The 57,671-nt window shown below is 69.1% G+C and carries 49 protein-coding genes (1 of these 49 running past the window's edge); 22 read left to right on the forward strand and 27 right to left on the reverse strand.

Going from position 1 to position 57,671, the window contains the following annotated elements:
- From ACH4TV_RS07905 to glgB, 3 genes are all read left to right on the forward strand, one after another.
- Positions 1-261: alpha-glucosidase C-terminal domain-containing protein (locus ACH4TV_RS07905; RefSeq protein WP_398395431.1), on the forward strand; the 261-nt coding region annotated here is incomplete at its 5' end.
- 270 nt (positions 262-531) lie between these two features.
- Entirely contained in the window at positions 532-1,953 is a 1,422-nt protein-coding gene (locus tag ACH4TV_RS07910) for a maltokinase (protein ID WP_398395433.1), read from the forward strand.
- Between the two features lie 63 nt (positions 1,954-2,016).
- A complete protein-coding gene (glgB, locus tag ACH4TV_RS07915; RefSeq protein WP_398395435.1) occupies positions 2,017-4,428 on the forward strand; it encodes a 1,4-alpha-glucan branching enzyme in 2,412 nt (803 codons plus the stop codon).
- Positions 4,429-4,978: 550 nt separating this feature from the next.
- Here the strand turns inward: glgB and ACH4TV_RS07920 are convergent.
- The 6 genes from ACH4TV_RS07920 to ACH4TV_RS07945 form a co-directional block, all read right to left on the reverse strand.
- Positions 4,979-6,424: a cytochrome gene (locus ACH4TV_RS07920; protein WP_398395437.1), complete on the reverse strand. Its 1,446-nt coding sequence runs from the start codon at positions 6,422-6,424 to the stop codon at positions 4,979-4,981.
- Positions 6,425-6,565: 141 nt separating this feature from the next.
- The gene (locus ACH4TV_RS07925) at positions 6,566-8,872 is read right to left on the reverse strand and encodes a HelD family protein (RefSeq protein WP_398395439.1); all 2,307 of its coding nucleotides are present in this window, start codon (positions 8,870-8,872) and stop codon (positions 6,566-6,568) included.
- Between the two features lie 134 nt (positions 8,873-9,006).
- Complete coding sequence (locus ACH4TV_RS07930; protein ID WP_398395441.1) at positions 9,007-9,360, reverse strand: hypothetical protein; 354 nt, start codon at positions 9,358-9,360, stop codon at positions 9,007-9,009.
- Between the two features lie 77 nt (positions 9,361-9,437).
- Positions 9,438-9,752 (reverse strand): thioredoxin family protein, encoded by a 315-nt coding sequence (locus tag ACH4TV_RS07935; RefSeq protein ID WP_398396523.1) that lies wholly within the window; start codon positions 9,750-9,752, stop codon positions 9,438-9,440.
- Positions 9,753-9,766: 14 nt separating this feature from the next.
- Positions 9,767-10,195: a MerR family transcriptional regulator gene (locus ACH4TV_RS07940; protein WP_398396525.1), complete on the reverse strand. Its 429-nt coding sequence runs from the start codon at positions 10,193-10,195 to the stop codon at positions 9,767-9,769.
- A gap of 87 nt (positions 10,196-10,282) precedes the next feature.
- On the reverse strand, positions 10,283-10,798 hold the full coding sequence (locus ACH4TV_RS07945) for an Lrp/AsnC family transcriptional regulator (protein ID WP_398395443.1): 516 nt from the start codon (positions 10,796-10,798) through the stop codon (positions 10,283-10,285).
- Positions 10,799-10,883: 85 nt separating this feature from the next.
- On the opposite strand from ACH4TV_RS07945, the gene ACH4TV_RS07950 reads away from it, so the two are divergent.
- Both ACH4TV_RS07950 and ACH4TV_RS07955 read left to right on the forward strand, forming a co-directional pair.
- Entirely contained in the window at positions 10,884-11,849 is a 966-nt protein-coding gene (locus tag ACH4TV_RS07950; RefSeq protein ID WP_398395445.1) for an NAD-dependent epimerase/dehydratase family protein, read from the forward strand.
- 13 nt (positions 11,850-11,862) lie between these two features.
- Complete coding sequence (locus tag ACH4TV_RS07955; RefSeq protein WP_398395447.1) at positions 11,863-12,327, forward strand: ASCH domain-containing protein; 465 nt, start codon at positions 11,863-11,865, stop codon at positions 12,325-12,327.
- A 153-nt stretch (positions 12,328-12,480) separates the two neighbouring features.
- Here the strand turns inward: ACH4TV_RS07955 and ACH4TV_RS07960 are convergent, their stop codons facing one another.
- The 3 genes from ACH4TV_RS07960 to ACH4TV_RS07970 all read right to left on the reverse strand — a co-directional run bounded on the left by ACH4TV_RS07960 (position 12,481) and on the right by ACH4TV_RS07970 (position 15,242).
- Positions 12,481-12,819, reverse strand: a complete 339-nt coding sequence (locus tag ACH4TV_RS07960) for an ArsR/SmtB family transcription factor (RefSeq protein WP_398395448.1) — start codon at positions 12,817-12,819, stop codon at positions 12,481-12,483.
- Positions 12,816-13,280: an SRPBCC family protein gene (locus ACH4TV_RS07965; protein WP_398395450.1), complete on the reverse strand. Its 465-nt coding sequence runs from the start codon at positions 13,278-13,280 to the stop codon at positions 12,816-12,818. The genes ACH4TV_RS07960 and ACH4TV_RS07965 overlap by 4 nt, the downstream gene beginning before the upstream one ends.
- 174 nt (positions 13,281-13,454) lie before the next feature.
- On the reverse strand, positions 13,455-15,242 hold the full coding sequence (locus tag ACH4TV_RS07970; RefSeq protein WP_398395451.1) for a hypothetical protein: 1,788 nt from the start codon (positions 15,240-15,242) through the stop codon (positions 13,455-13,457).
- A gap of 69 nt (positions 15,243-15,311) precedes the next feature.
- Between ACH4TV_RS07970 and ACH4TV_RS07975 the strand changes: the two genes are divergently transcribed.
- Complete coding sequence (locus tag ACH4TV_RS07975; protein WP_398395453.1) at positions 15,312-15,644, forward strand: MarR family winged helix-turn-helix transcriptional regulator; 333 nt, start codon at positions 15,312-15,314, stop codon at positions 15,642-15,644.
- Here the strand turns inward: ACH4TV_RS07975 and ACH4TV_RS07980 are convergent.
- A complete protein-coding gene (locus ACH4TV_RS07980) occupies positions 15,625-17,343 on the reverse strand; it encodes an MFS transporter (protein ID WP_398396527.1) in 1,719 nt (572 codons plus the stop codon). The genes ACH4TV_RS07975 and ACH4TV_RS07980 overlap by 20 nt on opposite strands.
- A gap of 128 nt (positions 17,344-17,471) precedes the next feature.
- Between ACH4TV_RS07980 and ACH4TV_RS07985 the strand changes: the two genes are divergently transcribed.
- Complete coding sequence (locus ACH4TV_RS07985) at positions 17,472-18,089, forward strand: TetR/AcrR family transcriptional regulator (protein WP_398395455.1); 618 nt, start codon at positions 17,472-17,474, stop codon at positions 18,087-18,089.
- A gap of 238 nt (positions 18,090-18,327) precedes the next feature.
- Here the strand turns inward: ACH4TV_RS07985 and ACH4TV_RS07990 are convergent, their stop codons facing one another.
- On the reverse strand, positions 18,328-19,755 hold the full coding sequence (locus tag ACH4TV_RS07990; RefSeq protein WP_398396529.1) for a cation:dicarboxylate symporter family transporter: 1,428 nt from the start codon (positions 19,753-19,755) through the stop codon (positions 18,328-18,330).
- A gap of 205 nt (positions 19,756-19,960) precedes the next feature.
- On the opposite strand from ACH4TV_RS07990, the gene ACH4TV_RS07995 reads away from it, so the two are divergent.
- Together ACH4TV_RS07995 and ACH4TV_RS08000 are read left to right on the forward strand one after the other, a co-directional pair.
- Complete coding sequence (locus ACH4TV_RS07995; RefSeq protein WP_398395457.1) at positions 19,961-21,697, forward strand: ATP-binding protein; 1,737 nt, start codon at positions 19,961-19,963, stop codon at positions 21,695-21,697.
- Positions 21,694-22,407 carry a response regulator gene (locus ACH4TV_RS08000; protein ID WP_398395459.1) on the forward strand — a complete coding sequence of 238 codons (714 nt, stop codon included), beginning with the start codon at positions 21,694-21,696 and terminating at the stop codon, positions 22,405-22,407. The genes ACH4TV_RS07995 and ACH4TV_RS08000 overlap by 4 nt, the downstream gene beginning before the upstream one ends.
- 47 nt (positions 22,408-22,454) lie before the next feature.
- Here ACH4TV_RS08000 and ACH4TV_RS08005 read toward each other — a convergent pair whose 3' ends face one another.
- Positions 22,455-23,024, reverse strand: a complete 570-nt coding sequence (locus ACH4TV_RS08005) for a hypothetical protein (protein WP_398395461.1) — start codon at positions 23,022-23,024, stop codon at positions 22,455-22,457.
- 134 nt (positions 23,025-23,158) lie between these two features.
- On the opposite strand from ACH4TV_RS08005, the gene ACH4TV_RS08010 reads away from it, so the two are divergent.
- Genes ACH4TV_RS08010 through ACH4TV_RS08020 form a run of 3 tightly spaced genes read left to right on the forward strand, consistent with a single transcriptional unit; the run spans position 23,159 to position 26,275 of the window.
- Positions 23,159-24,556 (forward strand): extracellular solute-binding protein, encoded by a 1,398-nt coding sequence (locus ACH4TV_RS08010; RefSeq protein ID WP_398395463.1) that lies wholly within the window; start codon positions 23,159-23,161, stop codon positions 24,554-24,556.
- A gap of 26 nt (positions 24,557-24,582) precedes the next feature.
- A complete protein-coding gene (locus ACH4TV_RS08015; protein WP_398395465.1) occupies positions 24,583-25,437 on the forward strand; it encodes a carbohydrate ABC transporter permease in 855 nt (284 codons plus the stop codon).
- 10 nt (positions 25,438-25,447) lie between these two features.
- Positions 25,448-26,275, forward strand: a complete 828-nt coding sequence (locus ACH4TV_RS08020; RefSeq protein ID WP_398396531.1) for a carbohydrate ABC transporter permease — start codon at positions 25,448-25,450, stop codon at positions 26,273-26,275.
- Between the two features lie 41 nt (positions 26,276-26,316).
- On the opposite strand, the gene ACH4TV_RS08025 is transcribed toward ACH4TV_RS08020, so the two are convergent.
- The 3 genes from ACH4TV_RS08025 to ACH4TV_RS08035 all read right to left on the reverse strand — a co-directional run bounded on the left by ACH4TV_RS08025 (position 26,317) and on the right by ACH4TV_RS08035 (position 29,900).
- Entirely contained in the window at positions 26,317-27,024 is a 708-nt protein-coding gene (locus ACH4TV_RS08025; RefSeq protein WP_398395467.1) for a hypothetical protein, read from the reverse strand.
- Positions 27,025-27,091: 67 nt separating this feature from the next.
- Positions 27,092-27,463, reverse strand: coding sequence for a hypothetical protein (locus tag ACH4TV_RS08030; protein ID WP_398395469.1), 372 nt, complete (start codon positions 27,461-27,463; stop codon positions 27,092-27,094).
- Positions 27,464-27,587: 124 nt separating this feature from the next.
- Complete coding sequence (locus ACH4TV_RS08035) at positions 27,588-29,900, reverse strand: glycoside hydrolase domain-containing protein (protein ID WP_398395471.1); 2,313 nt, start codon at positions 29,898-29,900, stop codon at positions 27,588-27,590.
- A 418-nt stretch (positions 29,901-30,318) separates the two neighbouring features.
- On the opposite strand from ACH4TV_RS08035, the gene ACH4TV_RS08040 reads away from it, so the two are divergent.
- The 4 genes from ACH4TV_RS08040 to ACH4TV_RS08055 all read left to right on the forward strand — a co-directional run bounded on the left by ACH4TV_RS08040 (position 30,319) and on the right by ACH4TV_RS08055 (position 35,163).
- Positions 30,319-31,191: a nucleosidase gene (locus ACH4TV_RS08040; RefSeq protein ID WP_398395473.1), complete on the forward strand. Its 873-nt coding sequence runs from the start codon at positions 30,319-30,321 to the stop codon at positions 31,189-31,191.
- 112 nt (positions 31,192-31,303) lie between these two features.
- Complete coding sequence (locus ACH4TV_RS08045) at positions 31,304-33,295, forward strand: tetratricopeptide repeat protein (protein ID WP_398395475.1); 1,992 nt, start codon at positions 31,304-31,306, stop codon at positions 33,293-33,295.
- A gap of 813 nt (positions 33,296-34,108) precedes the next feature.
- Positions 34,109-34,960 carry a helix-turn-helix domain-containing protein gene (locus ACH4TV_RS08050; RefSeq protein WP_398395477.1) on the forward strand — a complete coding sequence of 284 codons (852 nt, stop codon included), beginning with the start codon at positions 34,109-34,111 and terminating at the stop codon, positions 34,958-34,960.
- Positions 34,961-34,971: 11 nt separating this feature from the next.
- Positions 34,972-35,163, forward strand: coding sequence for a hypothetical protein (locus ACH4TV_RS08055; RefSeq protein ID WP_398395479.1), 192 nt, complete (start codon positions 34,972-34,974; stop codon positions 35,161-35,163).
- Positions 35,164-35,176: 13 nt separating this feature from the next.
- Here ACH4TV_RS08055 and ACH4TV_RS08060 read toward each other — a convergent pair whose 3' ends face one another.
- Positions 35,177-35,686, reverse strand: coding sequence for a PPOX class F420-dependent oxidoreductase (locus ACH4TV_RS08060; RefSeq protein ID WP_398395481.1), 510 nt, complete (start codon positions 35,684-35,686; stop codon positions 35,177-35,179).
- Between the two features lie 483 nt (positions 35,687-36,169).
- Between ACH4TV_RS08060 and ACH4TV_RS08065 the strand changes: the two genes are divergently transcribed.
- A complete protein-coding gene (locus ACH4TV_RS08065; protein WP_398395483.1) occupies positions 36,170-36,799 on the forward strand; it encodes a helix-turn-helix domain-containing protein in 630 nt (209 codons plus the stop codon).
- Between the two features lie 95 nt (positions 36,800-36,894).
- Here ACH4TV_RS08065 and ACH4TV_RS08070 read toward each other — a convergent pair whose 3' ends face one another.
- Positions 36,895-37,920: an ATP-dependent 6-phosphofructokinase gene (locus ACH4TV_RS08070; RefSeq protein WP_398395485.1), complete on the reverse strand. Its 1,026-nt coding sequence runs from the start codon at positions 37,918-37,920 to the stop codon at positions 36,895-36,897.
- Positions 37,921-38,143: 223 nt separating this feature from the next.
- On the opposite strand from ACH4TV_RS08070, the gene pta reads away from it, so the two are divergent.
- Together pta and ACH4TV_RS08080 are read left to right on the forward strand one after the other, a co-directional pair.
- Complete coding sequence (pta, locus tag ACH4TV_RS08075) at positions 38,144-40,327, forward strand: phosphate acetyltransferase (protein WP_398395487.1); 2,184 nt, start codon at positions 38,144-38,146, stop codon at positions 40,325-40,327.
- On the forward strand, positions 40,324-41,571 hold the full coding sequence (locus ACH4TV_RS08080; RefSeq protein ID WP_398395489.1) for an acetate kinase: 1,248 nt from the start codon (positions 40,324-40,326) through the stop codon (positions 41,569-41,571). The genes pta and ACH4TV_RS08080 overlap by 4 nt, the downstream gene beginning before the upstream one ends.
- An 83-nt stretch (positions 41,572-41,654) precedes the next feature.
- On the opposite strand, the gene ACH4TV_RS08085 is transcribed toward ACH4TV_RS08080, so the two are convergent.
- The gene (locus tag ACH4TV_RS08085) at positions 41,655-42,827 is read right to left on the reverse strand and encodes an RNA-guided endonuclease InsQ/TnpB family protein (protein WP_398396533.1); all 1,173 of its coding nucleotides are present in this window, start codon (positions 42,825-42,827) and stop codon (positions 41,655-41,657) included.
- 393 nt (positions 42,828-43,220) lie between these two features.
- Here ACH4TV_RS08085 and pyk point away from each other — a divergent pair, with 393 nt between their 5' ends.
- Positions 43,221-44,654 carry a pyruvate kinase gene (pyk, locus tag ACH4TV_RS08090; RefSeq protein ID WP_398395491.1) on the forward strand — a complete coding sequence of 478 codons (1,434 nt, stop codon included), beginning with the start codon at positions 43,221-43,223 and terminating at the stop codon, positions 44,652-44,654.
- Between the two features lie 82 nt (positions 44,655-44,736).
- On the opposite strand, the gene ACH4TV_RS08095 is transcribed toward pyk, so the two are convergent.
- The 9 genes from ACH4TV_RS08095 to ACH4TV_RS08135 all read right to left on the reverse strand — a co-directional run bounded on the left by ACH4TV_RS08095 (position 44,737) and on the right by ACH4TV_RS08135 (position 56,428).
- The gene (locus ACH4TV_RS08095) at positions 44,737-45,219 is read right to left on the reverse strand and encodes a hypothetical protein (RefSeq protein ID WP_398395493.1); all 483 of its coding nucleotides are present in this window, start codon (positions 45,217-45,219) and stop codon (positions 44,737-44,739) included.
- 235 nt (positions 45,220-45,454) lie between these two features.
- The gene (locus ACH4TV_RS08100; protein ID WP_398395495.1) at positions 45,455-45,646 is read right to left on the reverse strand and encodes a hypothetical protein; all 192 of its coding nucleotides are present in this window, start codon (positions 45,644-45,646) and stop codon (positions 45,455-45,457) included.
- 9 nt (positions 45,647-45,655) lie between these two features.
- Complete coding sequence (locus tag ACH4TV_RS08105; RefSeq protein ID WP_398395497.1) at positions 45,656-46,018, reverse strand: Scr1 family TA system antitoxin-like transcriptional regulator; 363 nt, start codon at positions 46,016-46,018, stop codon at positions 45,656-45,658.
- 87 nt (positions 46,019-46,105) lie between these two features.
- A complete protein-coding gene (locus ACH4TV_RS08110) occupies positions 46,106-46,513 on the reverse strand; it encodes a hypothetical protein (RefSeq protein WP_398395498.1) in 408 nt (135 codons plus the stop codon).
- 19 nt (positions 46,514-46,532) lie between these two features.
- On the reverse strand, positions 46,533-51,071 hold the full coding sequence (locus ACH4TV_RS08115; RefSeq protein WP_398396535.1) for a polymorphic toxin type 27 domain-containing protein: 4,539 nt from the start codon (positions 51,069-51,071) through the stop codon (positions 46,533-46,535).
- A 966-nt stretch (positions 51,072-52,037) separates the two neighbouring features.
- A complete protein-coding gene (locus tag ACH4TV_RS08120; protein WP_398395500.1) occupies positions 52,038-53,399 on the reverse strand; it encodes a hypothetical protein in 1,362 nt (453 codons plus the stop codon).
- Complete coding sequence (locus ACH4TV_RS08125) at positions 53,389-54,003, reverse strand: DUF6114 domain-containing protein (protein WP_398395502.1); 615 nt, start codon at positions 54,001-54,003, stop codon at positions 53,389-53,391. Before ACH4TV_RS08125 ends, ACH4TV_RS08120 begins: the two co-directional genes overlap by 11 nt.
- Positions 54,004-54,133: 130 nt before the next feature.
- A complete protein-coding gene (locus ACH4TV_RS08130; RefSeq protein WP_398395504.1) occupies positions 54,134-54,778 on the reverse strand; it encodes a DUF6230 family protein in 645 nt (214 codons plus the stop codon).
- Positions 54,779-55,450: 672 nt separating this feature from the next.
- On the reverse strand, positions 55,451-56,428 hold the full coding sequence (locus ACH4TV_RS08135; RefSeq protein ID WP_398395506.1) for a tetratricopeptide repeat protein: 978 nt from the start codon (positions 56,426-56,428) through the stop codon (positions 55,451-55,453).
- A gap of 277 nt (positions 56,429-56,705) precedes the next feature.
- On the opposite strand from ACH4TV_RS08135, the gene ACH4TV_RS08140 reads away from it, so the two are divergent.
- Together ACH4TV_RS08140 and ACH4TV_RS08145 are read left to right on the forward strand one after the other, a co-directional pair.
- Entirely contained in the window at positions 56,706-57,356 is a 651-nt protein-coding gene (locus ACH4TV_RS08140) for a TetR/AcrR family transcriptional regulator (RefSeq protein WP_398395508.1), read from the forward strand.
- Between the two features lie 74 nt (positions 57,357-57,430).
- A protein-coding gene (locus ACH4TV_RS08145; protein ID WP_398395510.1) for a DUF3817 domain-containing protein crosses the window boundary here: on the forward strand, positions 57,431-57,671 show its 5' portion. 101 nt of this gene lie beyond the right edge of the window; the window shows 241 of its 342 coding nt (coding positions 1-241); the start codon lies at positions 57,431-57,433; its stop codon lies beyond the right edge, outside the window.

Raw genomic sequence — 57,671 nt, forward strand, 5'->3', positions numbered from 1 at the left:
TCCTACACCGAACTCCCCTCCACCAACCCCGCCGTCATCGCCTTCCTGCGCGAATACAAGGACGACCTCGTCCTGTGCGTCCACAACTTCTCCCGTTTCGCCCAGCCGACGGAACTGGACCTACGGACGTTCAGCGGCGCACACCCGGTCGAGCTGATCGGCGGAGTACGCTTCCCGGCCATCGGTGAACTCCCTTACCTGCTCACCCTCGCGGGCCACGGCTTCTACTGGTTCAGGCTGCGGCGAGAACACGGTGAGTAGTGTTACGGTTACGCTTTTCTGGTGATCAGAACCCGAGCCCGCCGGACGGGCGGCTCGGTCATCAACTGCACGCGTTCGTCGCGTGAACCCTTTCCGAGCGATCGGACAGGACACGCCACCGTCCCGGATGGCGTGAACGTCAATGGTTCCGTCTGCGCAAGGACGCGAAGGACGCAACGTAGTACGTGCCGAACCCGGCGGGCCGGTTTCCCCCGTCCCGCCCGGGGCACGCATCAGTAGCACCCCGCCCCGGGGAAAGGACGCGACGCCATGTCGGAAGCCGTCACCCGCTCCGCCACGACAAGTCCCGACCTCCTCACGTCCCTTGATCCACTGCTGCGCGAATGGCTGCCCCGGCAGCGCTGGTTCGCCGGCAAGGGACGTCCGGTCACCGGCTTCTCCCTGGTGGCGGCCACCGAACTGCTCCCGGTCACCTCGACGTTGGGCCTGTACCACCTCCTCGTACGCGCCCATCAGCCCCCGGCCCAAGGCCCCGGAGACTGCTACCAGCTCCTCATCGGCGTGCGCGAGGCGCTGCCGCCCCGGCTGGCGCCCTCGCTGATCGGACATGTGGACCGGGGCCCGCTGACCGGGCGGACGGTGTACGACGCCCTGTACGACGCCCGGCCCGCCGAAGTCCTCCTGGAGGCGATGCGCACCCGGGCCCGTATCGGCGCGCTCACCTTCGACCGCGCCCCGGACACCGCGGACGGGGGCATGGGTGAGCGAATACGGGCGGGGCTGGTGGCCCGGGTGGTGACCTCGGAGCAGTCCAACTCGTCGATCGTCTACGGAGATACGTTCATCCTGAAGCTGCTCCGCCGGGTCGTACCGGGCGTCAACCCCGACTTGGAACTGCCGCTGGCGCTCGCCCGCGAGGGCTGCCCCCGGGTGCCGGCCCCGGTGGCGTGGATACGCGCCGACCACCCCGGGACGGCCGACCCCCAGGTGAGCAGCGCCGAGGACAGTTACGTACTCGGCGTTCTCCAGCCCTTCGTGCAGGGTGCCGCCGACGGCTGGGAGCTGGCGTTGCGGGAGCTGGCCAAGGGGGAGGACTTCTGCGCGGAGGCGCGGGCACTCGGGCGGGCCACCGCCGAGGTGCATCTGGCACTCGCCCGCGCGCTGCCCACCGTGACTCTGGGCCACGCGCAGCTGGACCTGCTGGTCGACGGCATGATCGAACGCCTGGACACGGCGACCCAGGCGGTTCCGGCTCTCCACCCGTACGCGCCCGGCCTGCGTTCGGCGTACGAGGCGCTGGCCGGCCTCGCCGCGGAGGGCCGAACCTGGACGGCCCAGCGTATCCACGGTGATCTGCACCTCGGGCAGTGTCTGCGTTCGCCGTCCGGGGCGTGGTCGCTGATCGACTTCGAGGGCGAGCCGTCGAAGCCGCTCGCGGAGCGGCGGCTGCCGCAGCCTCCGGAACGGGACATCGCGGGCATGCTGCGCTCCTTCGACTACGCGGCCCACTCGCTCGACCCCCGGCCCCCCGGCTGGGCGGCGGCGTGCCGGGCCGCGTACTGCTCCGGGTACGCGGAGACGAGCGGCCGGGACCCGCGTACCGAGCCCGTCCTGCTGCGGGCGTACGAGACGGACAAGGCGGTGTACGAGGTCGTGTACGAGGCCCGGCACCGTCCCGACTGGCTGCCGGTGCCCATGTCGGCGGTACACCGGCTGGCCGCATCGGACTGACCCGCGCCCCCTCACCCGACTTCGACTCACCCGGCTTCACCTCACTTTCGGAGGCCCCCGCCCGTGACCCCGCGCCCCCCGTCCAGCGGCTCGAAGAAGAAGACGTCCGCGAAGAAGGAACCCGAGAAGCCCGAGAAGAACGGGAAAAAGAAGACGGCGAAGAAGGACACCCCTCAGCCGGTCGAAGCCGCTCCCGAGACCACTGGTGACGAGACCACTGGTTCCGAAAGCGCTGGTGCAGAGAGCGCCGCTCCCGAGAGGGTTGTTCCCGAGGAGACCGTCGCTCTTTCCTCCCCCGCGATGGACGCCGCCGACCGCGAACGGCTGCTGTCCGGCACGCATCACGACCCGCACTCGGTGCTGGGCGCGCATCCGCTGCCGGGTGGGGTCGCTTTCCGGGCGCTGCGGCCGTTCGCGCTGTCGGTGACCGTCGTGTCCGGGGATCTGCGGGTCGAGCTGCACGACGACGGGGACGGCTTCTTCTCGGGCGCGCTGCCGCTGACGGGCGTACCGGACTATCGGTTCCTTGTCGCGTACGAGGAGAAGGTGCTGGAGACCGAGGACGCGTACCGGCTGCTGCCCGCGCTGGGTGATCTGGACCTGCATCTGCTCGGGGAGGGCCGGCACGAGGAGTTGTGGCGGGCGCTGGGCGCCGAGCCGATGACCCACCAGGGCGTCACCGGCACCCGCTTCACCGTCTGGGCGCCGAACGCGCGCGGGGTACGGGTGACCGGGGGCTTCAACTTCTGGGACGGCACGGCCTATCCGATGCGGTCGCTGGGCTCCACCGGGGTGTGGGAGCTGTTCGTGCCGGACGTCGGCGAGGGGGAACTGTACAAGTTCGAGATCACGCGTCCGGACGGTTCGAAGACGCAACGCGCGGACCCGATGGCCCGCCGCACCGAGGTTCCGCCCAACACGTCGTCCATCGTGCACAGTTCACGGCACGAGTGGCAGGACAGCGAGTGGCTGGCGCGGCGGGCGGAGGCCCCGCCCCACGAGGCCCCGATGTCGATCTATGAAATCCATCTGGCGTCCTGGCGCCCGGGTCTGACGTACCGTCAACTGGCAGACCAACTTCCCGCCTACGTACGGGACCTGGGCTTCACGCACGTGGAACTGATGCCGGTGGCGGAGCACCCCTTCGGTGGCTCGTGGGGCTACCAGGTCACCGGTTTCTACGCACCCACGGCCCGCCTCGGCACCCCGGACGACTTCAAGTACCTGGTCGACGCCCTGCACGCCGCGGGTATCGGCGTGCTGATGGACTGGGTTCCGGCCCATTTCCCGCGCGACGACTGGGCGTTGGCGGAGTTCGACGGCCGCCCGCTGTACGAGCACGAGGACCCGCTGCGCGCCGCCCACCCCGACTGGGGAACCCTGGAGTTCGACTACGGTCGGCGGGAGGTCCGCAACTTCCTTGTGGCGAACGCCCTTTACTGGTGCGAGGAGTTCCACATAGACGGGCTGCGCGTGGACGCGGTCGCGTCGATGCTGTACCTCGACTACTCGCGCGAGCCGGGCCAGTGGGTGCCGAACGAGCACGGTGGCCGGGAGAACCTGGACGCGGTGGCCTTCCTCCAGGAGATGAACGCGACGGTGTACCGCCGGGTGCCCGGGGTCGTGACGATCGCCGAGGAGTCGACGGCCTGGGACGGGGTGACCCGGGCCACGCACCACACGGGACCCGGCGGCTTCGGCGGCCTGGGCTTCGGCCTGAAGTGGAACATGGGCTGGATGCACGACTCGCTCGGCTACGTCCAGCACGACCCGATCCATCGCAAGTTCCACCACCACGAGATGACGTTCTCCATGGTGTACGCGTACAGCGAGAACTACGTCCTGCCGATCTCCCACGACGAAGTCGTCCACGGCAAGGGCTCGTTGGTGTCGAAGATGCCGGGCGACTGGTGGCAGCAACGGGCCAACGAGCGCGCGTACCTCGGCTTCATGTGGGCCCACCCCGGCAAGCAGCTCCTCTTCATGGGCCAGGAGTTCGCCCAGGGCGCCGAGTGGTCCGAGGCCCACGGCCCCGACTGGTGGCTGCTGGACCCCGCCTACGGAGCCGAGGCGGACCACAGGGGCGTACGGGACCTGGTCCGCGACCTGAACACGGTGTACCGCGACACCCCGGCCCTCTGGCAACGGGACACGCATCCCTCGGGCTTCGAGTGGCTGGTGGGGGACGCGTCGGAGGACAACGTCTTCGCCTTCGTCCGCTACGACGCGGAGGGCGCCCCCCTCCTGTCGATCAGCAACTTCTCCCCGGTCGTCCGCCACGACTACCGCATAGGCGTCCCGGACACGATCCCGGCCTGGCACGAAGCCCTCAACACGGACGCGTCCCGCTACGGCGGCGCCGACACCCACAACCCGGCCCCCCTCAAACCGGACCCCCAACCCTGGCACGGCCGCACCGCCAGCATCCGAGTCACGCTGCCACCCCTGGCAACGGTATGGCTACGCCCGGCGTAGCAACGAGGCCGCCCAGGTCACCTTCCCCACTCACCCACCCGCCCCCGCCGCTTCTGCAGCCCAGGCCCAGGCACACCCATCTCGCCCGGCGCGTCAGAGGCAAGGTCGGTGCAGCCCAGGCCGTGTTTCCCACCCACCCACCCGTTTGCCGCATCTATCCAGCCCAGGCCCGGGGGCCTATCAGCCCGTCCGGCATCCGAGGACAAGGCCCGTCCGACCCCACCTTCTTTCCCACCCACCAGCCCCCGCCGCTCCTCCAGCCCAGGCGATACCTCTCTAGCGCGGCCGGTATCTCTCAAGCGCCGGCCCGCACCTCCAGCCCGTCCGGCGTTTGAGGACAAGGCCCGTCCGCCCCCCCTTCTTTCCCACCCAACCGCCCGCGCCGCTCCTCCAGCCCAGGCGATACCTCTCTAGCGCGGCCCGCACCTCCAGCCCGTCCGGCGTTTGAGGACAAGGCCCCTTCAGGGCCGACAGCGGGGTCTGGGGCGGCAGCCCCAGGGATGGGACGGGTAGGGGCGGCGGGGGCGAAAACCCACCCGGCACCCCCGCCTCACTTCCCCCCGAACATCAACCTCCGCAACGCCCCCAACAACCCCTTCACCTCCCGATCCGCACCGGGCACCACGTCCCCCACATCCCGCACATCCCGCACATCCCGCACATCCCCCGCTCCTCCCCGCCGCCCCCTACCGGCACCAACCCCCCACCCCACCCCGTCCCCGCGCAACTCGTACCGAACCGGCAGCACCCTCAACCCCCGCACCACCGGCCCCGACCGCCACGGCAACTGATCCGCCGGCAACGTCAGTTCCGCCTTGGTCAGATGGTCGAAGATGCGCCCCACCGCCGTACTCACGATCATCCCGCCCAACTCCCGCGCCGCACTGGGACACTGGTGCGGCCCCGCACCCCACCCCAGATGCGCCCGCGTACTCACCGCCGACCCGACCAGATGAGACGCACCGATCGCCATCAGATCCCCGTGCGCCGCCGCCGCGGACGGCGAGACGATGTCACCGCCCCGAATCCAGAAGTTCCCCAGCGCCACATCCCGCGCCGCGAACCGGAAGCACATGTTGGCCACCGGCGGATTCACCAGCGCCGCCCGGTTCACGGTCTCCCCCAGCTGCCCGGCCGACAGACTGCGCCGCACCGTCGCGTTCCCGCGCAACACCTCCAACAGCGTGTTGAGCACCATGTTCCCGGTGATGTCGTTGAGATACACCGCGTTCATGAACAGCTCACGCCCCAACTGCTCGTCCGACAGTTCCGGATCGGCGAGCAGCATGTACGACGTCAGGTCGTCCCCGGGCCGGGCCCGCCGATGCGCGGCGAGCCGCGTCATGGCGGCGAGCGCCCGCCCGGTCGCCGGCCCTGCGTCCGGCCCACCGTCGAGCATCCGCCACAGGTCCATGACCAGCTCGTCCCCGAGCTCGACAGGGCACCCGAACAGCTTCGTCGTGACCATCAGCAGCAACGGCCGCGTGTACTGCGCCCCCAGATCGGCGAACCCCGCCGTACCCGTCTCGGCCGCGAGCATCCCCACCAGCTCGTCGGCGTACCCGGCAACGGTCGCCCGCAACTCCCAGCCCTGCGGAGTGCGCCCGTCCTGGAACGGCCGCATCGCCGCATGATGGGTGTGCCGGGCGGCCAGGTGCTCGTCGCCGTCCATGAACATGGTCTGCCGCACCTCGTAGCCGGCGAGCAGCGGCCAGTCCCGCGGCAGTTGCCCCTGCGCCCGGGCCCGCCAGCACCGCACGTCGCGCCGCCAGACACTCTCGTTCCGCAGTACCTCCAGCACCTCGCGGTAGTCGAGAACCAGCCACACCGGTACGCCCATCAGACCCACTGGTGCCACGGGTCCGTAGGTGCGCCGCAGCCTCGCGTACACCGCGCCGGGGTCGGCGTCGAACTCCGACGTCAGCAGCGGTTCCACGGGCAACGACTCGAGCGCCGGACTGTCGGCCGGCGCGGTCGCGAACGGATGGGCTTCCATACCGCCACGCATACCGCACCGGCCGTGCACGTGCAGTGACCATGGCGCGAACTGTTACGGCTTGGTGACCCTTGGTGCGGATGTGACAGCGTCAGCCGCGAACTGGACCACCAACGACAACCACGTCAACGCACCGGGGGATCAACGGCAGTCGACCCCGGTGCGCAACGCCTCCGGCACCCCCGCCTCCTCGCCGCACAGCACGCCGACCCGCTGAGTGGCCCTGGTCAGGGCGACGTACAGGTCACTCGTACCGAACCGCCCGGGCTCGACCACCAGCACGGAGTCGAACTCCAGCCCCTTCGCCTGCCGAGGATCGAGCAGCACCACGCCCCGCGTCAGATCGGGCTCCGCCCCCGCCTCCACCCCGTCCAGCCGCGTGGCCAGTTCCGCATGCAGCTCGCGCGGCGCGATCACCGCCAGCCGCCCCGACGACCCGAGCTGCCCATCGCCCGGGGCCAGTTCGACGACCGCCTTCTCCACCGCTCCCGCCAGCTCCTCGTCGCCCACGAGACGCACCCACGGCCGCACTCCCGTCGACCGCACGGACCTCGGTGGCTCGAATCCCGGCCGCCCAGCCCGCACCACTGCCGCCGCGATGTCCATGATCTCGGCCGGTGTGCGGTAGTTGACGCCCAGCCGGGCGTGCTCCCAGCGGTCCTGGACGTAGGGCGCGAGGATGTCCGCCCAGGCCCCGACGCCGCCGGGCTCGGCGGTCTGCGCGGGGTCGCCGACCAGGGTCATCGACCGGGTCGGGCTGCGCCGCATGAGCAGCCGCCACGCCATCGGCGACAACTCCTGCGCCTCGTCGACGATGATGTGCCCGAACGCCCAGGTCCGGTCGGCCGCGGCCCGTTCGGCGGCGCTCCGCCCGTCCTCCTCCTCGTGCCGCTCGGCGAACCGTTCCGCGTCGATGATGTCGTGCGCGGACAGCACCTCGGAGTCCTCCGCGTCGAGGTCCTCGAACTCGTACGTCCTGGAGGCGTACGACACGTCCAACACGCCTTGGGCGTAGGCGACCTGGCTGTCGCGCTCCCGTTCCGCGAGGGCCCGGGACACCCGGTCGTCCTGGCCGAGCAGCTCCGCCGCCTCGTCGAGCAGCGGTACGTCGGCCGTCGTCCAGGCCCGGGTGACGGGCCGCCGGACGGCTGCCGCGTCTGCCTCGGACACGTATCCCTCGGGTGCGGCGAGGAAGTCCGCGACCAGTCGCCGCGGGCCGATGCGGGGCCACAACTGGTCGATGGCGGCCCAGACCTCACGGTTCTCGGCGAGGTCGTCGCGGATCTGGGTGATGTCGCTGGGGTCGAGCAGGTTGCTGCCGTCGTAGGGATCGGTGCCGATGCGCTCCGCCACCATCTCGGTCAGCGTGTTGAGGATGTGCCCCTCGAAGTGCTCACGTGCGACGTTGTGGGGCAGCCCCGCCTCCCGCGTCCGCTCCCGTGCGACGCTCACGAGTCCGGCGTCGAGCATCAGGACGTCCCGGTCGTGCACGATGGCGATGACGGGGTCGGGCAGGGCCTGCCGGTCCCGTACGACGGCTGCCAGCACGTCGGCCATGTCGGCCCGCCCCTTGACGACAGCGGCTTCGGCCGTGTCGGCGGCGGTGGCCTTCACGCCCGGGAACAGCTCACCGACAGTCGCCAGCAGCACACCTGTCTCACCGAGCGAGGGCAGCACCTCGCCGATGTAGCCGAGGAAGGCGGGGTTGGGCCCGACGATCAACACGGCCCGCTTGGCGAGGAGTTCACGGTGCTCGTAGAGCAGATAGGCGGCCCGGTGAAGCGCGACGGCGGTCTTACCCGTCCCCGGACCGCCCTCCACCACCAGCACACCTCGGTGCGGGGCGCGGATGATCTCGTCCTGCTCGGCCTGGATGGTCTGCACGATGTCGTTCATACGGCCGGTGCGGGCGGAGTTGAGCGCGGCGAGCAGGACGGCGTCGCCGGTCGGATCCTCGTACCCGCTCCGCACCTCGTCCCCGAGGTCGAGGATCTCGTCGTGCAGTCCAGTGACGCGCCGCCCGTCGGTGCTGATGTGCCGACGCCGGCGCAGCCCCATCGTGGTGTGCCCGGTGGCGAGATAGAAGGGCCGGGCGACCTCGGCCCGCCAGTCGATGAGCATCGGGGTGCGCTCGGCGTCGTCGGCGCGCAGTCCGATACGGCCGATGTGGTGGGTGACGCCGGAGGTGAGGTCGATCCGCCCGAAGCAGAGGGACCCGTCCACGGCGTTCAGCGCGGCGAGCAGCCCCGACCGCTCCGCGACGAGTACGTCCCGTTCGAGCCGGGCCTGCATCGGCGTACTGCCCTGCGCGAGCGCGTCCGTGACGGAGTGCTCGGTGTCGCCGCGCAGCGCGTCGACGCGGACGTAGAGCCCGTCGATGAATTCCTGTTCGCTCCGCAATTCATCATGTGTAAACGCGGATTCCGTGTTTGCGCCCCTGTTTGACAATTCCGCTCCCGCTCGGATATACTCTGCTCAACGAACTTCTCCGCGACCTGATACCTATAAAGTCGCGAACCATTGAATATACGCAGAGAAAGCCCCCGAGCACAATCGCTCGGGGGCTTTCTTCGTTCTCACGTTCACCGGAACTCGTGGACCACCTGGATCTCACCGACGATGTGGGCGTTGAACTCGTCCAGCTCCTCGGCCGGCACCCACAGTTCGAGGATCGTCCGCCCGCCCGCCTGCTGGACGGGGAACCGGCTCACGTAGGCCGAGTCGATCTCGAAGCGGGTCACGAAGCCGGCGCCGTCGTGCTTGACGTTCCAGTCCCGCGCGATCCTGACCGCGTACTCCTCGTTGAGGACCGGGTAGAAGATCGGCTGCTCGGGAAGCCGGGGCGGCCAGGCGCCCCAGTTGAGCTCCCGGACCAGGTCCAGCTCCTTGGGGCCGGTGGGGCGCCACAGGGTCGTCGTCGCTCGTCGGGCGGTCATGGGGGTCGCTCTCTGCCTGGTTCCGGGTTCGGAGAACCGGACGATACCGGCGGCCGGACCACCACGACCAGGGAGTTTCAGAGCACGTCGGCCAGCTCCTCCAGCAACCTTCGCTTCGGTCGTGCGCCCACCATCGAACGTACCGGCTCGCCGCCCCGGAAGACCATGAACGTCGGCATGGACAGGACCCGGTACGCGTTGGTCGTCAACGGGTTGATGTCGACGTTCAGTTGGACCACCTTCAGGCGGTCGGACTCCTCCGCCGCGAGAGCGCTCAGTACCGGGGCCATCTGGCGGCACGGCGGGCACCAGTCGGCCGTGAACTCCACCAGCACCGGCAACTCCGCCCCGATCACCTCCGCTTGGAAATCAGCGTCCGTCACCTCGGCCACACCCGCTGCCTTGATCATCGCGTCCGTCCTCCCCACTCGCATGCCGGTTCCGGACCGCCCGGAACCGTCGCCTCGGCCGCCAGCTCCTCGCGGGCCCGCTCGGCCCGCGTCAGCTGTTCGCCGACCTTCGCCCGCACCGACTGCAACTCGCCGATCAGCGCGTCGAGTTCATCCAGCTTGCGGCGGTACACGGCGAGCGACGCGGGACAGGAGTCGCCCTCGGGGTGACCCGCCCGCAGACAGTCCACGAAGGGCCGTGTCTCCTCCAGGTCGAACCCGAAGTCCTGGAGCGTCCTGATCTGCCGGAGCAGCTTCAGGTCGTCCTCGTCGTAGGTGCGGTAGCCGTTGTCCGTGCGCCGCGCGGACAGCAGCCCCCGCGACTCGTAGTACCGCAGGGTCCGCGTGGTGGTACCGGCCCTCGCCGCCAGCTCGCCGATTCGCATGCCGATTCGCATACGTACGAACGTAGTCCTTGACGCCGACGTCAAGGCAAGCCCAGCCCGTCCCGGCGGCAGCTCAGCTCCGCAAGCTCACCCCGGGGGCAGCAGTGGCTTCCTCTCCACCGGGGACGACAGGACGATCGACGTCGTCGTCCGGCCCAGCGCCGAGGTCCGTTCGAGGACCTCCTCCAGGTGGACCGTGTTCTCGACAGCCACCTTGAGGATCCAGCAGTCCTCGCCGACCACGTGGTGCACCTCGGTGATCTCGGGCCGGGCGAGGAGTTCCAGGGTCCTGGGGTGCTTGAGGGTGTAGCCGCCGTGCGGGTTGACCCGGATGAACGCCTGGATGCCGTAGCCCAGGCGCGCGGGAGCGACGCGGGCGCCGTAGCCGGTGATCGCGCCCGCAGACTCCAGCCGGCGCACGCGCTCGGTGACCGCCGCCGGGCTCAGCCGCACCCGCCTGCCCAGCTCGCTCAGCTTGATCCGGCCGTCGGTCTGGAGGAGCTCCAGGATCTGCCGGTCCAACGCGTCGAAGGTCACCGACGTTTCGTTGGCGACAGCCCGCGACTGCCGTGGTTCTTTCGGTGCCCCGGCCGGATGTCCCATGACTTCCCCTTCAGAACTCGCTGGTACGCCAGGAGAATTATGGTCACAGGGTTCCGGGAAAAGGAGCCGAATTCCGGAGGGTGTCATGGGCGACGTACGCGACGTATTGGTCATCGGCGGCAATCGCTATTTCGGAAAGCGGCTCATCGACCGGCTGACCGCCGCCGGAGACCGGATCACCGTGCTCAATCGGGGCTCCGCTCCGCCGCCCGCCGGGACAATTCACCTCGTCGCCGACCGCGACGACGAGGCCGCGCTGAATTCCGCTCTCGGTGACCGTACCTTCGATGTCGTCGTCGACCAGGTCTGCTACACACCCCGCCAGGCGGAGATCGCCCGGCGCGTTTTCGGCGGCGGCCGTACCCGCCGCTATGTGATGACCTCGACGGTCGAGGTGTACGAGTACGAGGACTCCATCGTCCACGTGCGCGAGGACGCCGTCGATCCGCGTACCGTACCCGTCGACCTCCAACTCCCCTGGCACGACCCGGAGTTCCGCGACGCGCACTACGGCGAGGGCAAGCGCCAGGCCGAGGCGGTTTTCGCGGCGGACGGTACGGGGTTTCCGTACACCGCCGTACGCGTGGCCCATGTCCTGGGCGGGGACGACGACTTCACCGGCCGGCTCGACCACTACACCCGGCGCATCCGCACCGGCGCGCCGATAGCCGTACCGGCCGAGAACCAGCCCGCGACCTACATCCACGTCGAGGAGATCGCCGATTTCCTGTTCTGGGTGGCGGGCGAGGACTTCACCGGACCGGTCAACGCCGCCTCCCACGGGCTGCTGACCACCGAGGAGTTGTGCGCGGCCGTGGCCCGGCACATCCCGGACGGCAGGACCGTTTTCCAGCACGTCGACGTCGGTGAGATCTCCCCGTTCTCCTTCACCCGCTCGTACGGCATGGACAACTCCCGGGCCGCCAGGCTCGGTTTCACCTTCGGCCACGTCCGGGAGTGGCTGCCCCGAGCCGTCGCCGAGACGCTGGGCACAGGCACAGGCATGGCTACAGGCACGAGGCCGGGTACGAGCGTGGAGATCGGCGGCTGACATGCTTGCCCCCATGCCGACCGAGCCTCTCCAGCCGGAGCCCTCCCCTTCCGAAGCCCTCGCCTCCCTTTCCAAGGCCGAGTTCGGCTTCCCCGGCCCGCTGCGGGATCGGCTCGTCGCCGCGATTCTCGACGGTTCCAAGACGTCCACGAGCAGCCTCGCTCTCGAGTACGAGCACGACGGCGAACCGCTGCCGGAGGCCGGGGACCGGTCGGTGCTCGTCGACTCCGACGAGCGGCCGGTCGGGATCATCGAGGTCACCGGCGTACGGGTCGTCCCGCTGGCCGAGGTGGATCTCGCGCACGCGTTCGGCGAGGGCGAGGGCTACGCCGACGTGGCCGCCTGGCGGGCCGGCCACGAACGGTTCTGGCACAGCGAGGAGATGCGGGCGGCCCTGGACGACCCCGGGTTCACCGTGGACGACTCGACACCGGCGGTACTGGAGCGGTTCCGTCTCGTGGCCGATCTCCGCCCCTGAGTTTCTCGCCCCGCCGCCCCGTCAGGGCATGTGCATCGCCCTGGCCGGCCCGGCCGCCGGTCACCACGGCTCGGGCAGGCCCTCTCCCGTTCAGAGCGTGGTCCTTCGGCGACGCCACGGACGTGGCGGCGAATTCTGCGTGTGCGGGGGTGGTCAGGCCGGTTTGCCGTGCTGGATCCGCTCAGCGATCCGCTTGATCCGCTGCAGCCGGGCGTCCCAGGTCGAGCCGACCGCGGTCAACTGGGCGACTGCTCGGGCAAGTTGGGCCTCGTCCACTTCGTAGCGGCGCGCGCGCCCCGCCGTCGTCGCGTGCACCAGGCCGACGCGGTCCAGCACGCCGAGGTGCTTGGCGACCGCCTGCCGGGTGACGGGCAGCCGCTCGCTGAGCGTGGTCGCCGTACCGCCTCCGTCGGCAAGGAGCAGGTCGAGCATCCGTCGGCGGGTCGGGTCGCCGATCGCGGACCAGAGGTCGTCGTCGATCGCAGTGCTCACGGCCGCGCGACCAGTCGGTTGGCATACGTGACGAGGCGCGGCAGGAACAGGTCCCAGCCGCGGACGTGGTCGAGGTAGGCCTCCTCCAGCACGGCCGCCTCCCACCCGCGCTCACGGAAGCCGCTCTCCTTGAAGCGCACCAGCGTGCCGTCGCCGGACGGAACGAGGTCGAAGGTGACGAGGAGAGAGTTGTCCGCGGCCGCCGACTCGCCCTCGTCGTACACCCAGCGGAACGCGAACCGGCGGGGCGGCTCAGCCTCCAGGACGGTGAGCTGCTGAACCTTCGGGTCCGGCGAGGCGGGGTCGCCGAAGGTGATCGTGCCTGTGGCGCCGGGGACCGGGTCGAGCTCGGCGTCGTCGGGCCACCACTCGCGCAGGTGCTCGGGAGAGCTGATCACCTCGTAGACCACCTCGGGGGTGGCGTCGATGCGAAGTTCCCGCTCGATGCTTCCGTATTCCATGTGTTCCTCCCGATATCAACGCAACCATTGGTTGCACTTCAGCGTATGCGGCCCATCCCGCTGAAGCAACCTTTCGTTGCGATAGATCTGGAAGAGGCGGCGCCCGCCGCACCAAGCGGGGTGCTCCCGGTCCCGGTCCCGGTCTCGGTCTCGGGAGCACCCCGCGGGATCAGGTCACGGACAGCCGGGACCCGTTCCGGGGTTGGCGCAGACGTCGGTGCCGGGGCCGCCGTCGTTGAGGTTCGCGCCCGGGCCGCCGTCGAGGTTGTCGTTGCCGACGTCGCCGAACAGGGCGTCGTCGCCGGGGCCGCCGGTCACGGTGTCGTCGCCCGGGGAGCCATGGAGGGTGTCGTCACCCACGCCGCCCGCGACGCGATCGTTGCCGGGGCCGCCGGTGATCGAGTCCGCCCCGGGGCCGCCGCATACGAGGTCGTCGCCCCCACGGCTGTTGATGGTGTCGTTGCCACCATGGGCGAGGATGACATCGCGTGCGGGCGTGCCGTTGATCTGGTCGTTGCCGGGGGTACCGGTGATGGTTGGCTGTTCGCCGAAGCAGGTGACCGCGTCGACGGTGGTGGTCTCGGTCACGGTGTCATTGGCCGGGGCCGGGTCGGAGACCGCGCCGGCCACACCCGCCGTGTCGACGGCGATGTCCTCGGTCGTGGCCGTCGCGGTGATGGTTCGCGCGGCGCTCGCTCCGGCGGTGAGGGCGCCGATGCCACAGGTGACGACGTCCGGGGTGGTGCCGGCCGCGGTGCACCCGGGGGACGCCGAGACGAACTGCAGTCCGTCCGGGAGGGTGTCCTGGAGGACGACCCCCTCGGCCGTCTGCGGGCCGTTGTTCGTCGCGGTGAGCGTGTACGTCACATTCTGGCCCTCCACGACGGGGTCGGAGCCCGCGTCGGACTTCGCGACGGCCAGGTCGGCGTCGGTCAGGTGGAGGTGCCCGATGAAGCCGGCGGTCTCGGCGAACCAGATGTCGTCGTCCGGGCCCTTGGTGATGCCCCAGGGGCCGCGCTCCGAGGAGGGCAGGGGGAACATGGCGATGACGCCGAACGTGCTGATCCGTCCGATCTGCCCGCTGTTGCGTTCGGTGAACCACAGGCTGTCGTCCGGTCCGGCGACGATGTCCTGGGGCTGGGGCGCAAGGCCGTTGTCCGGTACGGCGTACTGGGTGATCACGCCGGACGGGGTGATCCTGCCGATCCGGTTGCCGCCGAACACGGTGAACCAGAGGTTCCCGTCAGGGCCGGTGGTGATGTCGGTCGGGCCGCCGCCGCCGGGTACCGGGAACTCCGTGACGACGCCGGACGGGGTCATGCGGCCGATGAGGTTGTCGCCGATCTCGGTGAACCAGAGGTTCCCGTCCGGCCCCGTGGTGATGTAGGACGGCTGGCCGGAGCCGGCCGGCAGCGGGTACTCGGTGAGGTCGCCGGTGGTGGTGATGCGGCCGATCCGGTGGGCGTTCTGCTCGGTGAACCACATGGCCCCGTCCGGGCCGGCGGTGATGCCGGTGGGCTCGACAAACTGGTCGGGGAGCGGGTACTCGGTGACCGTGCCGTCCATGTCGATCTTCCCGACCCGGGAGTCGAAGTGCTGCATGGTGAACCAGACGTTCCCGTCCGGGCCGGTGGTGATGTCGTGCGGGGTGCTGAACTCCCCGGGCAGGGGGTACTGGGCGATGAGGGTGCCCGACGGGCTCATCCGGCCGATCTTGTTGCCGACCGCCTCGGTGAACCACAGGTTGCCGTCCGGGCCGGTGGTGATGCCGACCGGGGTGCTGGGGGTGGATACGGGGTATTCAGCGATGCTGACGTCGGCCCGGGCCTGCGGGGCCCCGGCGGCCAGGGGCACGGCGGCCATCAGGATGCCGGTGAGCAGCGCCACCGGACCGCGCCGACGGCGGGGTTTCGGCGGCTGGGGCGTCCCTGGCTCTGGCGTACTGCGGGTTGCGGGAGGCATGGGCGAGCACCTTTCGATCGCGTGGGAACTCGCCCGTCGTACCAAGGCCCGATCGTTTCTTCGGATGCGATGGCACCTGCGGCGCGCCGGATCTCACCCGTATGCCGCCCGATCCGGAGCCATGCCCGCCGATGGGAGCGGTGGGGCCGCACCAAGCAGACGGCCGGCTTCCTGGTCGACCAGCTGGAGAAGGCGGGCTATGTCACACGGGAGCCGGACCCGTCCGACAGACGGGCCCGGCTGGTGTGTCTCGCGGAGCGGGTGCGTGCCGCGCAGCCCGTCGCCGCCAGGGTGGTGGCCGAGGTGGAGGCGGAGTGGGAGGCCCACCTGGGCAAGTGCGGTATGGCTCAACTCCGCCAGGCACTCACGCTGTTGAGGGAGATCACCGACCCGTACGCGTGAGCTCCGGCGACTCGGCCGACGGCACGGGTTCTTCAACACCGGCCTCCGTTCGGCCGGTTTCGTCGCCGCTCTTCCCCGGCAGCAGGAAGGCGACCAGTACCGTCCCCACCCCCAGGATCACCGCCCCGATCAGGCTGGTGTGGGCCACCGCGTCCGAGAAGGACGAGCCGACCGCGTCCGCCATCTGCTGGGCGCCTTGGGCGAGTCGGTCCGCCTGGGCCTTCAACTCGGCCGCCTGCTCGGCCTTCCCCGCGCCGCCCGCCTGGGTGGCCTGGGCCGCTAGCTGCTGGGCCTGCTCGCCGATCCCCTGGGCCACCTGGTAGCCCGCGCCGACCGAGTCCTGGGCCGAACTCAGGGCGCCCGCCGGCAGCTTGCTGCCGTTCGTCGCGTCGGTGAGGTGGGCGGCGTACGACGTCGAGAGCAGTGAGCCGAGGATGGCGATGCCGAGCGAGCCGCCCAGCTCCAGCGAGGTGTCGTTCACCGCGCCGCCGACGCCCAGTTCGGACTCGGGGAACGCCCCCATGATCGCGTCCGTGCACGGCGAGAGCGCGAGGCCGATCGCAAGGCCGAGGACGACGAGAGGGGCGACGAAATCCCCGTACGACGAACCGGAGTCGACCTGCGAGAGCAGCGCCAGGGCCGCCATGCCGCCGACCATGCCCGCCGTGACCGTGACCTTCATGCCGACGCGCGGGGTGAAGTAGCCGGTGAGGGCCGAGCCGACGAAGACCGCGCCCGCCAGCGGCAGCATGCGCAGGCCGGTGTCCAGGGCGTCGTAGCCGAGCACGAACTGGAGGTGCTGGGTGAGGTAGTAGAAGGCGCCGAAGACCGCCAGGAAGAACAGGGCGACCGCGAGGTTCGAGCCCGCGAACCGGCGCTGGGTGAAGCGGCGTACGTCGAGGACCGGGCGCGGGTGGCGCAGCTCCCAGACCACGAACAGGGCGAGGCCGAGGCCCGCGGCCACCGCCGCCGTGATCGCCTTGACGCCCCAGCCGAAGTGCGGGCCCTCGATGATCATGTAGACCAGTGCGGCGATCCACACCACCGACAGCAGCCCGCCGACGTAGTCGATCCGGTCGTGGTGGCCCGCCTTGGACGGCGGTACGAGGACGAAGGTGCCGACGATGGCGAGCGCGGCGATCGGCACGTTGATCAGGAACGTGGACGCCCAGCCGTGGTTCTCCAGCAGCGCGCCCGCGACCAGCGGGCCGGCGGCGATGGCGAGTCCGGCGGTGGCCGTCCAGAGGGTGATCGCCTTGGCGCGTTCGGCGCGCGGGAAGGTCGCGGCGAGGAGGGAGAGCGTCGCGGGCATGATCAGCGCGGCGCCGACGCCCATGACGGCGCGGGCGGCGATGACTCCGGTGGCGCTGTCGACCAGTGACCCCGCGACCGACGCTCCCCCGAAGACGACCAGGCCGAGCACCAGTGCCCCGCGCCGGCTGTATTTGTCGCCGATCGCGCCGAGCAGCAGCATCAGGGCCGCGTACGGGACGGTGTAGCCGTCTATGACCCACTGGAGGTCGGCGCTGGACAGGCCCAGGTCCTGGGTCATGTCGGGGGCGGCGACGGTGAGGGCGGTGTTCGCCATGACGATGATCAGCAGGCTCAGACAGAGCACCAGCAGTGCCCACCAGCGCCGGGCGTAGGGGCGGGCCATCCTCTCGACGGGTTCCGTCCTGACGAGTCGCGAGAGTCGCATGGATCGCATGGCTACGGGGTCGCCTTCCTCGGTCGTTGGTCGTTCTGCACAGTGACGTGCAGTTGCACATCGCTGTGCAATCTACTCCGATGCACAACGGTGTGCAAGTAGAGGAAGGGGAGGGCACAATGGCAGCCATGACCACGGGTAGCACCAGCCGCGCCGACGCGAACCGCCGCCGTATCCTCGACGTCGCCCTCGCCGAGCTGTTGCGCGACCCCGACGCCTCGATGGACCAGATCGCGCGCGCCGCAGGTGTCGTACGACGGACGGTGTACGGGCATTTCCCCAGCCGGGAGGCGCTGATCAGCACGCTGCTCGACGGCGCCGTCGAGGCGGTGGCCGCCGCGCACGCCGAGGGCCGCGCCGGCGTCGACGAGCCGGCGGAGTGCGTCGCCCGGTGCACGCTCGCGGTCTGGCGGGTCGCCGACCGCTACCGCATCCTCGTCGGGCCCGCCCAGCGCAGCGTCTCCATGCAGGTCATCAGCGACCGGTTCACCCCGGTGCGCGAGGCCTGTATAGAGGTGCTCCGGCGGGGCCTGGAGCAGGGCGTGTTCAGCTCACCGCTGCCCGCGCCGGCGCTGGCGTACGTGCACGAGCAGATGCTGTTCGCGCTGATGGAGGCGGTGAACGACGGGCTCCTGGCACCGGAGGAGGCGGGCCGCTCCGCCGCGGTCACCCTGCTGACCGCGGCGGGCGTACCCGCCTCCCGGGCCACCGCGCTGGTGGCCGAGCTGAGCGACTGACACGGCGGACACGACGGATAGATACGACGGAGACGACGGACACGGAAACGACCGAGCGGCCAGGCACGGGGAGGCCTGGCCGCTCGGTGTTTTTCGAGGTCCCGGGGCTCCGGCGGACCTGCCGGGGTGCTCCGGGCCGGGTGGCTGGACCACGGGGGAGTGTCCAGCCACCCGGAGTCTTACGTTCCGGGACTTTCAGTGAGCCGGTGACGGCCGGTGATGGCCGTCAGGACCGGTGTCAGGCCTTCGTCAGGGCCTTCTCGCCGCCCTGCTCGGGGACGTCCGCGGTCTCGGCGTCGTCCGGGTGGAAGCCGTCGTTCTCGTCGATGAGGGTCTTCTCGTCGAAGGGGTGCAGACCGGCGAGGACCTCCGAGACGCGCTCCTTGTCGATCTCCTTGGTCCAGGTACCGATCAGGACCGTGGCGACCGCGTTGCCCGCGAAGTTGGTGAGGGCACGGGCCTCGCTCATGAAGCGGTCGATGCCGACGATCAGGCCGAGGCCGTCCACCAGGGCGGGCTTGTGCGAGCTCAGGCCGCCGGCCAGGGTCGCGAGACCGGCGCCGGTGACACCCGCCGCGCCCTTCGAGGCGACCAGCAGGAAGAGCAGCAGCGGGATCTGCTCACTGACCGCCATCGGCGTACCCATGGCGTCGGCGATGAAGAGGGACGCCATGGTCATGTAGATCATGGTGCCGTCGAGGTTGAACGAGTAGCCGGTCGGGACGGTGATACCGACGACGGGCTTGCTGACGCCCAGGTGCTCCATCTTCGCGATGAGGCGCGGCAGCGCCGACTCGGAGGAGGAGGTCGAGAGGATCAGCAGGAACTCACGGCCCAGGTACTTGAAGAGCGAGAAGACGTTGAGGCCCGTGAAGATCTTCAGCAGCGCACCGAGCACGATGAAGACGAAGAGGAAACAGGTGAGGTAGAAGGACAGCATCAGGACGGCGAGCTGCTTGAGCGCGTCGACACCGGCGGAGCCGGTCACCGCGGCCATGGCACCGAACGCACCGACGGGCGCGGCCCACATGACCATGCCGAGGATGCGGAAGACCAGGCGCTGGATGTGCTCGACACCGCGCAGGACCGGCTGGCCGGCCGAGCCCATGGCCTGCAGGGCGAACCCGGCGAGCAGGGCGACGAACAGCGTCTGGAGGACCTCGCCGCCGGTGAAGGCGGAGACGAACGTGGTCGGGATGATCCCGAGCAGGAACTCGGTGGTGTCCTTGGCCTCGGCCGAGACCTGCGCCTGGCCGGTGTCCTTGACGGCATCGGTCAGCGCCAGACCCGTACCCGGCTCGATGATGTTGCCGACGACCAGGCCGATGCCCAGCGCGATGAACGACATGAGCACGAAGTAGCCGAGCGCGATACCGCCGACCCTGCCCACTTTCGCCGCATTTCGCACCGAACCGATACCGAGCACGATCGTGCAGAAGATGATCGGCGAGATCATCATCTTGATCAGGTTCACGAAGCCGGTACCGATCGGCTTCAGCTCGACCGCGAAGTCCGGGGCGATCAGACCCACGGCGATACCGGCGGCCACCGCGGCGATGACCGCGATGTAGAGGTAGTGGGTACGGTCCCGCTTGGCGGGGGGTGCGGCAGGTGCCGTTCGGGGTGTGGTAGCCACGGCTGCGCTCCTTGACGACGTCGTCGGCATCACCGGCGTGCGGCTCACGTCCGGGGGATGGGGAGAAAGTTGTGCGGGGGATCTGGCGGTGCTGCGGGGTCGCGGGCGGCGACCGAAAACGGGCCAAGACCCGTCAATCGCGTCCCTGCGATGCGGTGACTATCTAACGGCTTGTGAGGGCGGTCACCCTTCCGTTCATTTAGTTCACACTTATAAGGAGAGGCAGACTGGCAGCATGCGTCTCCCCCGCGTTCCCGGACCCCGGAGTCTGGCCGCCCAGCTCTTCACCATGCAGGCCGTGCTGATAGCGGTCGTCGTGGCCGGATGTGCACTGTTCACGTACCTCAGCGACCGCAGCCAGGCCGAGGACGCGGCGGGCCGCCAGGCGATGGCCGTGGCCCGCTCCGTCGCGGACGCCCCCTCGGTGCGCGAGGCGATCCGTACGGCCGCCAAGCCGACGACGCTGCTCCAGCCGTACGCCCTCCAGGTGCAGCGGGACACGGACGTCGACTTCGTCACGATCATGAACCCCGAGGGCATCCGCTGGACCCACCCCGACAAGGAGCAGATCGGGCAGCGCTTCCTCGGGCACCGGGAGCGCGCGCTGCGCGGCGAGTCGTTCACGGAGGTCTTCTCCGGCACGCTCGGCCCGTCCGTCCGCGCGGTCACCCCGATACGCGCCGACAGCTCCGACGGCGAGATCATCGGGCTGGTCAGTGCGGGTATCCGGGTCGAGGAGATAAGCGCCCGGGTACAGGACCAGGTCACGGCGCTGTTCGGGGTCGCGGTGGGCGCGCTGGCGCTGGGCGCGGTCGGCACGTACGTCATCAACGCGCGCCTGCGCCGCCACACGCACGGGATGAACGCCGCCGAGCTGAGCCGGATGCACGACTACCACCAGGCCGCGCTGCACGCCGTACGCGAGGGGCTGCTGATGCTGGACGGGCAGTACAAGGTGGCGCTGATGAACGACGGCGGACGGGAACTGCTGGGCGTCTCCGGAGAGGGGAAGGGAGGGGGGAAAGAAGGGGGGAGCGTCGTCGGGCGGTCCGTGGCCGAACTGGGGCTGCCCGCGCCGCTGACAGGCGCGCTGCTGTCGGCCGAGCCGCGCGTCGACGAGGTGTATCTGACCGCCGACCGCGTCCTGGTCGTCAACACCTCCCCGGTGTCGAGCGGCGAGCGCCGGGGCACCGTCGTCACCTTGCGCGATGTGACCGAACTCCAGTCCCTGATGGGCGAGTTGGACTCCGAGCGCGGCTTCACCCAGGCGCTGCGCTCGCAGGCGCACGAGGCGGCGAACCGTCTTCACACGGTCGTCTCGCTGATCGAGCTGGACCGGGCGGAGGAGGCCGTGGACTTCGCGACGGCCGAGCTGGAACTGGCCCAGGCACTCACCGACCAGGTGGTCGCGGCGGTCAGCGAACCGGTGCTGGCCGCCCTGCTGCTCGGCAAGACGGCACAGGCGAACGAGCGGGGCGTGGAACTGGTGGTCTCGGAGGAGAGCTCGCTGGACGACGGTCTCCTGCCCGACACGCTCCCCGCCCGCGACCTGGTCACCATCCTCGGCAACCTCATCGACAACGCCGTGGACGCGGCCCAGGGCAGTGTGGGTGCCTCGCGGGTGACGGTGACGGCCCTGACGGAGGACTCCCTGCTCGTGCTGCGGGTGTCCGACACGGGCGCGGGCGTCGACCCGGCCCACGCGGAGGCGGTCTTCCAGCGGGGCTTCACCACCAAACCGGCGGGACCGGGCGGCCGGGGTCTCGGTCTGGCGCTCGTACGGCAGGCGGTGGCCCGGCACGAGGGGACGCTCACGGTGTCGGCGGCGGCGTGCGGCGGGGCGGAGTTCGAGGCCCGGCTGCCGCTGCCCAAGCCGGCGGCGTACGCGGTGACCGCGCCGGGCGCCGATGCCCCTACGGTGGCCTCGGCGAACGCTCCCACTGAGCCCGCCTTGCCTGGAGGCGACGTATGACCGATCCCAGAGACACGACATCCAGAGGTACGGCGGCTGCTCCCATCCGCGTACTCGTCGTCGAGGACGACCCGGTCGCCGCCGACGCGCACGTCATGTACGTGGGCCGCGTGCCCGGGTTCACGGCCGTCGGCAAGGCGCACACGGGCGCGGAGGCGCGACGCGCGCTGGACCGCACGCCGGTGGACCTGCTCCTCCTCGACCTCCACCTCCCGGACGGCCACGGCCTGCAACTGGCCCGCTCGCTCCGGGCGGCCGGCTACCACGCGGACGTCATCGCGGTGACGTCGGCGCGGGACCTGGCGGTGGTGCGGGAGGGCGTCTCGCTGGGGGTCGTCCAGTACGTACTGAAACCCTTCACCTTCGCCACCCTCCGGGACCGCCTCGTCCGGTACGCCGAGTACCACGCGTCGGCGGGCGAGGCGAGCGGCCAGGACGAGGTCGACCGCGCGCTGGCGACCCTGCGCGCACCGGGCCCCGCCGCCCTCCCCAAGGGCCTGAGCGCCCCCACCCTGGAACGGGTCACGGTGACCCTCCGGGCCAGCACCGAGGGGCTCACCGCGGCCGGGGTCGCCGAGGAGGTCGGCATCTCACGCATCACGGCCCGGCGCTACCTGGAGCACCTGGTGGACGCGGGACGGGCGGCGCGCGCTCCGCAGTACGGGCAGGTGGGGCGGCCGGAGTTGCAGTACCGGTGGGTGAAGGGCTAGGCCCTTCCGGCCGCGCGAAAGGGAGTTGGGCGGGCCCCCTTAGGACCTCACCTCAACGGCCGTGCGTAGGCGATGACTTGGGACGCGAGCCCGATCACGCTGAGCGCCTCGAAGCCGGAGAGGACGAGAAGACCGGGGCTGCCCTGACCCCCCGCCCAGTAGACACCGAGACCGGCGAGCGGGACGAGACAGAAGGCCAGCAGATCGATGACGCACTGGACGGCCTTGCGGGACCGCCGTCGCAGGTTCTCGCGATGGACCCGCTCCCAGCCGAAAGCCCCCGCGCCCCCGGCGAGTTGGGAGAGCCGCGGCCCCAACTCCTCCCTCACATACGCCCCGATCGCGGAGATCTTCTCGTCGTTGACGAGGTAGGTCCAGCCGAGGACCACGCACACCGGCGGCAGGGCGAGCACGATGGCGGGCTGCTTGGCCTGCACCGCCGCGGCGATGACGGCGGCGACGACGGTGAGGGTGACGTAGAGAAGGTTGTCACGGAACCCGATACGGCACTTCTGCTCTTCCTTGAGGGCCGCGTACTCGGCGAGCAGAAGCTGCCCGAGGGTGACGCCTGTTCCCGGTGATTCCGGTGCTCCTGGTGCTCCTGGTGCTCCTGGCACGGATCTCCCTCCCACTGATCGCCCGCTGATCTCCCGCACTCGAACAACCAGAACGGTAGACGCTGCAAGGTCATTGACCGGACTGGACCACCGCTCTACGTTCACCGGGCAGCCATCTCTGCAAGTAGGAGGTCGTGCCCGTGCGCCCCACCGCCGCCCGCCCAACTACCCCGTTCCGTCTACTCCTTGCCGCCACCCTCACCGTTGCCGCCGGCTCGCTCACAGCCTGCGGCGGCGGCTCGGGAAGTGACCCGGACACGGTGAAGGTGTCCTTCAAGCAGTCGACGGACAACTCCATCAAGGTGATGGACACCTACCTCGCGGACATCAAGAAACAGTTCGAGAAGGCCAACCCGGGCAAGAAGGTCGAGTTGGTCCCCATCAAGGCCCCGGACTCGGAGTACTACACCAAGGTCCAGCAGATGCTCCGCTCCGCCAAGACGGCCCCCGACCTGGTCTACGAGGACACGTTCCTCATCAACTCGGACATCACCAGCGGCTACTTGAAGCCTCTCGACTCCTACCTCGCCAAGTGGCCCGACTGGAACCGGTTCATCGACACCGCGAAGACCGCGGCCAAGGCCGAGGACGGCAAGACGTACGGCATCCCGGACGGCACGGACACCCGGGGGCTGTGGTTCGACAAGGGCATCTTCAAGAAGGCGGGCCTGCCGGAGGCCTGGCAGCCGAAGACGTGGGAGGAGGTCCTGGCCGCGGCCCGCACGATCAAGGAGAAGGTGCCGGACGTCATCCCCCTGAACGTCTACACGGGCAAGCCGGCGGGCGAGGCTGCCACGATGCAGGGCTTCGAGATGCTGCTGTACGGAACGGGGAGCGCGGGCGCTGCGGACCCCCTCTACGACACGGCGTCGAAGAAGTGGATCGCGGGAAGCCAGGCCTTCAAGGACGCCCTGACCTTCGTCGAAACGGTGTACAAGGAGAAGCTGGGCCCGGACGTGGCGGACGCGCTGGACCCCAACATCGCGACCCGCGTCCGCGGCGAGTGGCTCCCCGAGGGCAAGCTGGGCATCAACCTCGACGGTTCCTGGCTCCCCCAGGACTGGCTGCCGGGCGCCGGCCACGAATGGCCCGAGTGGTCGACGAAGTTGGGCCTGGCGGCCATGCCGACCCAGACCGGCCAGGCGCCGGGCAAGGTGAGTATGTCGGGCGGCTGGACATGGGCGATCCCGTCGAAGGCGGGTAACCCGGACCTGGCCTTCGAGTTCATCAAGACGATGCAGACGAAGGCGAACGCCCAGAAGTGGTACATCGCCAACTCGGGCATCGCGGTACGGGAAGACGTGGCGGCGGACCCCGCGTACGTGGACGCCCAACCCGGCATCAAGTTCTTCACGGAACTGGTCGCGAGCACGCACTACCGCCCGGCGTATCCGGCGTATCCGAAGGTCTCGACGGCCATCCAGGAGGCCATGGAGAGCGTGACGACGGGCGACGCGTCGGTGGAGGAGGCGGCGAGCGCGTATGACGATGCGCTGAAGTCGGCGACGGGCGACCAAGTGATCGAAAAGTGACGGCCCGTACCCTGCGCTTTACCCGTGTGACCCGTGTGACCCGTTTGCTGCCCCTCTCGCCCGCGATCGTCCTGCTGATCCTGTTCCTCGCGGGCCCGATCGCGTACTGCGTCTACATCGCCTTCACGGACCTCCAGTTGACGGGCCAGGCGGAGTCGTCCTTCGTCGGGTTCGATAACTTCCGAAGGGCGTTCAAGGACGAGGCGTTCCTGAACGCGGTGTGGCTGACCCTTGTCTTCACGGTCCTGTCGTCGCTGGTGGGCCAGAACACGCTGGGGCTTGCGCTGGCGTCGCTGATGCAGCGGGCGTCGAAGCCGGTGCGCACGCTGGTGGGCGGGGTCGTGATCACGGCGTGGGTGCTGCCGGAGGTGGTGGCGGGGTTCCTGCTGTACGCCTTCTTCAGGAGAGAGGGCACGCTCAACGCAATCCTGGACTGGCTCCATCTCCCGTCCCAGAACTGGCTGTTCACGCTGCCGATCCTGGCGGTGTCGTTCGCGAACGTGTGGCGGGGGACGGCGTTCTCGATGCTGGTGTACTCGGCGGCGCTGAACGAGATCCCGAAGGAGATCACGGAGGCTGCGGAGGTCGACGGGGCGGGGGGCTGGCGGCGGATGTGGCACATCACGCTGCCGATGATTCGGCGTTCGATCGGCACGAACCTGATGCTGAATACGCTGCAGACTCTTTCGGTCTTCGGGCTGATCTGGGTGATGACGAGGGGCGGCCCCGGCGACAGGAGCCAGACGCTCCCGCTGTTCATGTACGAGCAGGCGTTCCAGAACAGCATGATCGGCTACGGCACGGCGGTGGCACTGCTGTTGCTGCTGGTGGGGTCACTGTTCTCGGTCGTGTATATGCGGCTGCTGCGGACGGAGGTGTGAGGTGACGACGTTGAACTCCCGCCGTACGGGCCGCCGACTGGCGGCGGATGCGGGTCTGCTGGCGGTGGCCGGCGCTTTCGTGCTTCCGCTCGCGTGGGTCGTCCTGTCGGCGCTGGATCCGCGTGCGGACCTGCGGGTGCGGGTTCCCGACGGGTTGACGTTCGGGAACTTCGACGCGGTGCTGACGGATGAGGTCACGTTCACGCCGCTGCTCAACAGCCTTGTGCTGTGCGGGGGTGGGACGCTGCTGACGGTGGTGTGTGCGGCGCTGGCTGCGTATCCGCTGTCGCGGTTCCGGTCGCGGTTCAACCGTCCGTTTCTGCTGACGATCCTGTTCGCCACGTGTCTACCGATCACGGCGATCATGGTGCCGGTTTATGCGCTCTTCGTGCGGGTGAATCTGATCGACACCATGCAGGGCACCATTTTCTTCTTTGCGGCTTCTCAGCTTCCGTTCGCTATTTGGCTGATGAAGAACTTCATGGATGGGGTGCCGAGGGAGCTGGAAGAGGCTGCCTGGACGGACGGGGCTTCGGCCTTTCAGTCGCTGGTGCGGATTGTGCTGCCGCTGATGGGTCCGGGAGTGGCTGTCGTCACGGTGTTCTCGTTCGTGATGATGTGGGGGAACTTCTTCGTGCCGTTCATGTTGCTGCTTACGCCGGACCAGATGCCGGCGAGCGTGAGCATCAATGATTTCTTCGGGAATCGAGGGACGGTTGTTTATGGGCAGTTGGCAGCGTTCTCGGTTATTTATTCGACGCCGGTGATTTTGTTGTATGTGCTGGTGGCGCGCCGGGTGGGTGGAGGGTTTGCGCTGGGTGGGGCGGTCAAGGGGTGAGGGAGGCAGGGCTTCGGCACCGCGGCGGGCGGGCAGGTCCGTCAGGCTGCCTGGCGGTGTTCCAGCGTACGGGCGGCCTTGCGCCTGGCCGAGACGAAGGGATCGATGGCGCCGGCGCCGGCGCCCGGGGTGACGGCCCAGGTGTCGATCTTCGCGGCGACCTTCGTGAGTAGTGCGTTGCCGGGCTTGACGTCTATCTGGAAGTGGCTCTCTTTGACTACCCCACGCTCGTCGCCTCCCCAGCGGACCGCGCCCTCGCAGTCGGCGAGGATGTCCCGCAGGACGATCAGTTCGTCGGGGAAGAAGCCGCCCTTGACGCCGGCCGGGTAGAGCAGGGGACGGATGGCGAGAGCGGTGCCGGAGAGGTAGTTGCTCTCGAAGGCCGGACCGATCTTCCGGTGAGTCGAGTGACCGGTGACATCACCGCTCGACAGAGGGTGGATCTCGTAGTGGAAGCGCCGGGCCACATGCAGCAGGAGGGTCGCTGCGGCGCCCTCCCGCAGGGCCACCGAGACGTCGCTGCCCTCGATCCGAAGGGTCTTGATTCCGGATCCGGCGGAGGCGGCCACGTTCCAGCCGTTCTGCGAGGTGGACCCGTCCCAGGTGTCGGAGTCTGTCGCCGCCTGTGCCGTGCCGGCGGCGGTGCCGGTGATCCACAGTGCGCCGGCCAGGCCGACGCCGGTGGCCAGAACCGCGCGGCGGGTGAGCTGGGTACCGCTCGTTCTTGCTTCCGTCGTGTCTTCACGCATCGTCGGGCACTCTCCGTTTTTCAGGTCCGTGATCGGGTGCGTTTTCGGGCGCCTTTCGGGCGCGTTCTCAGGTCCGTCGGCGGGTCTGCTGTCGCCTGGACGTCCAGGCGCGCAGGGCGCCGTGGATCGCGGCGGCTCCCCCCAATACCGTCGCCACCAGGCAGACGATCAGCACGGGGGACACCCACGGGGGGACGAGTTCGAAGGACGGGTGCTGCCGGAAGACGCAGCGGGCCGACGGGGGGAAGACGCGGATGGCGACCCGTACGAAGTCGGTGTCGGCGCCGAGCGCCCCGCACTGGTCGCCGGGATCGGGCACGCCGCTGAAGGCGAGCGCGGCCCGGCCGGCGGCGACCAGACTGCCGCACATGCCCACCAGGCAGGTCCAGATCCCCAGCGCGGTGAGGTCTCGGGTGAGCCAATGCCGGGCCCTGCCCATGGCCCCTCTCCATGCCGGCCCTGGAGCGGCCGGACGGGGAGCGGGATCATCGGGGTGGCGCGGTGTCTGTGTCATGTCGTTCCAGGTTCCGGCGGGTTCGGTCCAGGGATCAGACCCGGTCGGGTCAGGCGTTCTCCTGGCCGACGATCGCGACCAGAGTGTCCACATAGCCCTGCACGAACGGGTCGAGCAGGTCGTCGGGGAGCATGGCGGGCTGGAGGGTGTCCACCCCCGCCATCTTCACGATGGCGGCGATCCGCAGGTCGGCCATGATCCCGGGGTTGGTGAGCATGTCCAGGGCGGTGTCGTACACGGTGCTGCCGTTGCCGCCGTATCGGGCGTCGAAGAAGCGCCGGAACCTGCTGAGGGCGCCCCCGCCCTGGAGCATGTTCTTGACGGCGTCCACGACGGTGGTCCCGCTGCCGTCGCTGAGCTGCATGCCGATGAGGTAGCCGTCCGCGTCCTCGATCAGGTCGTCCATCATGAAGGTCGACGTCGTGTTGATCTTCGCCAGGCGGTCCATGCAGTAGGTGTAGCCCGACGCGGTGGTGTCGGAGTCCCGCCGCCACTCTCCGTAGAAGGTGCTCAGGTCGCCGCCCCAGCCGGCGAAGTCCCCGAGGTTGGTGGTGGAACCGGAACCCTGGCCCCGTACGGCGACACCGTTCGCGGTGGCCGCGAAGTGGTTCACGTTGATGGAGATGCCCGCCACCGGGTCCGTGTAGGTGGTCACCCGCGCCGGGCCGTTGGCGTCGGCGTACGTGATCCAGTCGTCGTCGGGGTCGGGGATGATCTGCGTCCAGCCGGAGGTCACGCCCGCGTATGTCGGGTACCGCATGTACTCCAGGACCCGGATGTTCGGGTCTCCCTGCCCCCAGGCGACGGCCGTCTGGTAGAGGTCGGAGACGTACTGCAGGTAGGTGTCGAGCGGGCTGTCGGGCGAGTTGACCTTGTTGACCCCGCTGTCGGCGCCCGCGCGGTGCACATCCTTGTCGATGTTGACCGCTCCCGTGCCGGAGCCGACGGAGAGCGTCTGGATCTGGTTGAAGGCCCAGTTCTCCGGCAGCGGGTAGCCCAGGTTCCCGGAGTATCCCCAGGACATTCCGGAGACGAACGAGTGCGCCGCGTATGCCTCGTCGGTGATCCGGGAGCAGACGTTGCGCGAGCCGTAGACCCCGTAGATGTAGCGCTTTCCCTGCGATGCCAGGCCGCTGGAGACCCCGAGGAAGTAGTCGATGACATGGTTGGAGATGTCGTCGTCGGTGGCGTCGAAGTCGACGGAGAAGTAGATGACGGTGCCGGGGTCGAATCCGTAGCCGGCAGCCGCCGCGTGGGCCCCGAGTGCGTCGGTGTATCCCTGCGGGTAGGTGAAGTAGCCGGCGGAGCCGCCGTTGTACTGCGAGATCGGGAACACCCGCATGCCGTTCTGGAATATGGTGTCCAGTTCGCCGGGCTGTATCCGCTTGTTCAGGAAGTTGTCCGAGGGTCTCTCGTCGAGATAGCGCCCGACGATGCTGAACCCGGCGGCCTTGAGTGCTTCGGCACGGTCGTCGGTGATCGTGGTGATGCAGTCGCAGGCGGTTCCCGGGCGGTCGGCGTCGCCCATGGAAACGAGGAGTTGGCACCAGGTTTCGTAATCGGCGGTCCCGTTCTGGTCGAGACCGGAGAACTTCTGGAAGGTGCGGACGTCGTCCGCCAGGCCGGAGTCGAAGGTACTGGTGAAATCGGAGCCGGCACCGTTGCACACCATGGCCGCGGAGAACAGCTGAACGAACACCCCCGTCGATCCGTTCGCCAGGGGTGTGGCGGCCAGTCCGGCCTGGGTGGTCGGGCCGAAGTTGCCGGTGGCCGAGTCGGTCGGGACGCCCAGCTCGTACTGGATGGCCTGCATGAGCGCGGTCTGGACGCCCCGCGAGAAGTGCCCGTCGCAGGGAATCAGATAGAAGTTGTCACGGTCTGCGAAGTACCTGCTGTTCAGCCACTGCTGAATGCTCCGGACGGTGCTCGACCCGCCCGAGAGGAGCACGTAGGCGTCCATGGTGAGGAGCGCTTTGAACACCTTCGGCTGTACGGATCCGTTCGCGTCCAGGCCGGCGTCCGACTTGAGGTCCAGGACGCCCTCGGTGGTGAGCGTGCCGTACACGCCGTCCCCGTCCCCACCCCAGTAGCCCTTGCAGAACAGGCCGTACTGGACGATGTTGACCAGGTTCCCGTTGGTCTCGGACGGTCCGATGTCGCCGTGCAGGGCCAGGTCGGCCAGGGTGGTCGGCCCGAAGTTGGCGGACACCGTCGAGATGCCCAGTTCATGCTGGAGCCCCATGGTCAGGGAGTACATGGTGGACCAGCCGGTGGTGCCGTCCTCCGGGCAGGCGACATAGCCGGTCACGCTGCCGTAGGTCGCGTTCACCCATTGCTGCGCTTCGAGAACTTTCTGATCCACTGGGCCTCTTCTTTCACACGGGCAGACCGGACCGCGGAGGAAATTTACCGCAGAATTGGAAAGCCTTTACTTACTCAAGACACCATTTCGGACGAGCAGTGCATCTTTTGATTCTGTGAATTCCCTGTGCGGCATATTTGAAATCTTCTGTGTAGGCGGCATCATCTTATTTGTGCGAGAAGGATGTCAAGAGCCTAGGCGGGAGTTATCACGGTTCCGATCGGGCCCACATGGCTGGCCGGATTGCTTGATCTGCGTTATCGCGCCTTTCTGGGTCTCGCTTGCGAACGGGGGATGCTCGCACCCCGCAGGTCGATGTGATCCCCGTCGTACTCGGTCACCATCGCGCCTTCGCTTCCGCGTACCGCCTTCACGCATCGCGTGACATCGAGGTACGCCCGCCAAGTACCGTAGAAACGTGCCGGAGACAAAGAGAACCGTGGCCGTCCTCACCGCGCTGTCGTTGGAGTACGACGCAGTGCTGACTCACCTCACGGACGTCGAGAAGCTCACCCACCCGCGCGGCACGATCGCCAGGCGAGGCCAACTCCCGGGCACACCATGGCAGGTGGCCCTCGTCAACATGGGCGAGGGCACGCTGACGGCAGCCACACTCACCGAGCGCGTACTCACATGGCTCGACCCCGAGGCCGTGCTGCTCGTCGGCGTCGCGGGGGGCCTCAAGGACGACATCGAGATCGGCGACGTCGTGATCGCGACGAAGGTGTACGCGATCCACGGCGGCAAGCAGACCCCGGACGGTTTCCAGGTCCGCCCGGAGGCGTGGCGCGCCTCGCACCGCCTGGAACAGGCGGCCAAGGAGGCGCTGCGCGGCTCGACCGACTTCCAGGCGTTCTTCAAGCCGATCGCCGTGGGGGACGTGGTCCTCGCGGACAGGGAGTCCGAGCTCGCCCAGCTCATCCACACGCACTACAACGACGCCGTCGCCATCGAGATGGAGAGCTCCGGCGTGGCCCACGCGCTCCATCTCGCCGGTGAGGCGGGCGCGTTGATCATCCGGGGCATCAGCGACAAGGCCGACCCGGACAAGGCCGAGGCCGACAAGGCGGGTTCGCAACCCCGGGCCGCAGCGAACGCCGCAGCGGCAGCCGTCGCCGTACTCCGCGAGCTGGACCCGAAGCCAGCGTCCACCACCGACCCCCGGGAGGGTCCTTTTCGCGACTCCACGTACGGCGGGGACCACCTCGACTTCCGGGGAAGCACGTTCAACGGCTCCTTCGTCGCGAAGTCGGTCGTACACCGACCCGGCGACGACGACACCGGACGGTAGCCCGGACGCGGGGCCCGGAGGGCTCGGCACCGGCCACTCCCATGGCCCGGTACCGGTAGCGACGGCCACGCTTCCGACCCGTCCGCTGGGCTTCACCGGCCGGTCGGCGGAGTTGGGCCGTCTGCTGCCCCACCTGGAACCCGACCCGACCGGTGCCGCCGCACGCCCTCTCCTCATCTTCGCCGTCACCGGCATGGGCGGCATCGGCAAGACGGCACTGGCGATCGAGACGGCACACCAGGCGTGTGCCGAGGGGTGGTTCCCTGGTGGGACCTTGTTCGTAGACCTGCGGGGTTACGACGACAACCCGGTGACGGCTGATCAGGCGGTGCTGGCGCTGCTCGACGCGCTCGGGGTACGGGGCGCCGACCTGCCGCCGACGGCAGCGCGTCAGTACGACGTCTACCGCGCGCTCCTCGCCGAGCGTCAGGAGCGCATGCTGCTGATCCTGGACAACGCGTCGGACCCGGCCCAGTACCTCCCTCTGCTTCCCGGCACGGACCGCCACCGGGTGCTGATCACGTCCCGCGACCGCCCAGACGGACTCCCGGTACGCCTGATCGACCTGGAAACTCTCCCTCCGGAGGACTCGGCCGCCCTCATCACCCACGCTCTCCACTACACCGACGAACGCGACGACCGACCCACCCGCGATCCCGAAGCACTCCGCGAACTGAGCTCCCTCTGCGGCCACTTGCCTCTCGCCCTCCAGATCGCCGCCGCGATGCTGCGCCGACGCCGACGACGCAGCATCGCCTCGCTGGTGACCGAGGTCCAGCAGGCCGGAGACCCGACGGTCGCCTTGGATCACGGCACCCTCGGCACGGACCAGTACGGCCGCTCTCTCGTCTTCCGCCCGGTCCTGGAAACCTCGTACCGACGTCTCCCGCCCGACCAGGCCCGCCTGCTGCGCCTGCTCGCCCTCGCCCCCGGCGCAGAGACCGGCACTGACGCGGTGGCCGCCCTAGCCGATCTCGGTTCTGAGTCCGCCGCGCGCCTCTTGGAGGACCTTGCCGCCGCATGCCTCGTCACACCGGTTCGGGCTGACGAGGACCCGGACGGCGGCGCGCGGTGGCGGTTGCATGACTTGGTGCGGGCATTCGCGGTAGGTGTGGTGGAGGGGGATACGGGGTTCGTAGAGGAGGGCGAGGCGGCTCGAGAGCGGGTGCTGGACTTCTACTACGGGTGGGCGGATGCGGCGGATGACTGGTTGCGGTGGTTGCCAGGGATGGAGATGCCGGGGCGGTTCGGCGGGCGAGGGGAGGCGCTGACTTGGCTGGACGGGGAGCGGGCGGGTTTGGTGGCGGCTGTGGGGTGGGCGGAGCAGGAGCGGTTCGCGAACACGGCGGTGCGGCTGGCCGCATGCCTGGGGGATTACATGGACTGGCGGCGCTATTTCGACGACTGGGCCACTGTGGCGCGGGCCGCGCTGGAGGCCGCTCGCCGTTCAGAAGACCGCACGGCCGAGGCCTTCATGTGGAACAACCTCGGCTTCGCCCTACGGGAAGCGGGCCAGGTGGCGGAGGCAACAGAAGCACACACCCGAGCCCGCGACCTGTACCAGGCAGCCGGAGACAACCAGGGCGCGGCCATCGCGTGGAACAACCTCGGCCTCGCCCTACGGGAAGCGGGCCAGGTGGCGGAGGCAACAGAAGCACACACCCGAGCCCGCGACCTGTACCAGGCAGCCGGAGACAACCAGGGCGCGGCCATCGCGTGGGGCAATCTCGGCCGCGCCCTACGGGAGGCTGGCCAGGTGGCGGAGGCAATCGAAGCGCATGCCCAGGCCCGCGACCTGTGCCAGGCAGCCGGAGACGACCACGGCGCGGCCGTTGCGTGGCACAACCTCGGCGTCGCTCTGCTGGAGGCAGGCCAGGTGGAGGAGGCGGTCGAGAAGTATGGCAGGGCGCTAGAGGTATACCGGGAGTTCGAGGACTGGTACCGGGCGGGTCAGATTCTGCACAATCTCGCCTCCATCCACGAGTTCTCCGGTCGTCCCACCGAGGCCCGTGCCTACTGGTTCCAAGCCGCCGACGCCTTCACTCAGGCCGACGACACCGCTGAAGCCGACCAAGCCCTCGCCTGGGCCAACGAATTGCAATAACAGCCGCCCTGCCCCACGTCACCCCCTCCCGACCCTCACCTCTGCGAACTCCAAAGCCCCCCGCCAGGGCAGCACAGCCCACATCCGCGTCCCCCCTCCCGGCTCCCGCGCCTCCCCGAACCCCCACTCCCCACCACACCCCTCCACCACGCACCCCAAAACCCGCAACGCATCCCCCCTCCGCTCATCGCAGGCAGCAGCCAGCCGGGGATGCACATGCCGCCGGTGACCGTCGTACAGAACCACCTGCAGCTCCCCCTCCCACCACCGCAGCGACACATACACCGAAGCATCCGCAGCGAACCGAAAAGCACAAGCGGTCAGCTCCCCCACCACCTGCACCGCAGCGTCCGCCATCTCCTCCAGCCCATGTGTCTGAAGAACAACCCGAGTAGTAGCCCGGGCGACCCGCGAACTCACCGCCTCGGCAGGCAACGTGAAGCCGTACACGAGCGAGCCCGGAGACGGCGGCGGAGCCTTCGTGAGGTCGGTCGAGATGGGACAGGCCGAGAAGGCCGGCGATGCGGACATGACGAACTCCCTTTCAACGCAGCGGACTTGACGACGCCGACGTACACCCGACCAGTGGCCTGTCTCCCTGACGCGAGCGCGCCCCTCCCAGGGAAAGAGAAGGCGGGCAGGCTCACGCGATGCGCTTCCGAAGTCTGTCGGGGCGTAAGCAACTTGTCACCGACTGTAGACCTCGATGGGGAACGTGTGCCACCTAGTCACACACATTGCCTCCCGATAAGTGGACCAGCGCACGGCGAACGAGGCAGACTGACCCCCGACCAACCGGGGAGGAAGGTGCAGATGCCGACACGGCCCGCGCCGACAGAACGTCAGAAACGCCTGGGCGCCGAGTTGCGCAGGATGCGGCTCGGGGCCAGCCGGACCACCGAGTACGCTGCCGGGCTGCTCGGGCTGGACCGGACGAAGGTGTCCAACATGGAGTCGGGCGTGCGCGCCACCTCGCCCGAGCGGATCCGGATACTCGCCAGCAACTACGAGTGCGCGGACGACGCCTACGTCAACGCGCTCGCCGCCCTGGCCGACCCACACAGCCGTGGCTGGTGGGAGAGGTTCAGGGGCGCTCTGCCCCAAGGGCTGCTGGATGTCGCCGAGTTGGAGTGGTTCGCCACCCGGCTGCGCAGCTACCAGACCGTACACATCCCGGGCCTGCTCCAACTCGGCAGCTACGCCCGGGCCGTCTTCGACTCAGCCCTGCCCCCGCTGCCCAAGTCCGAGGTGGAACTACGCGTCGTACAGCGCCTGCAACGTCAGCAGGTGCTCGACCGGGACAATCCCGTCGACTACATCGCCTACGTGCACGAGTGGGCGCTGCGCATGCAGTTCGGCGGACGGCGCTCCACCCGCGAGCAACTCACCCACCTGTGCGAGGCGTCCGAACGCAAGCACGTCGCCGTCCGCGTACTCCCCGTCGAGGCCGGGGCCTTCCCCGGCGCCGGGCACGCCGTTCTGTACGCCGACGGCGCCGTCCCCCAACTGGACACCGTGCAGCTGGACTCGGCACACGGCGGAGAGTTCACGCACACCGATTCCCAACTCGCCAAGTACCGCGCCCACATGGACTGGTGGCACACCCACACCCTCAGCCCGCAAGGCTCGCGGGACCTCATCCACACCATCGCCCAGCAACTTTAAGGAGAGCACCCATGCCCGAGATCACCTGGGAAGAGCCCTTCTGCGCCGAAGGAAACAACTGCTTCCGCATAGGCACCGACCCCGAAAACAACGCCTACATAGCCATCGCCGGCCAAGAGGACACCTACCTCACCGACACCCGAGACGCCCTCCGCACCCTCATCCAGGACATCAAGGCCGGCAAAGCGGATCACCTCCTGTAGAGCCCCCTGCTCCTCACGCCTCCTCGGGCAGCACCCCCGGCCGGAACGGCTCCACCCCCACAACCCGCCGCACCCGCGTCACCTCAATAAGCAGCATCACGCGCCGCTCCCCCGGCAGCAGCCACGGATACCGGTCCTCGCCGATGTACTTCTTGGTGAGCCGGTCCATGGACCGTTCCGCCTCCTCCCCCTCCACGAACCGCACCACGCGCCCCCGGATCTCCGCACGGTCGTACGGGTTCTCGGGGTCGTGGTGCGAGAGCGAGACGTTCGGATTGATGCGGAGGTTCTCCTCCTTCACGCGACCGATCGCCGTGTTGACCATGACGAAGTCACCCTCGATGTCCACCCACATCGGCGACACCTGAGGCATCCCGTCCGCACCGACCGTCGCGAGGTGCCAGAAGTTGGGAGCGAGCAGACGCTCCCGAATGTGCCCCTCGACCCGGATCCGCTCCACCTTGCCGCTCACGCGACCACCACCCTCCGAGGCCACCCACCCGGCCTCATCATTTCCGCTCATGTCCGCCACCCCGCACCGCAAGAATCACGCCGCAAGTACTCACCAGTACCGGCCAGTTACCCGCCCGACCGAGCCCCCGACCGTACCGTACGGATCTTCGACACGCGCCCATACGGCCGACACCCAAACCGCGCCGATCCCGCACACGCGACCGACGGACAGGCGTTGCATATGCCCCACCACCTTGCCATTCGCACGATCGCCCACCGGGGGCAGCCGCCGCCAAGCGAACACTCGGCCGCCACCCCCGACGTTCAGCCACCCCAAAGCACCCCTGAAGCACCACGGAAGAGCCGCCGAAACACCCGCTCACCCGTAGCTTCCTACAATCTGTAATTGTGGCCGAACAGAACGTAGTCAACGCCGCTCCGCACCTCTAGCTTGTGGCGCGTGCGCCGACCCCAAGTCCCACCCCCACCGCTCACGCCGCCGACCCCGCCCTTCGATTCATCCGCCGCCCGCAGACTCCGTACCGCTCTCGGAATGGGCCCCGAGCATGTCGCGTACGGCATGCGGGTCTCGTACGGGCTGCCGTACATCACGCCCGATCACGTCATCGCCTGGGAACGCGGCATCATGGCCCCCGGCGGTCATGAACTCACCGCTCTCGCGGGCGTGTTGTGGTGTGCGCCCTGTGAACTCATGGGCCGCCCCGGCACCTTGCGTGAGCACCGGAGCGCGCGTGGGCTCACCGCCGAGGACGTCGCACGGGCCGTCGGGCTCGAACTCCTCGTCTACATACGGATGGAGGAGAGCGGCGAGTGGCGCGGCACCGACCGGCAGTCCGCGATCCTCGCCGAGGTGCTGGAACTCTCGCTCGCCGACTTCATCACGCTCACCGGCCTCGACGGCAAGCTCGCCGGCCTGCTGCGCAGCGCGGTCACGACGCGCTGGCAAGCGTACGTCCGCCCGGTCAACAAGATGCTGCCGCTGGACCGGCGCCTCCTGGAGAGCACCCTCCAGGAGCTGAACCGCTACTACCAGGGGCAGATGGCCGCCAGCCTGAACTGGGCGGACGGCTCCGCGGCGGCCGAAGCGGGCAACGCCGGACGCGACTTCCTCGACCGGATCGTGGAGCACTTCTGGGCGATCGTCGAGAACAGAGCCTTCTGAGACGACGGCCGAAAGGCACAAACCTAAAGGCACAAACCTAAAGGCGAAAGGCGGGCCTCAACGCGCCCTCCACCCCACCTCGGCCCCAACTACCCCTAGAACACCGACTCCGCCTCGTCCATCCGGTCCTTCGGGACCGTCTTCAGTTCGGTGACCGCCTCCGCCAGCGGCACCATCTGCACGTCCGTCCCGCGCAGCGCCGTCATCTTCCCGAACTCGCCCTGGTGCGCGGCCTCCACCGCGTGCCAGCCGAACCGGGTCGCGAGGACGCGGTCGTACGCGGTGGGTGTGCCGCCGCGCTGGATGTGGCCGAGGATGACCGGCTTGGCCTCCTTGCCGAGCCGTCGTTCCAGCTCGTACGCGAGTGCCGTACCGATGCCCTGGAACCGCTCGTGGCCGAACTGGTCGATCGCGCCGTGGCCGTAGTCCATGCTGCCCTCGGCGGGGTGCGCGCCCTCGGCGACGCAGATGACCGCGAACTTCTTGCCGCGCGCGAACCGTTCCTCGACCATCTTCACGAGGTGGGCGGGGTCGAAGGGGCGCTCGGGGAGGCAGATGCCGTGGGCGCCGGCCGCCATGCCGGACTCCAGGGCGATCCAGCCCGCGTGCCGGCCCATGACCTCGACGACCATCACGCGCTGGTGCGACTCGGCGGTGGTCTTCAGGCGGTCCATCGCCTCCGTGGCGACCCCGACAGCCGTGTCGAAGCCGAACGTGCGGTCCGTTGATGAAATGTCGTTGTCGATCGTCTTGGGGACGCCGACCACCGGCAGGCCCGCGTCGCTCAGCATCCGGGCTGCCGTCAGCGTGCCCTCGCCGCCGATCGGGATCAGCGTGTCGATGCCGAACTCGTGGATCATGTCGGAGGCGTTCTCGCAGGCCTCGCGCAGGCGGTCGCGCTGGAGCCGGGAGGAGCCGAGGATGGTGCCGCCGCGGGCCAGGATGCCGCTGACCGCGTCGAGGTCGAGGGTGCGGTAGCGGCCGTCGAGCAGCCCGGCGTAGCCGTCCTCGAAGCCGATGACCTCGTCGTCGTACTGCGTGACCGCTCGGTGCACGACCGACCGGATCACTGCGTTCAGGCCGGGGCAGTCGCCGCCTGCGGTGAGAACTCCGATGCGCATCGTGCTGTGTCTCCTGGTCGCTGTTGATACCGGTGAGCCACTCCGATTGTTTCACGCCTCGGGCGAGCCCTCGATCCTGACCGACCCCACCCTCCCTGACCGGGGCTTTATCCAGCGGCGAGGGTATTGTCAAGAGGATTCCGCCCGCCTCGGTGGGCGATTTTTACGAACCCCAGAACGATCGACGAAGAGCAGTCAACAGCGAGGGAAACGGAGAGCACGCGTGACGACCCGCAGCGTGTACGTGACCGGCATCGACCGGGGCGACGGCCGCCAGGTCGTCGAGCTGGGAGTCATGGAACTCCTGACCCGGCAGGTCGACCGGGTGGGCGTCTTCCGCCCCCTCGTGCACGACAAGCCGGACCGCCTCTTCGAGCTGCTGCGCGCCCGCTACCGCCTCTCGCAGGACCCGGCGACCGTGTACGGCATGGACTACCCGGAGGCGTCCGTCCTCCAGGCCGAGCAGGGCACCGACGAGCTCGTCTCCACCCTCGTCGACCGCTTCCTGCGCGTCGCCCGCGAGTACGACGTCGTCCTCGTCCTCGGCACCGACTTCGCCGACACCCAGTTCCCGGACGAGCTGGCCCTCAACGCCCGCCTGGCGAACGAGTTCGGCGCGTCCGTCGTCGCGGTCGTCGGCGGCCGCGACCAGACCGCCGAGTCGGTGCTCGCCGAGACCCGCAACGCGTACCGCGCGTACGAGGCGCTGGGCTGCGACGTCCTCGCCATGGTCGCCAACCGCGTCGCCCGCGAGGACCGCGCCGGAATAGCCGAGGGCCTCAACTCGGGTCTCCCTCGTCTCCCCGCTCTCCCCGTGCCCTGTTACGTCCTCCCCGACGAGCCCGCCCTCTCCGCGCCGACGGTCGCCCAGATCACCCACGCGCTCGGCGGCAAGGTGCTCCTCGGCGACGACTCGGGCCTCGCCCGGGACGCGCTGGACATCGTCTTCGGCGGCGCGATGCTGCCCAACTTCCTGACCGCGCTGACCCCGGGCTGCCTGGTCGTCACCCCCGGTGACCGCGCGGACCTGGTCGTCGGCGCCCTCGCCGCGCACAGCGCCGGTACGCCGCCCATCGCGGGCGTCCTGCTGACCCTGAACGAGCGCCCCAGCGACGAGGTCCTGACCCTCGCCGCCCGCCTCGCCCCCGGTACGCCGGTCGTGTCGGTCGCCGGCACCAGTTTCCCCACCGCCGCCAAACTCCTCTCCATGGAGGGGAAGTTGAACGCGGCCACGCCACGCAAGGCAGAGACGGCCCTCGGTCTCTTCGAGCGCCACGTGGATACGACCGAACTCCTCTCGCGCATCTCCGCGCCCAGCAGCGACCGCGTCACGCCCATGATGTTCGAGCACAAGCTCCTCGAACGCGCCCGCGCCGACAAGCGCCGGGTCGTTCTCCCCGAGGGCACCGAGGAACGCGTCCTGCACGCCGCCGAGGTGCTGCTGCGCCGGGGCGTGTGCGACCTGACGCTGCTCGGCCCGGTCGACGGCATCCGCAAGAAGGCCGCTGACCTGGGCATCGACCTCGGCGACGCCCATCTCATCGACCCGCAGACCTCCGAACTGCGGGACCGCTTCGCCGAGAGGTACGCCCAGTTCCGTGCCCACCGGGGCGTCACGGTCGAGCTGGCCCACGACGTCGTCTCGGACGTCAACTACTTCGGCACCCTGATGGTCCAGGAGGGCCTGGCCGACGGCATGGTGTCGGGGTCCGTCCACTCGACGGCGGCGACGATCCGGCCCGCCTTCGAGATCATCAAGACCAAGCCGGACGCGTCGATCGTGTCGTCCGTCTTCTTCATGTGCCTGGCCGACAAGGTCCTCGTCTACGGCGACTGCGCGGTCAACCCCGACCCGAACGCCGAGCAGTTGGCCGACATCGCCATCCAATCGGCCGCCACCGCCGAGCAGTTCGGCGTCGAGCCGAGGATCGCGATGCTGTCGTACTCGACGGGTACGTCGGGGTCGGGCGCGGACGTCGACAAGGTGCGGGAAGCGACGGAACTGGTGCGCTCGCGGCGCCCGGACCTCCGTATCGAAGGACCCATCCAGTACGACGCGGCCGTCGAGCCGACCGTGGCCGCCACCAAGCTTCCCGATTCCGAAGTCGCGGGCCAGGCAAGCGTGTTGATCTTCCCGGACCTCAACACCGGCAACAACACCTACAAAGCCGTGCAGCGTTCGGCCGGCGCGATCGCCGTCGGCCCGGTCCTCCAGGGCCTGCGCAAGCCGGTCAACGACCTGTCCCGGGGCGCCCTCGTCCAGGACATCGTCACCACGGTCGCCATCACGGCGATCCAGGCACAGATGACCGGCCCCGCCCTCAGCCAGGCTCCCACCCAAGCCGCCGCCCAAGCTCCTGCCCAGGTCTCCACCCAGACCCCCACTCAGAAGGTGCCCCAGCAGTGACCGCGACCCGCGTCCTCGTCCTCAACTCCGGTTCCTCGTCGGTGAAGTACCAGCTGCTCGACATGCGGCACGACAGCAGCCGGCTCGCCGTGGGCCTGGTGGAACGCATCGGCGAGGAGACGTCCCGGCTGAAGCACACGCCGCTGGCGACCGGCGGCGCGTCCCGTGAGCGGACGGGCCCGATCGCCGACCACGAGGCAGCCCTCAAGGCGGTGGCGGAGGAGCTCGCGAAGGACGGACTCGGCCTGGACTCCCCGGAGTTGGCGGCCATCGGCCATCGGGTCGTGCACGGCGGCCAGTCCTTCACCGAGCCGACGGTCGTCGACGAAACGGTGCTGGCGGAGATAGAGCGACTGATCCCCGTAGCGCCCCTCCACAACCCGGCGAACCTGACCGGCATCCGTACCGCCCAGGCCCTGCGCCCCGACCTCCCCCAGGTGGCGGTCTTCGACACGGCCTTCCACACGACGATGCCGGAGTCGGCGGCCCGCTACGCGATCGACGTCGCGACGGCCGACGAGCACCGCATCCGGCGGTACGGGTTCCACGGCACGTCCCACGCGTATGTGTCGAGGGAGACGGCGCGACTCCTGGGCAGGGCGCCCGAGGACGTGAACGTGATCGTGCTGCACCTGGGGAACGGGGCGTCCGCGTCCGCTGTGCGGGGCGGGAGGTGCGTGGACACTTCCATGGGGCTGACGCCTTTGGAGGGGCTGGTCATGGGTACCCGCTCCGGTGACCTGGATCCGGCCGTCATCTTCCATTTGGCGCGTGTTGGCGGAATGTCCACGGACGAGATCGACACTCTTCTCAACAAGAAGAGCGGCCTGATCGGCCTGTGCGGAGACAACGACATGCGGGAAATCCGCCGCCGTATCGACGAGGGCGGCGCGGACGCCCCGGCGGCCCAACTGGCCTTCGACATCTACATCCACCGGCTGAAGAAGTACATCGGCGCCTATTACGCGGTGCTCGGCAGGGTGGACGCCATCGCGTTCACGGCCGGGGTCGGCGAGAACGCGTCGCCGGTGCGCGAAGCCGCGGTGGCGGGCCTGGAGGGCCTGGGCGTGGCCGTGGACGGCGCCCTGAACGCCGTACGCGGCCAGGAGGCCCGGCTGATCTCGCCCGCGGGCTCCCGGGTCGCGGTGGCGGTCGTCCCGACGGACGAGGAGCTGGAGATCGCGACACAGACGTACGCGCTGGTGACCCCGGCGAGAACGGACAAGTCAACTACTCGGGACTGAAGTCCCGGGTTTGCCGCTCGGGTTCACCGATGGCTTCGGTGGTCCCGGCTGCGTCCAGCTCTCACGCTCGGTGGTGTCGCCGGTCAGGCGATGAGGGTGAGGGCGGGGGCCTGTGACTCGGCCCCGCGGACCCACGCGTACCAGCCGCGGTGGCTGATGTTGTGGGACGCGTTGTGGTCGGCGTGCTCAGCGAAGCCGCACGACCTACAGGTGAACACGGCCTGGGAGGGCCGGTTGGCTTTGGCGATGTGGTGACAGCGGGAGCATTCCCGGCTGGTGTACGCCGGATCGACGTACACCACCGGGACCCCGGCGCGTTTCGCCTTGTAGGCGATGAACGTGCCGAGTTGGTGGAACGACCAGGAATGCAATGTGACGCGCTGGGGCTTCCTCAGCCGTACCCGTTCGCGGATGCCCGTCAGGTCTTCCAGGGCGATTCCGCGACCGGTGCGTTGAGCCTCCGCCACGATGCTTTTCGAGATCTTGTGGTTGATGTCGCGGGCCCGGCGTTTCTCCTTGCCCGCGTGCTTCTTCGCCCGCCGCTTCGCGGATCTGGTGTCCTTCTTCTGCAGCTTGGAGCGCAGTTCCCGGTCCGCCTGACGGCGGCGGTTCAGGCGGCGCCCGCTGTGCCGATTGCCGGTGGAGGTGGTGGCGATGTTGACGATGCCCAGGTCCACCCCGACGAACCCCGCCGGGTGTGCGTTGCCCTCGGCCTCGGCGATGTCGCAGGTCACCAGCAGATACCACTGCCCGCCCCGGCGCAGCAGATCGGACTCACCCTTGCGGTGCGCGGCCACCACCGCCAGCTGCCCCGGCTCGCCGGTGAACGCGACGTTCTTCATCCGCCCGGCCGTGGTCCAGACCGACACCGTGCGCTGATCGTGCCGCCAGGAAAGCATCCGGTCGTCATAGGGCTGCGCGGCGTCCGCGCGGAAGGTCACCGGCTTGCCGGCCGCCTTCTCGTACCGTGTGGAGCCGGGCTTGCTGTGGTTTCCGTTACGGAGGTTGGCGTGCAGCGTGGTGTAGGCGTCGCAGGTCTTCTTGATCGCGTGCTGGGCGGCCTGCGCGCCCAGATTCCACCGGGCCTTGATCCGCTGGTACGTGTGCTTGCGCAGGGCCAGGGGCTTGGCCGCCTTCTCCTCGAAGGCGACGTCGGCGGCCCAGGTGGCGGCCTCGTTGCAGGCATGCAGGGTCGCCTCAAGCGCCGCCGCCTGCACGGGCGTCGGCAGGAGCTTGACCCGCACCACCAGCTTCATGACCACGAACGTACACACCCGTACGAACAGCCACCCCATGTCCTCCTCCCCTCACCCGAACGAGCGACCAGCCCCCGGTCCCACGGTCACAGCGCCAAGCACGGCCCGGCACCGCCGGGAAGTCACCCGGCCGCTTCGCGGCCTGTCGCCTCCGGCCCGATACCGCGGTGCTCCACACCGCCACCAGCACATGCGATTCCTCCCGGGCACGAACGCCCGGGGATCCTCACAAGAACAGGCCGAAGACACTTAACGAACAGGACGAACATTGAGGTGACATTGCGGGAAGAGCCTCACCTGAGCGCTATCCCGCCCCTTTGTGTTCAGTCCATGCTTCTACGTCGTCCACCAGGCGGAATATTCCGAAGCGAAACAAACCGATAGGATCGCCCCATGCGCCGTTCGAAAATCGTTTGCACTCTCGGCCCCGCGGTCGACTCCCACGAAATGCTCGTGTCTCTCATCGAGGCCGGAATGAACGTGGCCCGGTTCAACTTCAGCCACGGCTCACACGCCGAGCACCAGGGCCGGTACGACCGGGTCCGGGCCGCCGCCAAGGAGACCGGCCGTGCGATCGGCGTACTCGCCGACCTCCAGGGGCCGAAGATCCGCCTGGAGACCTTCGCCGAGGGCCCCGTCGAGCTGGTACGCGGCGACGAGTTCGTCATCACCACCGACGACGTGCCCGGCGACAAGACCATCTGCGGTACGACGTACAAGGGCCTCCCGGGTGATGTGTCGCGCGGCGACCAGATCCTGATCAACGACGGCAACGTCGAGCTGAAGGTCCTGGACGTCGAGGGCCCGCGGGTCCGGTCGATCGTCATCGAGGGCGGCGTCATCTCGGACCACAAGGGCATCAACCTGCCCGGCACGGCCGTGAACGTCCCGGCCCTGTCGGAGAAGGACATCGACGACCTGCGCTTCGCCCTGCGCATGGGCTGCGACCTGGTGGCCCTGTCCTTCGTCCGCGACGCCAACGACGTGAACGACGTCCACAAGATCATGGACGAGGAGGGGCGCCGCGTCCCGGTCATCGCCAAGGTGGAGAAGCCGCAGGCGGTGGACAACATGGAGGCCGTCGTCGCGGCCTTCGACGGCGTGATGGTGGCCCGCGGTGACCTGGCCGTCGAGTACCCCCTCGAAAAGGTCCCGATGGTGCAGAAGCGCCTCGTGGAGCTGTGCCGGCGCAACGCCAAGCCGGTGATCGTCGCGACCCAGATGATGGAGTCGATGATCACCAACTCCCGCCCGACGCGCGCCGAGGCGTCCGACGTGGCGAACGCGATCCTGGACGGCGCGGACGCCGTGATGCTGTCCGCGGAATCCTCGGTCGGCGCGTACCCGATCGAGACGGTCAAGACGATGTCGAAGATCGTGGTGGCGGCGGAGGAGGAGTTGCTCTCGAAGGGCCTCCAGCCCCTGGTCCCCGGCAAGAAGCCGAAGACGCAGGGCGGCTCGGTCGCCCGCGCGGCCTGCGAGATCGCCGACTTCCTCGGCGGCAAGGGCCTGGTCGCCTTCACCAAGTCCGGCGACACGGCCCGCCGCCTCTCCCGCTACCGCGCCGCCCAGCCGATCGTCGCCTTCACGACGGACGAGGGCACCCGCAACCAGCTGTCCCTGAGCTGGGGCGTCGACTCGTACGTCGTCCCGTTCGTCAACAGCACGGACGAGATGGTCTCCCTGGTCGACCAGGAGATCGCCAAGCTCAACCGCTTCAACACGGGCGACATCTGCATCATCACGGCCGGTTCACCCCCCGGCGTCTCCGGCACCACCAACATGCTCCGCGTCCACCACCTCGGCGGCGTCGTCAGCACCAACTGACGGGCGGGTCAGGGGTCTTGTACGGCGGTGAGGGCGCCTCCTGTGACAGGGGGCGCCCTCAGTTCTTCTCACCGGAGTGTTCTCACGCGGCCGGCGGTGCTCCCACCGTCTCCCGCAGCCACGCGTTGTCGCCCAGCTCCGGATGAGCGGCGGTGATCAGCCGTACCGCCTCGGACTTCGCGCGGACGGTCAGCTCCCGCAACTCGGGCCACGTCAGCTGGGCCACGCGCGGGGGCCACTCCGTCGTGAGGGTGATGGAGTCCCCGTCTCGGTTGAAGGCGTACACATGCTGGGTCAGGCTGGCCTCGACCGCGATGTCGTTCTGGGTCTCAAGCATCGTCGTCGCGTACTGCAACATCAGCGCGAAGTCGACCACGGGTAGTCCCGACTGGCGCACGCTGAGGTCCACACCGTGGACGACGAGCCGCAGATCCGCCTGGAAGAGTTCCAGACAGAAATCGGAGTTCGTCAGTTCCGGGTGCTCCGGCCGGTCCGATTTCTCCGTCGGCCAGTCCGGGGCCCAGGAGGGGTCCTCGACGCGAGGCTCGAAGGCAAAGGTGATCATTGCTGCTCCCTGTCGCTACCAGACGTTCTTCGGCGTCGCGGTCACCAGGTTGCCGATATTCGTCGACGCCGTGCCGAATGCCGGTCTGACCGTTCACACCAGTCGTCTCCCCACCCTCGAACGCGTGGTCACTGTCCCTCCCCTCGCGTCGGCCTTGGATCTCGGCAAGCTCAAGAAGCTGGCGAACACGTTCCCCGTGTCGAATACCTCGTGGTACTTGCCACCCCAAGAGTTGCTAGAGGAGGTGGTCTGCTTTGCCGGCCTTGATGTCGTGGATGAGGGTGCGGAGGGCGTCTCGGGTGTCGGTGAGGTAGGTGTCTTCTTGGCCTGCGATGGCTATGTAGGCGTTGTTGTGGGGGTCGGTGCCTATGCGGAAGCAGTTGGCACCTTCGGCGCAGTAGGGCTCTTCCCAGGTGATGTCGGGCAACGTGACTCCTCAGAGTTGGCGGGCGATCGTGTGGATGAAGTCGCGTGACGCGCTGGGCGAGAGAGACGCGGCTTCCATCCAGTCCAAGTGGGCACGGTACTTGTCGAGTTGAGATTGACCGTGGGTGAACTCGGGGCCGTGTGCGGAGTCCAGCTCCACAGTGTCGAGCTGGGGGACGGGCCCTTCGGCGTAGACCACAGCTTGCCCGGCGCCGGGGAACGCTCCTGCGCTGCAGGGAATCACGCGCACGCCGATATTGTCGCGCTCGGACACCTCGCAGAGGCGGTCCAACTGGGCGCCGGTCGCGCTGCCCAGCCTCTGCCAGCAGGCTGGCCGATCAGCGGAAATGTCCGCGTCGAGTTCGAGTCGCATTCGATGCTGGACCACAAGTGACAAGGTGAGGGCGGCACCCGCGATACGGGTGCCGCCCTCACCTTCTGTGTCCGCAGCGCCGAGGTGTCAGAAGAGGTTCCCTGAATCCGTCGGGAAGTCCGGCGGCCAGGGGCCGGTGTACAGCGACTCCCGGCCGCCCATCAGCGCGTACTCCGCCTCGCGCCAGTCCGGAGGACTGCCGACGACAAAGCTGCCACCGTCAGGGTCCAGCATCCAGGTGTAGATCGCCTCGTCGGGCTCCAGCCCGTGCCGCTCCGCCAGCACCGTGAACTCCTCCGGACTGGCGTGCCGGATGTGCAGGCCGTTGTCGAAGTAGGGCTGCAGAAGCATCAGCCTCACGTTGCCGACATGCACCTCGATGTGGGTCGTGGTCCTGTCGATGTGCGTCGCTTCACTCTGCAGGAAGAGCTGCCGGTGGGACGGGTTGAACCCGACCACTCGGAACAGCCTCCCGGTACGGATGAAATCGGTCATGCCCGAAGCCCTCTCTTGATCACGGCACCGGCTCCCCGTTGGCCAGCTTGAAGCGCTCGGGCTTGACGTCTTTGCCGTCCCAGCGCCACGTGATCGTCTTCCATTCGCGTTGGCCCAGCCTGACCGCGGTGCGCAGCTTTATCATCTCCCACGCGGTGCCGTAGCCCTCGGACCTGATCAGCGCCCAGTCGCTGCCCTTGATGGTCTCCCCCCGCTCCAGGAGCAGCTTGAGCGCTTCGTCCTCATTGGTGGCGCCGCGGACGCCGTCCAGTGAGACTGTCAGCCGCACGTTGGGGTTGGACACCGTCCGTTCGACTCCGACCGTCCAGATCGGGCGCTCGCCCATGCCCATTGCTCGCGGCAGCTCCGCGCCGTAGGCACCGTTGTTAAACGTCTTGGCGCCGATCGCCTTCGCCAGTTTGTCCGCGTGAGGGTTGATACCAAGGACGACGTGATCCCCATCCTTCACCAGGTCCTTGAGGACCTTCTCTATGCACTCCTGAGGCGAGCTCTGGGCAGCGAACGCCCGGGCACCGCCGGCCAGCAGCGACCTCGAAGTGCCTGTTTCACAGGCCTCGTACACCGCCTGCATGATCTTGCTGGCGATGCCCGCGACGGCGACCTCGGAGAACCGGAGGGAGCGCAGGGCCGCCCACGCGTCGATGAATCCGATTCCGGTCCTGACCGAGCCGTCCAGTGCCCGGACGGCATCCGCGATAGGACGGATGATCTTGCCGGCGAACAGTGACGCCACATCCACCACGGCCCAGGCGCAACCGCCCCAGCTCCCGTTCTCACCACCAGGGGTGAGTTTCTGGGCGCACCGGATCCAGCTGCCGAAGAGGATGTCGACGGGGTCGACGCCCTCCTGGTACTCCGCGATGGTGATGGTGTGCGTGACCTCGGTGTACAGCGTGTCCGTCTTGTGCGGGCCCAGGTACACCGTGTCCCCGGAGAAGCACGAGTTCTCCCACACCTCCGTGGTGCACAGGTACAGGTCGAGATCGGCCTTGTAGCCGATCTTCTCGGTCATCGTGCAGTCGCCGTCGTAGAAGAGCTGGTCCCACCAGCCGTCGCAGCCCTCGGTCTTCTTGAGGACCTTCGGTTCGCCGACCTTCTCGATGTGGTCGACGACGTAGAACACGCCACCGATGAGTCCACCGGCCTCGTCCGGGACCGTCCCGGTCTCGATCTGCCCAGTGTTTCCCGCGTTCTCGGTCTGCGTCGCGGCTTCCTGGGCGGACTCGGCGTACTTCTGGGCGTCCTTGGCGGCTTCCTCCGCCGCGGTCGCCGCGGCGTCGGCCCGCTCGGCGGCGGCTCTGGCCTGGCTCGCGGACTCCTCCGCCTGTGCGGCGGCCGCGCGGGCGGCGGCGGCGTCGAGGGCAGCGGCGTCGGCGGAGGTGCGGGCGTCCTTGGCGTAGCCTTCGGCGCGGCCCGCGGCCTTGTCGGCGGCGACCGCGTCGGCCGTGGCCTGCCGGCCGTACTCGATGGTGCGGGCCAGTGACTGCTGCGCCTTCGCTGCGGCGGTCGCCGCAGCGGCCGCGTAGGTCAGTGCCTCCTTCGAGTAGCCGCGGGCGTCCGCGGCGTGCTTGGCGGCGTTCGCCGCGTGCTGGTAGGCGGCCTTGGCGTCGCCCTGTGCCTGGTCGGCGATGACCTGGGCGGCAGCCGCTTCCTCGGCCGCGTTGGTCGCGTGGGCGTCCGCGACGGCCTTCTGCTGCTCGGCGATGGTCTTCGCCGACTGGCCGGACAGGACCACCAGAGAAGCGGCCGAGTCCTTGGTGACGTACGGCGAGCCGAACTGGATCGCGTCGTTCGCGGGAGCCGCGACCTGTGCGGCCGAGTTCCCGGCGTCCACCGCCGCCTGCGCGGTGACATAGGCGAAGCCCGCCGCTTTCCCTGCGGCGGCGGTGGCCTTGTCGGCCTCGGCCTTGGACCCGTCCGCCTCGGCCTTGGCGATCTTCGCCTGCGCCTCGGCCTTGTTGGCCGCCTCGACCGACAGCGCGGCCTCGGCCGAGGCGTGCTCGGAGGCGTCGATGGCGTCGGCGGCGGCGCTGGTCGCGGTGCGCACCGCGGCGTCCGCCCGCAGCTTCGCCGCCTGCGCCTCGTCCGCGGCTGCCCGCGAGCGCTTGGCCGCGGCCTCCGCGCGGGTCGCCGCCGCGTCCGCGTCCGCTGCCGCCTGGGTGGCCGCGTCGGCCGCGGTGCGGGCCCGGCCGGCCGCTGCCTCGGCGTCGTTCGCGTGCTGGTCGGCCTCATTGGCAGCCGCCCGCGCGGCGTCCGCCGCATCCCCCGCTTCCAGAGACTCGGCGTAGGCCTCCTTGGCGTCGGCCTTGGCGCGCGACGCGTCTGCCTTCTGCTGGGCGTCCCACGCGTCGTCGCGCAGTTCCCTGGCACGATCCCGGGCTGTCTCGGCGTCGTTCTTCCGGGCGACCGCGGTGGTCTCCGACGCCTCGGCCCTGTCCTTGGCGGTCTCGGCGTTGGCCGCTTCGGCTTCCGCGGTCTGCCGGTGCCGGGCCGCCTCCGACTTCTTGACGTCGGCGGTCTCCTTCTCCTTCTTCGCCGTGGCCTCTTCGGCTTCGGCCTTCAGCCGCTTGGCGTGCGCGTCGGCAGCCGCCGCCTTGGCGTCCGCCTCCGCGACCAGGGACTCGGCGAGCTTGGCCTCGGCCAGCTCCTTGTCCTTCTTGGCGTTGTCACGGTGCAGCTTGGCCGCGTCCGCGGCCGCCTTGGCCTGCAGTTCGGCCCGGTAGGCCGCCTGCTTGCGGAACTCCGCCTTGGACTGCGCGGCCTGCGCGAGCGCCCGCTGGGCGATCGTGGCGCTGTCCGCGGCAGCCGCCCGAGTGGCCGCCTCGGCGGTCTCGCCGGCCTTCACCAGCGCCGCGACCGCGGCCGCCGCTCCCTGCGTGACCTGTGCCTTCTGCTGGCCCACCAGCAGACCGCGGCCCCGCGGTGCCCCGTTGGCGTCCGCGATCGCGTAGGCCGCCTGTTCGGCGGTGGCGCTGGCAGTCTGGGCGGCCGTCGCGGCCGTCGCCTGGCGCTTGAGCTCGGCCAGCTCGGCCTGCGCTCCGGTGCGCGCGGCGTTCAGCCGCTGCGTGGCCTTGGTGAACTCCGCCGCCGGCGGAACGGTGCCGTTGTGCGCGGAGACCTTGAACAGCACCTTCTGCGTGGCAGCGGTGCTGCAGGCGGCCGCGAGCGCGTCCTGTCCGGCGGTGTACGTGGGGAAGTTCAGGCACTTGTTCGCGCCCAGGCTCTGCAAGGTGGCGCCGGCCCGGACGCTGAACTTCCACACCTGCATGGGCGTGCCGTTGCAGGTCCAGATCTGGATCTTCGTCTGGTTGGTGGCGACGTCGAGGCACTTCTGCGAGTTCACGTTCTGCAGGCTGTAGCCCTCGCCGTAGCCCCCGTTGATCACCCACTGCTGGGCGGCCGCCGTGGAGCAGGCGACGACCTCGACAGCCGTGCCGTTCGCGGTGCCGGAACCCTGCGCGCCCAGGCACTTGCCGGCCGCGCCCGGGATCTGGACGGCCATCGGGGAGCTGCCGATCCAACCGATGCCGCCCGAGGACCAGTAGTCCTGCCAGCGGGTGATGTGGTCGGCGACCCACGAGTGGCCGAGCATCTTGCCCATCGACTCGGAGGCCACGGTCAGCGCCTGGACGGCGTTCTTGTTCGCGGTCAGGATGTCGTTGCGCTTGGCGGCCTGCGAGCCGATCTCCTGCTGCCACTCCGCACCGGCAGTCGTGGAGACCTCGCCCAGAACCTTCTCGGGGTCGATCGGATCACGCCACGCGCATGCGGCGAACCGGGACTTGAGGTCCTCGACCGCGACCCGGTGCTCGGCGGTACCCGGCACCGGTGCCGTGTCCGGGAAGCCGCCCGAGCTCAGGAAGAGGCGGGCGTTGTCCGCGCCGGTCGGCTCCAGGCTCCAGTCCGTCAGGTGCTTGTAGGCGTCCCGCAGGGCGAGCCGTCGGTTCCAGTCCGGCACGGACGGATCAGGGTCGCTGCCGTACAGCGGCTGCCCCAGAGCCTTGACCTTCGCGACGGTCTCCGCGTCGGCCGGCGGTGTCGCGTCCTCGTAGAAGTCGCTCTCGTCCTTCCAGAACCGGTCGGCGATCCACGCCGTGAGGCCGGTCTGGGAGTGGAAGTCCTCACCGTCGCCACCGCTGGTCCCGGGCGGCCACTCGAAGTCGGCGACGGAACCGAAGCCGCCCGGCGTCGCGAGCCCGGATATCTTCCAGCTGGCGTGGAGCGCGTCGAGCCGGTTCAGCTCGACAAGCGCGGCGTCCCGGTCCGACTTGTACGCGGTGGCGAGCGGAGTGGCCTCCCAGTGGTCCCGGTCGGCCAGCTCCCGGAGCCGCTCCGGATTCTGGTTGAGCCCGTCCTTCGCGGTGGCGGCCATGGCCGGCCCGCCCAGCCGCAGTACGTCGCTCATCAGGCACTGGTCCTGCCGCAACTGCTCGGCGGCGGTGTCCTCGTACCAGTCGTAGTCAGCGGCCGGCTCGGTCCGCGGTGCCGTGTAGTCGGTGCTCACACCCACTCCGGCCACCAGGGCCGTGGCGAGCATCGGTGGGAGCAGACGGCTGGTCAAGCGAGAGAGTCGAAGCAGGGGTCTGGGAGACCCTGGAGGTCTGGAGCGCAATGGAGTACCAGTTCTGATCAGGGAGCCGACCGAAGGATGCGGCGGGGCCGGCAGGACTCAGCGGCCTCGCGTCAACGAACCTGACGGTCGCTCAAGTAAGGGGTCCGAACACAGAACGAAAGCCTGAACCTGGGGGCCGGAAGGCACCCGGAGAGCGGCAGGCGCGGAGAGAGGATTACCTTTATCCGGCAGGGGAGTTGAGCAGATCAGCGGCGGCCCCGCGGCGCTGCCGAGAGCGGCGCTCCCTCGTGCCGGTGAGCTTCGCCGCCGCGACCGAATCCAGCTCGGGCCCGCCGAAGTGCGCAGCCCGTCCTGCCTGGCAGCGGTCCTTGCGGCCCTGCTCGCCGAGCCTGATACGGAGGGTGCGCTCGTACGGGTTGGTCGGGTTGGTCGGGTTGTCCCCCGGCTCGTCGGAGGCCGCGGGGGCGGCGGACGCCAGTCTCCCGAGCGCAGTGGCTGCAGTCGCGAACGCGACGGCCGCAACCCCTCTTCGTGGACGGCTTTGTCGAGGTCTTCGCGGAGCTGTTCGCACGTCGATGCCTGCCTGGATGGTCGGTCCGGATGATCGGTCTCGTCCGGCAGGAAGAAAGCACGACGAACACTCGGCCACGGCCGACCGGTGGTGTCACCGGCGACCTGCCACAAAGGAAAGTCAGGAAGTTCTGAGACCCCCGTCTCCGCTGCGCGTGCGGTCAACACGCGCCCCCCGCGGCCCCCTTCCCACAGGGACCACATCATCATGACAGCGAGAAAGCGTTTACGAAACCCTTAATTCGCCACTACGTTCGAGCCCCACTCGCCTCCCGCACAGGCCTGTGGCCCGGCCCTCCGCCAACAGCGGTGGGTCGGGCCACAGGCCTCGGTGCGGCTCCCGAACAGGGTGGTGGGCGCTCAGGTCGTGTACTGGTGCAGGCCCGGCACCGTCAGCGTGCCGCCGAACTGGCCGGCCTGGATGACCTTCACGTTCGTGAAGTAGATCAGCGGGATGTTCAGGGGCGGGGGGTGCTCCGGGTCGAACGTGATCGGGATCAGGCCGAACAGGTTGCCGGAGATCCTCTCCGTGTACATGATCGTCTTGCCGTCGTCGATCGTGGACTTCGAGCCCTTGGCAGCCTCTGCGTGATAGGTCTTGCCGGCCAAGTCGTCCTTGACCAGCTGGTGCAGGTCGCCGATCTCCGTGCCGTCGGAGATCACGTACTTCAGGACCTTTTTGACCTTGCCGCTGGCGGTGCGCACCTTGACGATGCCCTGGTAGTCCGCGCCCTTGAGCAGCAGCGAACTGGCCTCCAGGGTCCACGGATCGTCGGGCAGCGGGATGGTGTTGTCGACCCCGCCCTCGTCGTCGGTGGCGGCCAGGCAGTCGTCCGGGTCCGTCGTGGGGCTCGGGGAGGCGCTCGCAGACGCACTCGGGGACGCTGTGGCGTCGTCCGCCGCGTCCTCGGCCGCCTCGGCGGTCTCCTCGGTCGCCTTGGCCGCCGTGCCGGTGGCGTCCTTGAGAGCGTCGGTGACCTTCGGCGTCGTGTCCTTGGCCGCGGTGGTGCCGGCGGTGTCCTTGTCGGCCGCTCCTGCGGCCGGCGTCGGTGCCGCGGCCGGCGTCGGGGTGGCGCTCTCGGCGGCCTCGGCGGTGTCCGTCGACTCCGTGGTCGTTGACGCCGTGTCGGTCGACGAGTCGCCGCCCGTGAAGACGTCGGTGATCGCGTCGCCGATGGTCTCCAGCAGGCCGGGGCTCTCCTCGGTCGGGCTCGCCGAGGGGGTGGGCGTGGCCGTGTCGCTGCCGCCACCGTTGGACGTCGTCTTGCTCGCGGAGGGCGTCGGAGCCGGAGTCGGTTCGGCCTCGTCGTCGGAACCTGAATCCGGCGAAGAGGGGTCCGCCGGGGCCGAGTCATCGGCGGAGGCCGACGGCGTCGGTGTCGGCGTCGCTTCGTCGGAGTCCTCGTCGGTCGAGCTCTCCGTGGGGGTCGCCGACGGGCTGGCCGGCGCCGAGGCGTCGTCCTCCATCGCCGCGACGCAGTCCTTGTACTCCTCGGCCGCCTGGCTGTTCGACAACGGCTGGTCGTCGGCGTTGGCGAGCGTCGGCGTGAACCCCATGCCCATGAGCACCGCGGTCGGCATCGCCGCCAGGGCTATCGCCTTCCCGGTCGGCACATGGAACCTGGTGAACAGCGGCTTCCTAGGGGCCGCATGCCGCGGCCCGGTTCTCCCGCGGGACGTGTTGTCCACGTCAGTCCCGTGGGTCACCTCGTCAGCCGGCACTGTGCCTCCCGTTCGCCCCGTTCACCGGGCTCGTTCCTGACAGATCGTTCGGCTCGTACGGCTCGTTCGACTTGCTCATGTTCAGTCCGCCCGGCTCGGCCGCCGCGTCCATTCCGTCGGCGGCCTCGGCGGACTCAGGGGACTCGGGCGCCGCAGCGGCCGCATCCGTGCCGTTGCCCGCGGGAACTCCGTACCTCGAGTCCGGCTCCGGCTCACCAGGCGCCCAGGCGATGGCCAACGCCCCGCCGATCAGGGCCAGCAGGAAGCCGACGATGAACCCGCCGAAGTTGGAGACCGGGAGGGACACCAGTCCCAGCAGGATCGCGGCGGTGCCGGCGAAGGTCCGTACGTGCTTCTGGAACCAGAGGCTGATACCGAGGACGACGAGCAGGACTCCGATGATCAGCGATCCCGCGCCGGTCGTTGTCGACATACGGATCGTGAGCTGACCAAGGGTGAGGTGCGCGTAGGGGAAGTACATGATCGGGAGACCGGCGATCAGGACGACCAGACCGGCCCAGAACGGCCTCGTACCCCGCCAGGCGCGGAACTGCAGCCTCAACCGGACGAACAGACTGGGGTCGGCAGGAGTCTCGGCGCTCATGGAAACAGCTCCCTGGTGCGGTGTTGCCTTGGTGAGGGGTCTTCCGTCAGCCCGTGGGGGCGGTGCGCAAAGACCCGGTCGGGGAGGAGCGGGCGGGGGCGCCTCACGGCCCCCCGCCCGTCACCGAGTGCTAGTAGCACTCCTTGGTACCCGAGTAGAGCTTCATGCTCAGACCGGGCAGCGTGAAGGTTCCGGCGGTGGTGGCCCACGCCGTCTGCTTCACCTTGTACAGATCCACGGAATCCGCCGACTGGCCGAAGCCGTTGGGGTTCGACTTCTCTGCGCCGCCCTTCATGGGCGGGTCGGTCAGGGAACCGGCGGAGACGCCGATGTCCATGCCGGTGAACACAGCCTTCTCGGCGGCGAGATCCTCGACGTCGATGTAAAGGTTCTTGGCGGAGACCTGCTTGTCCTTGTCGCCACTGTTGCCCGCGGTCAGCTGCAGAGTGACAGAGCCGAGCAGCGGGATGTTCGGTGTGACGACCGACTGACACATGTTCTGGATACGGGCATCGGAGAACGCCGACACCGCAACCGGGTGAATGGTGTCCTTGCCGTCCAGCGTCTTGCCGGCGTCGATGGCGCCGTACTGCGAGAAGCCCTCACCGTGGATGTAGTCAGCGCTGACCTTGAACGACTGGCCAGAAACGCTGAACGAAGCGGCGAGAGCACCCTGCGCGAGAGCAACACCTATACATGCCGTAGCAGCAACGCTGGGCACCATCACCACAGCGAAACGCTTCCATCTTGTCCCGCCACGCACCTGGGACTCCATATTTCCTCCTTCTCGGACGTACATCTCCTGACCCTGACTGCCCCATGACGGCGGCTCAGCCGGGCAGGGATGGGAGAAGTGCTACGTCCTCGGTAAGGAGAGCGCCCGCGCTCGTCGACGCGAACAGCGCCCGAATCACCGGCGATCACCCCCGAGCGACAACCACTGGTCGCGCCTGACGCACATCACGCACAACCTTGCCGGACAGGCTCCACCCGAGGGCGAAGACCCCCCTGTCCGAGAGCCGGCACCACTGCTGCCGACTCTGCCCGGTGGGGACCCAACAACTCCCGTCCGTCCGACTGGCTGTCGGGGTACGGGATAGGACCGAGCGTCGCCGATCGTGGTGCATTCTCGCCGCCCGCACAAGGGGGTTCGTTACTGGCTAGTAACGGGGAGATAACCGAGCAGCGACCCATGGGTGTCGCCCGGCGACACTGGGTGGCCCTCAGGGGGGTGATAAACCACCCGCTTCCTGCCTCAAACCCGACAGGACGACGCCTCTGGCTTACTCCAAGTAACAGCGGCCACGATTACCAAGATTTGGTAAAGCGTGGCCGCATTGGCGCTCGATCGGCAAATCCTTCACGCGGACAACACCTGTCGCAGTGTTTAGCGACAGGTCAGACCACTGATCGGACGGCAGGTCCACCGCTCCGTCCGACCGACCGGTCAGAACAACGCCCGCGCCAGCGCCCGCCGGGCCGCCGCGACCCGCGGATCATCGGCGCCGACCACCTCGAACAGCTCCAGCAGCCGCAGCCGTACGGCATCCCGGTCGTCGCCCGCCGTCAGCGCCACCGCGTCGATGAGCCGCCCGAACGCGTCCTCGACATGGCCGCCGACCAGATCCAGGTCGGCGGCGGCGATCTGGGCCGCCGCGTCCTCCGGCTTCCCGGCGGCGTCCTGGCGCACCTGCTGCGGGTCGAGCCCCTGCACCCGCTGCAGCAACTCGGCCTGCACGAGGCCGAGTTTGGCCTCCATGTTGCCCGGGTCGTCACTCAGTACGTTCCTGTACGCCTGCACCGCACCGCCCAAGTCCCCCGCGTCGAGGGCCTGTACGGCGGCTTCGAGCAGCGCGTCGTACGGCCCGACCGGGATCTCGGGAGCGGCGGCGGGCGCGGCACCGGGTTCGGCATCCGCGTCGACGACGAGGCCGGTGAGGCCGAAGCGCTGCTCGGAGACCTGGACCAGCTGGTCCAGGGTCTGCCGGATCTGCGCCTCGCCGGCGGCGCCCTGGAAGAGGGGCAGTGCCTGGCCTGCGACGACGGCGAAGACGGCGGGAATCCCCTGGATGCCGAACTGCTGCATCAGCATCTGGTTGGCGTCGACGTCGACCTTGGCAAGGACGAAGCGGCCGTTGTACTCGACGGCCAGCCGCTCCAGTACCGGGCTCAGCTGCTTGCACGGCTCGCACCACTCGGCCCAGAAGTCGATGACGACGGGCACCTCGGTGGACCGCTGCAGGACATCGAGTTCGAACCCGGCCTCATCGACATCAATGACGAGGTCGGCCGGCGACACGGCCCCTCCCCCGCCCTGTCGGGCCGATTCGGCGCGCGCCTGCTCCGCCTTCGCCTTGGCCTCCTGGGCCGCCTTCACCGCGGCGAGGTCGACGACTCCGCTCATGGACATGTTCCGTGGCTGCATGCGTCTATCCTCCCCCGTCCGGCACGTACATGTGAAAGGCGTTGTGAAAGGCGTGCTGAAAAGCGGTCCCGCCGGTCCCGCGGGTCGGTCTCGCTCGGTGCCGGGTCCCCACCCGGCACCAGTGCAGTGGTGATCGCTCACGAGAAGCACGTACGGGACGCCCGCACCCGCTTTCGCTACGGGTCGTAGCGTAACGGCAGGGGTGGGCCCGGGGGAACCGTCCCCCGGTGATCTCTCTCACGGCCGCACAGGAAACCGCCGCGGTTATGGTCATGCCATGCAGAGCCGCATCCCCGCCAGCCGCACGGGGCGCCCCCGCAGCGTCGCCGCGGACGCCGCGATCCTGGCGGCGACCCGGGCCGCGCTGGTCGAACTGGGCTGGTCCGGGCTGACGTTGGGGGACGTGGCGACGCGTGCGGGGGTTGCGAAAACGACCCTCTACCGCCGGTGGGCGGGTAAGAACGAGTTGGTGGTGGACGCGGTCGCGGAGCTCTTCGACGAACTGGAGCTGCCCGACAGCGGCAGCCTCGCCGCCGACATCGAGGGCGTGGTGTTCCAGTTCGCGACGATCCTGGCCCGCCCGGAGGCCAAGAGCGGACTGATGGCCGTACTGGCCGAGTCGCAGTGCGACGACGCGCTGCGTGAGCGCATCCGCGACTCGATCGTCAACCGTCAGAAACGCCTGGTCCTGGAGGGCCGGGCCCGCGCCCAGGCCCGCGGCGAGCTCCCCCCCGAGACGGACCCCGAGACGGCGGCCCGCAACGCGGACCTGATCTTCGACGTGGTGGCGGGCTCGGTCGTGCACCGCACCCTGGTGAGCGCGGAGCAGGCGGACGCGGCCTGGGTCCAGCGCTTCACGGCCCTCCTCATCGGCGGCCTGAACGCAACGACACAGCCCACCGACCCGGCAGCCTCGCAAGCACCTTGACCTCGGCCGGACCTGAGCCTTGCGGGCGGGGTCCCCGTGCGGGCGGAAACCGGGCACCGGTTACGCTCGACGCCATGAAGAAGAGCGTCCTGACCCGATACCGGGTGATGGCCTATGTCACCGCCGTCCTGCTCGTCCTGCTGACGATCGGCGTGATCGGGAAGCGGGTGCTGGGCCTGGACGGGTTCGACGGGTTCGTCAGCGTGGTCGGCATCGCCCACGGCTGGCTGTACGTCCTGTACCTGGTCTTCGCCTTCGATCTCGGCACCAAGGCGAAGATGCCGCTGGGCCGCCTCGCCTGGGTCCTGCTCGCCG

The sequence above is a fragment of the Streptomyces sp. NPDC020898 genome (assembly GCF_044333925.1).
In the GTDB taxonomy this organism is placed as follows: Bacteria; Actinomycetota; Actinomycetes; order Streptomycetales; family Streptomycetaceae; genus Streptomyces.

Excerpts from the sequence above, each read along its gene's own strand:
- ACH4TV_RS07990 (WP_398396529.1), bottom strand. The coding sequence starts at position 19,755 with ATGCCGACGACGTCGTCAAGGAGCGCAGCCGTGGCTACCACACCCCGA.
- ACH4TV_RS07940 (WP_398396525.1), bottom strand. The coding sequence starts at position 10,195 with ATGCGAATCGGCGAGCTGGCGGCGAGGGCCGGTACCACCACGCGGACC.
- ACH4TV_RS08000 (WP_398395459.1), top strand. The coding sequence starts at position 21,694 with ATGACCGATCCCAGAGACACGACATCCAGAGGTACGGCGGCTGCTCCC.
- ACH4TV_RS08095 (WP_398395493.1), bottom strand. The coding sequence starts at position 45,219 with ATGATCACCTTTGCCTTCGAGCCTCGCGTCGAGGACCCCTCCTGGGCC.
- ACH4TV_RS08115 (WP_398396535.1), bottom strand. The coding sequence starts at position 51,071 with ATGCTCGCCACGGCCCTGGTGGCCGGAGTGGGTGTGAGCACCGACTAC.
- ACH4TV_RS08070 (WP_398395485.1), bottom strand. The coding sequence starts at position 37,920 with ATGCGCATCGGAGTTCTCACCGCAGGCGGCGACTGCCCCGGCCTGAAC.
- ACH4TV_RS07980 (WP_398396527.1), bottom strand. The coding sequence starts at position 17,343 with ATGCGACTCTCGCGACTCGTCAGGACGGAACCCGTCGAGAGGATGGCC.
- ACH4TV_RS08125 (WP_398395502.1), bottom strand. The coding sequence starts at position 54,003 with ATGAGCGCCGAGACTCCTGCCGACCCCAGTCTGTTCGTCCGGTTGAGG.
- ACH4TV_RS07965 (WP_398395450.1), bottom strand. The coding sequence starts at position 13,280 with ATGGAATACGGAAGCATCGAGCGGGAACTTCGCATCGACGCCACCCCC.
- ACH4TV_RS08130 (WP_398395504.1), bottom strand. The coding sequence starts at position 54,778 with ATGGAGTCCCAGGTGCGTGGCGGGACAAGATGGAAGCGTTTCGCTGTG.
- ACH4TV_RS08055 (WP_398395479.1), top strand. The coding sequence starts at position 34,972 with ATGCCCGAGATCACCTGGGAAGAGCCCTTCTGCGCCGAAGGAAACAAC.
- ACH4TV_RS07920 (WP_398395437.1), bottom strand. The coding sequence starts at position 6,424 with ATGGAAGCCCATCCGTTCGCGACCGCGCCGGCCGACAGTCCGGCGCTC.
- ACH4TV_RS08105 (WP_398395497.1), bottom strand. The coding sequence starts at position 46,018 with ATGCGACTCGAACTCGACGCGGACATTTCCGCTGATCGGCCAGCCTGC.
- ACH4TV_RS08135 (WP_398395506.1), bottom strand. The coding sequence starts at position 56,428 with ATGCAGCCACGGAACATGTCCATGAGCGGAGTCGTCGACCTCGCCGCG.
- ACH4TV_RS07910 (WP_398395433.1), top strand. The coding sequence starts at position 532 with ATGTCGGAAGCCGTCACCCGCTCCGCCACGACAAGTCCCGACCTCCTC.
- ACH4TV_RS07950 (WP_398395445.1), top strand. The coding sequence starts at position 10,884 with ATGGGCGACGTACGCGACGTATTGGTCATCGGCGGCAATCGCTATTTC.
- ACH4TV_RS08030 (WP_398395469.1), bottom strand. The coding sequence starts at position 27,463 with ATGGGCAGGGCCCGGCATTGGCTCACCCGAGACCTCACCGCGCTGGGG.
- ACH4TV_RS08025 (WP_398395467.1), bottom strand. The coding sequence starts at position 27,024 with ATGCGTGAAGACACGACGGAAGCAAGAACGAGCGGTACCCAGCTCACC.
- ACH4TV_RS08085 (WP_398396533.1), bottom strand. The coding sequence starts at position 42,827 with ATGAAGCTGGTGGTGCGGGTCAAGCTCCTGCCGACGCCCGTGCAGGCG.
- ACH4TV_RS08140 (WP_398395508.1), top strand. The coding sequence starts at position 56,706 with ATGCAGAGCCGCATCCCCGCCAGCCGCACGGGGCGCCCCCGCAGCGTC.
- pyk (WP_398395491.1), top strand. The coding sequence starts at position 43,221 with ATGCGCCGTTCGAAAATCGTTTGCACTCTCGGCCCCGCGGTCGACTCC.
- ACH4TV_RS07970 (WP_398395451.1), bottom strand. The coding sequence starts at position 15,242 with ATGCCTCCCGCAACCCGCAGTACGCCAGAGCCAGGGACGCCCCAGCCG.
- ACH4TV_RS07945 (WP_398395443.1), bottom strand. The coding sequence starts at position 10,798 with ATGGGACATCCGGCCGGGGCACCGAAAGAACCACGGCAGTCGCGGGCT.
- ACH4TV_RS07975 (WP_398395453.1), top strand. The coding sequence starts at position 15,312 with ATGGCACCTGCGGCGCGCCGGATCTCACCCGTATGCCGCCCGATCCGG.
- ACH4TV_RS08110 (WP_398395498.1), bottom strand. The coding sequence starts at position 46,513 with ATGACCGATTTCATCCGTACCGGGAGGCTGTTCCGAGTGGTCGGGTTC.
- ACH4TV_RS07930 (WP_398395441.1), bottom strand. The coding sequence starts at position 9,360 with ATGACCGCCCGACGAGCGACGACGACCCTGTGGCGCCCCACCGGCCCC.
- ACH4TV_RS07995 (WP_398395457.1), top strand. The coding sequence starts at position 19,961 with ATGCGTCTCCCCCGCGTTCCCGGACCCCGGAGTCTGGCCGCCCAGCTC.
- ACH4TV_RS08060 (WP_398395481.1), bottom strand. The coding sequence starts at position 35,686 with ATGAGCGGAAATGATGAGGCCGGGTGGGTGGCCTCGGAGGGTGGTGGT.
- ACH4TV_RS07985 (WP_398395455.1), top strand. The coding sequence starts at position 17,472 with ATGGCAGCCATGACCACGGGTAGCACCAGCCGCGCCGACGCGAACCGC.
- ACH4TV_RS08065 (WP_398395483.1), top strand. The coding sequence starts at position 36,170 with ATGGGCCCCGAGCATGTCGCGTACGGCATGCGGGTCTCGTACGGGCTG.
- ACH4TV_RS07955 (WP_398395447.1), top strand. The coding sequence starts at position 11,863 with ATGCCGACCGAGCCTCTCCAGCCGGAGCCCTCCCCTTCCGAAGCCCTC.
- ACH4TV_RS08050 (WP_398395477.1), top strand. The coding sequence starts at position 34,109 with ATGCCGACACGGCCCGCGCCGACAGAACGTCAGAAACGCCTGGGCGCC.